General features: G+C 66.0%; 55 protein-coding genes (1 of these 55 running past the window's edge). 28 read left to right on the top strand and 27 right to left on the bottom strand.

Going from position 1 to position 55,856, the window contains the following annotated elements:
- Positions 1-186 precede the first annotated feature (186 nt).
- A complete protein-coding gene (locus FHT02_RS16730) occupies positions 187-573 on the bottom strand; it encodes an MFS transporter (RefSeq protein WP_246352484.1) in 387 nt (128 codons plus the stop codon).
- A 126-nt stretch (positions 574-699) separates the two neighbouring features.
- Between FHT02_RS16730 and FHT02_RS16735 the strand changes: the two genes are divergently transcribed.
- Positions 700-1,650 (top strand): isopenicillin N synthase family dioxygenase, encoded by a 951-nt coding sequence (locus tag FHT02_RS16735; protein WP_184090316.1) that lies wholly within the window; start codon positions 700-702, stop codon positions 1,648-1,650.
- Between the two features lie 157 nt (positions 1,651-1,807).
- Positions 1,808-3,100, top strand: coding sequence for a homoserine dehydrogenase (locus FHT02_RS16740; RefSeq protein ID WP_184090319.1), 1,293 nt, complete (start codon positions 1,808-1,810; stop codon positions 3,098-3,100).
- 99 nt (positions 3,101-3,199) lie between these two features.
- Here the strand turns inward: FHT02_RS16740 and FHT02_RS16745 are convergent, their stop codons facing one another.
- On the bottom strand, positions 3,200-3,544 hold the full coding sequence (locus tag FHT02_RS16745) for a hypothetical protein (protein ID WP_184090322.1): 345 nt from the start codon (positions 3,542-3,544) through the stop codon (positions 3,200-3,202).
- Positions 3,545-3,690: 146 nt separating this feature from the next.
- Here FHT02_RS16745 and glpX point away from each other — a divergent pair, with 146 nt between their 5' ends.
- Positions 3,691-4,656: a class II fructose-bisphosphatase gene (gene glpX, locus FHT02_RS16750; protein ID WP_184090325.1), complete on the top strand. Its 966-nt coding sequence runs from the start codon at positions 3,691-3,693 to the stop codon at positions 4,654-4,656.
- 63 nt (positions 4,657-4,719) lie between these two features.
- Entirely contained in the window at positions 4,720-6,573 is a 1,854-nt protein-coding gene (locus tag FHT02_RS16755; RefSeq protein ID WP_184090328.1) for a CocE/NonD family hydrolase, read from the top strand.
- A gap of 16 nt (positions 6,574-6,589) precedes the next feature.
- Here the strand turns inward: FHT02_RS16755 and FHT02_RS16760 are convergent, their stop codons facing one another.
- From FHT02_RS16760 to recF, 4 genes are all read right to left on the bottom strand, one after another.
- On the bottom strand, positions 6,590-6,862 hold the full coding sequence (locus tag FHT02_RS16760; RefSeq protein ID WP_184090331.1) for a UvrB/UvrC motif-containing protein: 273 nt from the start codon (positions 6,860-6,862) through the stop codon (positions 6,590-6,592).
- 36 nt (positions 6,863-6,898) lie between these two features.
- Positions 6,899-7,669, bottom strand: a complete 771-nt coding sequence (locus FHT02_RS16765; protein WP_184090335.1) for an ABC transporter permease — start codon at positions 7,667-7,669, stop codon at positions 6,899-6,901.
- Complete coding sequence (locus FHT02_RS16770; RefSeq protein WP_184090338.1) at positions 7,666-8,616, bottom strand: ABC transporter ATP-binding protein; 951 nt, start codon at positions 8,614-8,616, stop codon at positions 7,666-7,668. Before FHT02_RS16770 ends, FHT02_RS16765 begins: the two co-directional genes overlap by 4 nt.
- Positions 8,617-8,753: 137 nt before the next feature.
- Positions 8,754-9,851, bottom strand: a complete 1,098-nt coding sequence (gene recF / locus FHT02_RS16775) for a DNA replication/repair protein RecF (protein WP_184090341.1) — start codon at positions 9,849-9,851, stop codon at positions 8,754-8,756.
- Between the two features lie 81 nt (positions 9,852-9,932).
- On the opposite strand from recF, the gene FHT02_RS16780 reads away from it, so the two are divergent.
- Positions 9,933-10,733, top strand: coding sequence for a hypothetical protein (locus FHT02_RS16780; RefSeq protein ID WP_184090344.1), 801 nt, complete (start codon positions 9,933-9,935; stop codon positions 10,731-10,733).
- A 464-nt stretch (positions 10,734-11,197) separates the two neighbouring features.
- The gene (locus FHT02_RS16785; RefSeq protein WP_184090347.1) at positions 11,198-11,542 is read left to right on the top strand and encodes a hypothetical protein; all 345 of its coding nucleotides are present in this window, start codon (positions 11,198-11,200) and stop codon (positions 11,540-11,542) included.
- Between the two features lie 133 nt (positions 11,543-11,675).
- On the opposite strand, the gene dnaN is transcribed toward FHT02_RS16785, so the two are convergent.
- Together dnaN and FHT02_RS16795 are read right to left on the bottom strand one after the other, a co-directional pair.
- Positions 11,676-12,788 carry a DNA polymerase III subunit beta gene (gene dnaN / locus FHT02_RS16790; protein ID WP_184090350.1) on the bottom strand — a complete coding sequence of 371 codons (1,113 nt, stop codon included), beginning with the start codon at positions 12,786-12,788 and terminating at the stop codon, positions 11,676-11,678.
- A gap of 144 nt (positions 12,789-12,932) precedes the next feature.
- Positions 12,933-13,586 carry an outer membrane protein gene (locus tag FHT02_RS16795; RefSeq protein ID WP_184090353.1) on the bottom strand — a complete coding sequence of 218 codons (654 nt, stop codon included), beginning with the start codon at positions 13,584-13,586 and terminating at the stop codon, positions 12,933-12,935.
- Positions 13,587-13,822: 236 nt separating this feature from the next.
- On the opposite strand from FHT02_RS16795, the gene FHT02_RS16800 reads away from it, so the two are divergent.
- On the top strand, positions 13,823-14,470 hold the full coding sequence (locus FHT02_RS16800; protein ID WP_184090356.1) for a histidine phosphatase family protein: 648 nt from the start codon (positions 13,823-13,825) through the stop codon (positions 14,468-14,470).
- Positions 14,467-14,925, top strand: a complete 459-nt coding sequence (locus FHT02_RS16805) for an invasion associated locus B family protein (RefSeq protein WP_184090359.1) — start codon at positions 14,467-14,469, stop codon at positions 14,923-14,925. Before FHT02_RS16800 ends, FHT02_RS16805 begins: the two co-directional genes overlap by 4 nt.
- Here FHT02_RS16805 and FHT02_RS16810 read toward each other — a convergent pair whose 3' ends face one another.
- Positions 14,926-15,276 carry a DUF4168 domain-containing protein gene (locus tag FHT02_RS16810; RefSeq protein ID WP_184090362.1) on the bottom strand — a complete coding sequence of 117 codons (351 nt, stop codon included), beginning with the start codon at positions 15,274-15,276 and terminating at the stop codon, positions 14,926-14,928. It lies immediately after the preceding gene.
- A gap of 158 nt (positions 15,277-15,434) precedes the next feature.
- Between FHT02_RS16810 and rlmN the strand changes: the two genes are divergently transcribed.
- The gene (gene rlmN / locus FHT02_RS16815) at positions 15,435-16,643 is read left to right on the top strand and encodes a dual-specificity RNA methyltransferase RlmN (protein ID WP_184090365.1); all 1,209 of its coding nucleotides are present in this window, start codon (positions 15,435-15,437) and stop codon (positions 16,641-16,643) included.
- 115 nt (positions 16,644-16,758) lie between these two features.
- On the opposite strand, the gene FHT02_RS16820 is transcribed toward rlmN, so the two are convergent.
- Positions 16,759-16,902 carry a hypothetical protein gene (locus tag FHT02_RS16820; RefSeq protein ID WP_184090368.1) on the bottom strand — a complete coding sequence of 48 codons (144 nt, stop codon included), beginning with the start codon at positions 16,900-16,902 and terminating at the stop codon, positions 16,759-16,761.
- A 44-nt stretch (positions 16,903-16,946) separates the two neighbouring features.
- Between FHT02_RS16820 and FHT02_RS16825 the strand changes: the two genes are divergently transcribed.
- Positions 16,947-17,705, top strand: coding sequence for a sulfite exporter TauE/SafE family protein (locus FHT02_RS16825; protein WP_184090371.1), 759 nt, complete (start codon positions 16,947-16,949; stop codon positions 17,703-17,705).
- Positions 17,706-17,707: 2 nt separating this feature from the next.
- Here FHT02_RS16825 and FHT02_RS16830 read toward each other — a convergent pair whose 3' ends face one another.
- Positions 17,708-18,325: a flavin reductase family protein gene (locus FHT02_RS16830; RefSeq protein ID WP_184090374.1), complete on the bottom strand. Its 618-nt coding sequence runs from the start codon at positions 18,323-18,325 to the stop codon at positions 17,708-17,710.
- Positions 18,326-18,399: 74 nt separating this feature from the next.
- Between FHT02_RS16830 and FHT02_RS16835 the strand changes: the two genes are divergently transcribed.
- The 4 genes from FHT02_RS16835 to FHT02_RS16850 all read left to right on the top strand — a co-directional run bounded on the left by FHT02_RS16835 (position 18,400) and on the right by FHT02_RS16850 (position 22,489).
- On the top strand, positions 18,400-19,113 hold the full coding sequence (locus FHT02_RS16835) for a cytochrome b/b6 domain-containing protein (protein ID WP_184090377.1): 714 nt from the start codon (positions 18,400-18,402) through the stop codon (positions 19,111-19,113).
- Positions 19,114-19,151: 38 nt separating this feature from the next.
- Complete coding sequence (locus FHT02_RS16840; RefSeq protein ID WP_184090495.1) at positions 19,152-19,841, top strand: molybdopterin-dependent oxidoreductase; 690 nt, start codon at positions 19,152-19,154, stop codon at positions 19,839-19,841.
- Positions 19,842-19,950: 109 nt separating this feature from the next.
- The gene (locus FHT02_RS16845) at positions 19,951-21,204 is read left to right on the top strand and encodes an SAM-dependent methyltransferase (RefSeq protein ID WP_184090380.1); all 1,254 of its coding nucleotides are present in this window, start codon (positions 19,951-19,953) and stop codon (positions 21,202-21,204) included.
- A gap of 67 nt (positions 21,205-21,271) precedes the next feature.
- Positions 21,272-22,489, top strand: coding sequence for an argininosuccinate synthase (locus tag FHT02_RS16850; RefSeq protein WP_184090383.1), 1,218 nt, complete (start codon positions 21,272-21,274; stop codon positions 22,487-22,489).
- 19 nt (positions 22,490-22,508) lie between these two features.
- Here the strand turns inward: FHT02_RS16850 and FHT02_RS16855 are convergent, their stop codons facing one another.
- The gene (locus FHT02_RS16855) at positions 22,509-23,840 is read right to left on the bottom strand and encodes a glycosyltransferase family 2 protein (protein ID WP_246352485.1); all 1,332 of its coding nucleotides are present in this window, start codon (positions 23,838-23,840) and stop codon (positions 22,509-22,511) included.
- Here FHT02_RS16855 and FHT02_RS16860 point away from each other — a divergent pair.
- Genes FHT02_RS16860 through FHT02_RS16870 form a run of 3 tightly spaced genes read left to right on the top strand, consistent with a single transcriptional unit; the run spans position 23,802 to position 28,756 of the window.
- Entirely contained in the window at positions 23,802-25,544 is a 1,743-nt protein-coding gene (locus FHT02_RS16860; RefSeq protein ID WP_184090386.1) for a hypothetical protein, read from the top strand. The two genes, FHT02_RS16855 and FHT02_RS16860, sit on opposite strands and share 39 nt — an antisense overlap.
- Positions 25,544-27,079 (top strand): hypothetical protein, encoded by a 1,536-nt coding sequence (locus FHT02_RS16865; RefSeq protein WP_184090389.1) that lies wholly within the window; start codon positions 25,544-25,546, stop codon positions 27,077-27,079. Before FHT02_RS16860 ends, FHT02_RS16865 begins: the two co-directional genes overlap by 1 nt.
- Positions 27,080-27,088: 9 nt before the next feature.
- Positions 27,089-28,756, top strand: coding sequence for a hypothetical protein (locus FHT02_RS16870; RefSeq protein WP_246352486.1), 1,668 nt, complete (start codon positions 27,089-27,091; stop codon positions 28,754-28,756).
- A gap of 9 nt (positions 28,757-28,765) precedes the next feature.
- Here the strand turns inward: FHT02_RS16870 and FHT02_RS16875 are convergent, their stop codons facing one another.
- The 4 genes from FHT02_RS16875 to FHT02_RS16890 all read right to left on the bottom strand — a co-directional run bounded on the left by FHT02_RS16875 (position 28,766) and on the right by FHT02_RS16890 (position 33,331).
- Positions 28,766-29,905, bottom strand: coding sequence for a GNAT family N-acetyltransferase (locus FHT02_RS16875; RefSeq protein ID WP_184090392.1), 1,140 nt, complete (start codon positions 29,903-29,905; stop codon positions 28,766-28,768).
- 119 nt (positions 29,906-30,024) lie between these two features.
- The gene (locus FHT02_RS16880; RefSeq protein WP_184090395.1) at positions 30,025-31,305 is read right to left on the bottom strand and encodes a mechanosensitive ion channel family protein; all 1,281 of its coding nucleotides are present in this window, start codon (positions 31,303-31,305) and stop codon (positions 30,025-30,027) included.
- Positions 31,305-32,483 carry a cystathionine beta-lyase gene (metC, locus tag FHT02_RS16885; protein WP_184090398.1) on the bottom strand — a complete coding sequence of 393 codons (1,179 nt, stop codon included), beginning with the start codon at positions 32,481-32,483 and terminating at the stop codon, positions 31,305-31,307. Before metC ends, FHT02_RS16880 begins: the two co-directional genes overlap by 1 nt.
- Positions 32,480-33,331, bottom strand: coding sequence for a sulfurtransferase (locus tag FHT02_RS16890; protein WP_184090401.1), 852 nt, complete (start codon positions 33,329-33,331; stop codon positions 32,480-32,482). Before FHT02_RS16890 ends, metC begins: the two co-directional genes overlap by 4 nt.
- Positions 33,332-33,385: 54 nt before the next feature.
- On the opposite strand from FHT02_RS16890, the gene queF reads away from it, so the two are divergent.
- The 6 genes from queF to FHT02_RS16920 all read left to right on the top strand — a co-directional run bounded on the left by queF (position 33,386) and on the right by FHT02_RS16920 (position 39,308).
- Positions 33,386-33,832, top strand: coding sequence for a preQ(1) synthase (queF, locus tag FHT02_RS16895; protein WP_184090404.1), 447 nt, complete (start codon positions 33,386-33,388; stop codon positions 33,830-33,832).
- A gap of 124 nt (positions 33,833-33,956) precedes the next feature.
- On the top strand, positions 33,957-36,218 hold the full coding sequence (locus tag FHT02_RS16900; protein ID WP_246352487.1) for a glycosyltransferase family 4 protein: 2,262 nt from the start codon (positions 33,957-33,959) through the stop codon (positions 36,216-36,218).
- 47 nt (positions 36,219-36,265) lie between these two features.
- Positions 36,266-37,552: a glycoside hydrolase family 130 protein gene (locus FHT02_RS16905; protein ID WP_184090410.1), complete on the top strand. Its 1,287-nt coding sequence runs from the start codon at positions 36,266-36,268 to the stop codon at positions 37,550-37,552.
- Complete coding sequence (locus FHT02_RS16910; protein WP_184090413.1) at positions 37,552-38,370, top strand: APH(3') family aminoglycoside O-phosphotransferase; 819 nt, start codon at positions 37,552-37,554, stop codon at positions 38,368-38,370. Before FHT02_RS16905 ends, FHT02_RS16910 begins: the two co-directional genes overlap by 1 nt.
- A gap of 218 nt (positions 38,371-38,588) precedes the next feature.
- Positions 38,589-38,762 (top strand): DUF465 domain-containing protein, encoded by a 174-nt coding sequence (locus FHT02_RS16915; protein ID WP_184090417.1) that lies wholly within the window; start codon positions 38,589-38,591, stop codon positions 38,760-38,762.
- Between the two features lie 96 nt (positions 38,763-38,858).
- Positions 38,859-39,308, top strand: coding sequence for a hypothetical protein (locus tag FHT02_RS16920; RefSeq protein ID WP_221239538.1), 450 nt, complete (start codon positions 38,859-38,861; stop codon positions 39,306-39,308).
- A 46-nt stretch (positions 39,309-39,354) separates the two neighbouring features.
- Here the strand turns inward: FHT02_RS16920 and FHT02_RS16925 are convergent, their stop codons facing one another.
- From FHT02_RS16925 to hflK, 5 genes are all read right to left on the bottom strand, one after another.
- Entirely contained in the window at positions 39,355-41,313 is a 1,959-nt protein-coding gene (locus FHT02_RS16925) for an OPT family oligopeptide transporter (RefSeq protein ID WP_184090420.1), read from the bottom strand.
- Positions 41,314-41,349: 36 nt separating this feature from the next.
- Positions 41,350-42,948, bottom strand: coding sequence for a helicase HerA-like domain-containing protein (locus tag FHT02_RS16930; RefSeq protein ID WP_184090423.1), 1,599 nt, complete (start codon positions 42,946-42,948; stop codon positions 41,350-41,352).
- Positions 42,949-43,019: 71 nt separating this feature from the next.
- Positions 43,020-44,543, bottom strand: a complete 1,524-nt coding sequence (locus FHT02_RS16935; RefSeq protein WP_184090426.1) for a Do family serine endopeptidase — start codon at positions 44,541-44,543, stop codon at positions 43,020-43,022.
- A 94-nt stretch (positions 44,544-44,637) separates the two neighbouring features.
- Entirely contained in the window at positions 44,638-45,480 is an 843-nt protein-coding gene (gene hflC, locus FHT02_RS16940; RefSeq protein ID WP_184090506.1) for a protease modulator HflC, read from the bottom strand.
- Between the two features lie 11 nt (positions 45,481-45,491).
- Positions 45,492-46,619: a protease modulator HflK gene (hflK, locus tag FHT02_RS16945; protein WP_184090428.1), complete on the bottom strand. Its 1,128-nt coding sequence runs from the start codon at positions 46,617-46,619 to the stop codon at positions 45,492-45,494.
- Positions 46,620-46,690: 71 nt separating this feature from the next.
- Between hflK and FHT02_RS16950 the strand changes: the two genes are divergently transcribed.
- Both FHT02_RS16950 and FHT02_RS16955 read left to right on the top strand, forming a co-directional pair.
- Entirely contained in the window at positions 46,691-47,656 is a 966-nt protein-coding gene (locus FHT02_RS16950) for an Mrp/NBP35 family ATP-binding protein (RefSeq protein WP_184090431.1), read from the top strand.
- A 3-nt stretch (positions 47,657-47,659) separates the two neighbouring features.
- A complete protein-coding gene (locus FHT02_RS16955) occupies positions 47,660-48,088 on the top strand; it encodes a CoA-binding protein (RefSeq protein ID WP_184090434.1) in 429 nt (142 codons plus the stop codon).
- Here FHT02_RS16955 and FHT02_RS16960 read toward each other — a convergent pair.
- From FHT02_RS16960 to FHT02_RS16980, 5 genes are read right to left on the bottom strand one after another with little or no spacing between them, the layout of a single operon-like run.
- Positions 48,085-49,197 (bottom strand): aminotransferase class V-fold PLP-dependent enzyme, encoded by a 1,113-nt coding sequence (locus FHT02_RS16960; protein WP_343056980.1) that lies wholly within the window; start codon positions 49,195-49,197, stop codon positions 48,085-48,087. The genes FHT02_RS16955 and FHT02_RS16960 overlap by 4 nt on opposite strands.
- Positions 49,194-49,958, bottom strand: a complete 765-nt coding sequence (locus FHT02_RS16965) for a tryptophan 2,3-dioxygenase (RefSeq protein ID WP_184090437.1) — start codon at positions 49,956-49,958, stop codon at positions 49,194-49,196. The genes FHT02_RS16960 and FHT02_RS16965 overlap by 4 nt, the downstream gene beginning before the upstream one ends.
- Before the next feature lie 42 nt (positions 49,959-50,000).
- Entirely contained in the window at positions 50,001-50,678 is a 678-nt protein-coding gene (locus tag FHT02_RS16970; RefSeq protein ID WP_184090441.1) for a DUF6891 domain-containing protein, read from the bottom strand.
- Positions 50,679-50,706: 28 nt separating this feature from the next.
- Complete coding sequence (dapD, locus tag FHT02_RS16975; protein WP_184090444.1) at positions 50,707-51,513, bottom strand: 2,3,4,5-tetrahydropyridine-2,6-dicarboxylate N-succinyltransferase; 807 nt, start codon at positions 51,511-51,513, stop codon at positions 50,707-50,709.
- A 1-nt stretch (position 51,514) separates the two neighbouring features.
- Positions 51,515-52,177: a pyrimidine 5'-nucleotidase gene (locus tag FHT02_RS16980; protein ID WP_184090447.1), complete on the bottom strand. Its 663-nt coding sequence runs from the start codon at positions 52,175-52,177 to the stop codon at positions 51,515-51,517.
- A gap of 139 nt (positions 52,178-52,316) precedes the next feature.
- Between FHT02_RS16980 and FHT02_RS16985 the strand changes: the two genes are divergently transcribed.
- Positions 52,317-53,303 (top strand): LLM class flavin-dependent oxidoreductase, encoded by a 987-nt coding sequence (locus FHT02_RS16985; RefSeq protein ID WP_184090450.1) that lies wholly within the window; start codon positions 52,317-52,319, stop codon positions 53,301-53,303.
- Between the two features lie 69 nt (positions 53,304-53,372).
- Positions 53,373-54,740 (top strand): FAD-binding domain-containing protein, encoded by a 1,368-nt coding sequence (locus FHT02_RS16990; RefSeq protein WP_184090453.1) that lies wholly within the window; start codon positions 53,373-53,375, stop codon positions 54,738-54,740.
- Positions 54,741-54,749: 9 nt separating this feature from the next.
- On the opposite strand, the gene FHT02_RS16995 is transcribed toward FHT02_RS16990, so the two are convergent.
- The gene (locus FHT02_RS16995) at positions 54,750-55,484 is read right to left on the bottom strand and encodes a FadR/GntR family transcriptional regulator (protein WP_184090513.1); all 735 of its coding nucleotides are present in this window, start codon (positions 55,482-55,484) and stop codon (positions 54,750-54,752) included.
- Between the two features lie 195 nt (positions 55,485-55,679).
- On the opposite strand from FHT02_RS16995, the gene FHT02_RS17000 reads away from it, so the two are divergent.
- Positions 55,680-55,856 carry the 5' end (the start) of a sodium/sugar symporter gene (locus FHT02_RS17000; protein ID WP_184090456.1) on the top strand. The gene runs 1,422 nt beyond the window's last position, so the window shows 177 of its 1,599 coding nt (coding positions 1-177); it begins with the start codon at positions 55,680-55,682; its stop codon lies beyond the right edge, outside the window.

A 55,856-nucleotide genomic window follows, 5' to 3' on the forward strand; every position in this document is an offset into this window, starting at 1 on the left:
ATCAACAGGCCGGACACACGGAAGCACCTGAACCTGCGCGAACAAATCTCTCGAACACCCCCTTGCATCCAGAGGGGCGTCCACACACGGACGCGAAGATCGGCGCGGCCATGAAGACCATGAACGCCAGGCTCATCACCCGCGCCATCGCCCGACCCGCGAAACAGTCGCGCACGAGCGCCACCGTCACCACGCGCGCTCCCGCCGCGGCGGTTCCCATCGCCCGCGGGCGATCAGCAGCAGCACGAAGCTGCCCGAGATTGCCGCGACCGCGCTGGTCAGCACGTAGGAGAAGAGTGCAATGCCGAGCACCGGTCGCCGCCCGAACCGGTCGGACAGTGGACCATAGCCCAACTGCGCGACGGCGAAGCCGATCAGATAGGCCGTGATGATGAACTGCCGGTGGTTCGGCTCCTTCACCCCCAGGGCGTCGCCCATCGCGGGTAGTGCCGGCAGCATGGAATCGATTCCAAGCGCCGTCAGCGCCATCATAGACGCGATCAGCGCCACGAACTCGCCGAAGCGCAGCGGCGCCTGATTAGCGCTGTCGGTGGTGAGGTTCGGTACGGACATGCGCGCTCCCTTGGCCCATCGGGCTGCGTGCGTCACCCCATGGCAGCCGATCATGACGATCACTTTCGCCCGCTTGTTCACTACCGCGTCGAGGGTCTAACTGGCGGCAAATCCTTGGAGACTCGCATGTCCGATACCCTTGCCGACATCCCGGCGCTTTCGCTGGCGGACCAGCAATCCGATCCCGACGGCTTCGCCCAGGCGTTCGGCCAGTCCTTCCAGCGCTTCGGCTTCGCGGTCGTGCGTGATCACGGCGTGCCCCAGGCGCTGATCGAGCGCGCCTGGGCGATGACCAAGGCGTTCTTCGACCTGCCCGAGGAAGAGAAGCGCGCCTATTTCATCGAAGGCGGGGGCGGGGCCCGAGGCTACACCCCGTTCAAGACCGAGATCGCGAAGGGCGCTAGCCATGTCGACCTCAAGGAGTTCTGGCATATCGGCCGGCAGCTCGCCGCGGGGCACCGCTTCGAAGCGAACATGTCGCCCAACATCTGGCCCGATCGGCCCGAAGGGTTCCGTGAGACCTTTATCGAGCTGTTCGCCGCGTTCGATACCGCCGGCGACAAGCTGCTCTCCGCGATTGCGCGCTATCTGGGTCTGGAGCCGAACTGGTTCGATCCCGCAGTGAAGGACGGCAATTCGGTCCTGCGCCTGCTTCATTATCCACCCGTCGCTGCCGATGCGCCCGAAGTCCGCGCCGGCGCGCATGAGGATATCAACCTCATCACCCTGCTGCTCGGCGCCGAAGAGGCCGGGCTCGAATTGCTCGACCGCGATGGCCAATGGCTGCCGATCAAGCCGCCCGAGGGCGCGATGGTGGTCAATGTTGGCGACATGCTTCAGCGGCTGACCAACCATGTCCTGCCCTCGACCACGCACCGCGTCGTCAATCCGCCGGCCGAGCGCCGTGGCAATTCGCGCTATTCAATGCCCTTCTTCCTGCACCCCGCGCCCGATTTTCTGATCGAGACGCTGCCGGCGACGATCACCGCGGAGAACCCGAACCGCTATCCGCAGCCGATCACCGCGCACGATTATCTGCATGAGCGGCTGGTGGAGATCGGGCTGATCAAGAAATAGAAAAACTAATTCCCCTCCCTTCCGGGGAGGGGCTAGGGGTGGGTTGCGACGACGGGGCTCCATGCCCCGGCCGCCGCTTTCTTGTAGGACGTCGAGGCTCGCTTCGCTCGCCACCCACCCCCAGCCCCTCCCTTTCAGGAGGGGAGTGAGAAGAGAAATGACCGAACCGCTTCGCATCGCACTGGCTGGCCTTGGCACCGTGGGCGCGGGCGTCATTCGGTTGCTCGACACCAACGGCGATCTCATCGCCCGCCGCGCGGGACGGCCGATCGAAGTGGTCGCCGTGTCCGCGCGTGACCGGACCAAGGACCGCGGTATCGACATCAGCCGCTTCGACTGGGTCGACGACACCGCCGAACTCGCCCGTCACCCCCGCGCCGATGTCGTGGTTGAGCTGGTGGGTGGCTCCGATGGTCCTGCCGTCGCGTTGGTTCGCGCCGCGCTGGCCGCGGGTCGCCATGTGGTGACCGCCAACAAGGCGATGATCGCCCATCACGGCCTGGAACTCGCCCGCGCCGCCGAAGCCGCCAATGCCGCGCTGAAGTTCGAAGCCGCGGTCGCCGGCGGCGTGCCGGTGATCAAGGGGCTGCGCGAAGGCGCCGCCGCCAACGTCGTCACGCGCGTCTATGGCATCCTCAACGGCACCTGCAATTTCATCCTGTCGAAGATGGAAGCCGAAGGCCGCGATTTCGCCGACATCCTGGCCGAAGCGCAGCGGCTGGGCTTTGCCGAAGCCGACCCGAGCTTCGACATTGACGGCGTCGACGCCGCGCACAAACTGTCGATCCTCGCCAGCCTCGCTTTCGGCACCGAGCCGGCCTTTGACGATGTTGCGATCAGCGGCGTGCGCCACATCCTTGCGGCCGACATCGCGGAGGCTGCGGCGCTCGGCTACCGCGTTCGCCTGCTCGGCCTGGCCGATGCCGGTCCGCACGGCCTGTTCCAGCGCGTCCATCCGCACCTGATCCCACTCAGCCACCCGCTGGCGCACGTCACCGGATCGACCAATGCCGTGGTGGCGGAGGGCAATTTCGTCGGGCGTCTGCTGTTCCAGGGTGCCGGCGCCGGCGATGGCCCGACCGCCAGCGCAGTGGTCGCCGACCTGATCGACATTGCGCGCGGCGAATTCGGCCCGCCTTATGCGATGCCGGCCGACGCACTGGCCGCGCAACCCGCCGCCGATGCCGGCGAGCGCCGCGCCCGCGCCTATGTTCGCCTGACCGTTACCGACAAGGTCGGCGTGCTTGCCGAGATCGCCGCGGCGATGCGCGATGCCGGCGTGTCGATCGAGAGCCTGATCCAGCGCGCCGCCGCGCCCGACGGCAGCGTGCTGGTGGCGATCGTGACGCATGAAGGCCCCGAGCGCAGCGTCGCGCACGCGCTGGAAAAGCTGCGCGGATCACAAAGCTTGGTTGGCGAGCCGATGTGGATGCACATCCTCGACGATTGAGCCCGACGTCTGGTGAAATCAAACCACCGCTGAACTTCAGCTGTCATCCTGGCCTTGAGCCGGGAGGACAGAAGAAACATTGAGCGCGCCCTAGCTGTTTCAGGGCGCTAGCGGCCGTAGCGACACGCGTGGCGGACGCCCTGCGCCCATAGTGGTGGTCACCCCGACTGCGCCGCATTTCACCGTGAACGCACCTTCGCCGCACGGCGGCGGCGCGGTGTCGAGCAGCTTGGCCACCCGCTTGTCGGGGTTCTCGTCGCCGTCATAGGTGGTCGTTAGCGGCAGGCGGTATCTGTCGGCCTGTCGTCGCGCGCAGATCACCACTTCGTCTCCGCGTGCCCCGCGCTTGCAGCCGGGCTCGACGCGCGTGAGTTCGCGATAATTGAGCAGTGCCCCGTCGATCGACGGCACTTGCTGGACCAACAGCAGCAGCGCAAAAGGCATTGCGAGTCTCCCCACCCGTAGTTCACCTAAGCTGACGTGAAGATGTGGCAGAATTGCGAAGCCGTTGCTGACAACGTTAGCACTCTCGACAGCCATGGCCGCCGCTCCTATCGCCAAGACCTAGTCATCAGAGGATTTCCCGACACATGCAGACCGCCAGCCATATCCTGGACCGTGTCCTCGTGCTCGAAATGGTGCGCGTCACCGAAGCCGCCGCCATTGCCGCATCCACGCTGACCGGGCGTGGCGACGAGAAGGCGGCGGATGCCGCCGCGGTCGAGGCGATGCGCGAGGCGCTCAACAAGCTCTATCTCGACGGCACCGTGGTGATTGGCGAAGGCGAACGTGACGAGGCGCCGATGCTGTTCATCGGCGAAAAGGTTGGCGCGGCGCAGGGCTCGGGCCCCAAGATCGACATCGCGCTCGATCCGCTGGAAGGCACCACCATCTGCGCAAAGGCGGGCCCCAACGCGCTGGCGGTGCTCGCTGTCGCGGAAGAAGGCGGGCTGCTCAACGCGCCCGACGTCTACATGGATAAGATCGCGGTCGGCCCGGGCTATCCCGAGGGGGTGATCGACCTTGCCAAGTCGCCGACGCAGAACGTTCACGCGCTTGCCGCCGCCAAGGGTGTCCAGCCGAACGAGATCATCGCCTGCGTGCTCGACCGGCCGCGCCACGAAGCGCTGATCGCCGAGCTGCGCGCAATCGGATGCGGCGTGATGCTGATCGGGGACGGCGACGTGGCCGGCGTGATCGCGACCAGCGATCCCGACACGACGGTCGACATCTATATGGGTTCGGGCGGCGCGCCCGAGGGTGTGCTGGCCTGCGCTGCGCTGCGCTGCGTCGGCGGGCAGTTCCAGGGCCGGCTGGTGTTCCGCAACGACGATGAGCGCGCCCGCGCGCGGAAGTGGGGCATCGAGGATCTCGACAAGATCTATGCGCTCGAGGACCTTGCCAAGGGTGACTGCATCTTCGCGGCGACCGGCGTCACCGATGGCTCGCTGCTCGCCGGCGTGAAGCGCGTGCGTGGCAAGATGACCACCGAGAGCGTGGTGATGCGCGCCAGTTCGGGCACTGTCCGCTGGGTCAAGGGCGAGCACCGCCTCTGATCGATTGACAGCGCGTGGCCTGCCCCTTTTAGTTCGTGCGAACCGAGCGATAAGGGGCAGGGCATGAAAACGTTTTTGAGCGCTTTGGCAGTTGGCGCGGCCGCGCTGCCGATGACCGCGGCGCCGGCCCAACCCCAGGCCGCCGCAGCCGCTGCTCCCTTCACCTATCAGGAAGTCATGGTGCCGATGCGCGACGGCGCGCGGCTGCAGACCGTTATCCTTCGTCCCGCCGGCGAGTCCGGCAAGCTCCCGATCCTGGTCCAGCGGACGCCTTACGGCGTTCCCGCGCAGGCGCCCGGCGGCATCCCGCAGGCGTGGAGGTACCTGATGGAGGACGGCTATATCCTCGTCTTCCAGAACATGCGCGGCCAGTTCAAGTCCGATGGCGACTTCACCATGTCGATGGCGCTAGACGCCAAGGGCTCCAAGGGTGTCGACGAAGCTACCGACAGCTATGACAGCGTCGACTGGCTGGTGAAGAACGTCGCCGGCAACAATGGCAACGTGGGCATGTGGGGCGTGTCCTACCCCGGCTATGCCTCCGCAGTGGCGCTCGCCAGGCCGCACCCGGCGCTCAAGGCGGTAAGCCCGCAGGCGGCGTGGAACGACTGGTGGATCAACGACGATCTTCACCGCTACGGCGCGATGCGGCTCTCCTACGCCACTGACTGGCTGTTCGCGCTCCAGAACAACGACCAGGGCGAGGATTTCGACTATGGCGGCAAGGCGCCGGTCGACAGCTATGACTGGTTCCTCAAGCTTGGCGCGGTCGAGAATCTCGACAAGCTGTACTTCAAGGGTAGCGTTCCCCGGCTGACCGAGATGATCGAGCACCCGGATTATGACGCGTTCTGGAAGACGCAGCGCTGGACCGACAAACTCGGCCGCACCACCGTTCCGACCCTGCACGTCGCGGGCTATTGGGACCAGGAAGACCCGCTGGGCACCTGGAAAATCTACGAGAAGATGGAAGAACAGGATCCGGACGGGCTGAACACCATCGTTGCCGGCCCTTGGGCGCACGGTACCTGGCATGGTGCGGGCAGCGATGTCGGCTACGTCAAGTTCGGCCATGAGAGCGGCACTGACTTCATGCGCGACATCGAAGCGCCGTTCTTCGCCTATTGGCTGCATGGCAAGGGCGCCAAGCCAACCGGCGAAGCACGCAGCTTCCAGAGCGGGTCGTGGACGTGGAAGTCCTATGCGAAGTGGCCGGCACCCGGCGCCACCGCGACCAACCTGTATCTCCAGAGCGACGGCAGCCTGTCCTTCACCGCGCCCGCCGATGCCGCTCAGTGCCGCGACTATGTCTCCGATCCCGCAAACCCGGTGCCGTTCCGCGAGCGCCCGATCTCGCGCACGTATCCTTCCCAGGAATGGCGCTGGTGGGAGGCCGCCGACCAGCGCTTCGTCGACCACCGTCCCGACGTGCTCAGCTACGTCACTGCGCCGCTGGAGGCCGACCTCACCGTCACCGGCGACATCACCGCCACGCTAATGGCGTCAACCTCGGGCACCGACAGCGACTTCGTCGTCAAGCTGATCGACGTGCTGCCTGACGATTACGAGCCGGTGAAGGCGGGTGCGCTGGGCGACTATCCGCGCACGATGAACGGCTACCAGTTCCCAATCGCCATGGAAGTCCGCCGTGGACGCTACCTCCAAAGTTTCGAAAAGGCGACCGCGCTCACCCCGAACAAGGTTACCGCGTGGGACGTCCCGCTGCGCCCGCACGACCACGTGTTCAAGCGCGGCCACCGCATCATGGTCCAAGTCCAGTCGAGCTGGTTTCCGGTGATCGACCGCAACCCCCAGACCTTCGTGCCCAACATCTACAAGGCCAGGCCCGCCGACTTCCAGAAGGCCACCCAGCGGGTGTGCGGCGGATCGAGAATCACGCTGCCCGTCATGCGCTGACCGCAGCGGCGGAGCCTCAGCGCCGGCTACGCCCCTTGGTCATCGGGTCGGGCTTGCGCGGCGGCTTCCATCCCGCCGGCGGCGTCATGCGCTGCTGGCTGGTCCCCAGCCCCATCGCGCCGGGCTGCTGCCGGGTCAGCCCGGCGGTGTCCGCCACCGCCGCCTGTTCAGAACCGGCGCCGCCGCGCAGCAGGTTGATCTGGTCGCGCAGCCGCCGGGCTTCTTCGAAGTCCAGCGCCTCGGCGGCCGCATCCATGCGCTGCTGCAGCTCGGCGAGCGTGGTCGTCATGCGCCGTACAACGCAGAACCGGCGCCGCGGATGCGGCTAATTCTTCAGCCGATACCCGGTCCGGAAGATCGCCACGATCAGCCCAAGGCACAGCACCAGGAACGCCGCAGTCACGCCCAGGCTCAGGCCGATGCTCACATCCCCCTGCCCGAAAAAGCTCCAACGGAAGCCGCTCACCAGATACACCACCGGGTTGAACAGGCTCACGGTGCGCCAGGGCTGGGGCAGCATGTCGACCGAGTAGAAAGCGCCGCCCAGAAAGGTCAGCGGGGTCACCAGCAGCGCCGGCACGATGTTGAGCTGCTCGAACCCCTTGGCCCAGATGCCGATGATGAACCCGAACATAGAAAAGGTGATCGAGGTCAGCAGCAGGAAGGCGATCATCGCCAGCGGATGATCGATCCGCAGCGGCACGAACAGCGCTGAGGTGACCAGGATGATCAGCCCGATCACCACCGACTTGGTCGCGGCCGCGCCGACGAACCCGATCACCATCTCCAACGCCGAGATCGGCGCCGACAGCAACTCGAACACCGTGCCGGTGAACTTGGGAAAGTAGATCCCGATTGACGCGTTGGCGATGCTTTGGGTGAGTAGCGAAAGCATGATCAGCCCAGGCACCAGGAAGCTGCCATAGTTCACGTCGCCGATCGTATCGATCCGACTGCCGATCGCCCCGCCGAACACGATGAAATACAGCGAGGTGGTGATCACCGGGGTGGCGATCGACTGCCAAAAGGTGCGCATCGTGCGCGCCATTTCGAACTTGTAGATAGCCCAGATGCCGTGCCGATTGAGACCCGTCATGCCGCAGCTCCTTCGTTTGAGCTTTCGCGCCGTTCGACCAAATCGACGAAGATGTCCTCCAGGCTGGACTTGGACGTGTCGAGATCCTTGAAGGTGATGCCCAGGTCCGACAGCTTGCGCAGCAAGGACGGGATGCCGGTGCGCTCGGCCTGCGCGTCGAAGGTGTAGCGCAGCCGGTGACCCTCATCGACTAGCGTCAGCTGCCATTCTGCCAGCTCGGGCGGCACGGCGCCAAGCGGCTCGACCAGCGACAGGTCCATCTCGCGCTTGCCGAGCTTCTGCATCAATGCGTTCTTTTCCTCGACCAGCAGCAGCTGGCCCTTGTTGATCACGCCTACTCGGTCGGCCATCTCCTCGGCCTCCTCGATATAGTGGGTGGTCAGGATGATGGTGACGCCGCGCTCGCGCAGCTTCCCGATCAGTTTCCACATGTCGCGGCGTAGCGACACGTCCACGCCAGCGGTCGGCTCGTCGAGGAACAGGATGTCGGGTTCGTGCGCCAGCGCCTTGGCAATCAGCACGCGCCGCTTCATCCCTCCGGAAAGCTCCATGATCTTGGCGTTGCGCTTGTCCCAGAGCGACAGGTCCTTGAGCACCTGGTCCAACACCGCCTGGTTCGGTGCCCGCCCGAACAGACCGCGGCTGAAGCGCACCGTCGCCATCACCGTCTCGAACATGTCGACCGATAATTCCTGCGGCACCAGCCCGATCCGGCTGCGCGCCTCGCGCGGCTGACGGATGGCGTCGTGCCCGTCCACCAGGATCGTCCCCGTGCTGGGCGTCACGATGCCGCAGATGATCGAGATCAGCGTCGTCTTACCCGCGCCGTTGGGGCCTAGCAGTGCGAAGATCTCGCCCCGGCCGATTTCCAGATCGACGTGATCGAGGGCTTTGTGGCCAGAGTCATAGGTCTTGCTGACCTGCGACAGCGAAAGGATCGATTGCATTGGGAGCCCCCAGAACCGGAACGGATCCGTTACGTAAGAACGCGCCGAAGCTGGCGCAAGCCAGCCTTTGTTCGCCCCGCATGTTCCTAGAGGGAGGCTGCTTTCAGCTACCTGCGGCCGCCGCGTTGCCTTTGCGATCAGCCGATCATGCCGTTCACCACGGTGTGGCGCGTGGCTTGGCCGGGGACGGCGTCGAACAGTGCAGCTTCGGTGCCCGTCATCCACACCTGACCCTTGCCGGCCAACCGCTCGAACAACGCGGCGCGGCGGGCGGGATCAAGATGGGCCGCGACTTCGTCGAGGAGGAGGATGGGCGCGCGCCCGATGCGGTCGGCGACCAGTTCGGCATGGGCGAGAACCAGGCCGAGTAATAGTGCCTTTTGCTCACCCGTGGAGCAGAGATGGGCGGGCTGGCCCCCTTCGAGCCGGCTGGTGGCCATGCACAGGACAGGCTTGCCGAGATGGGTCACGAGCAGGTCGCTGCGATGCGGTCCGCTGAGTGCGCGCCCGGCGGCGGCATCGCGGCGGCGGTTGTCGCGCAGATCGCGGGCGAGGGTGGCTTCGTCGCCGGTCCAGCCCTCCAGCGCCAGCCCGGCGCGAGCGAAGATACCTTCAGGCTCGGTCGACAGGCGGTCGCGGAGCAGGGCGACGGCGTGCTCGCGCTCGCGCTGAATGGCAGCGCCGTGTTCGGCCATGCGCGCCTCCAAAGCCGTCAGCCAGCTGGGATCTGGCGGCACGTCGTCCGCCAGGAGGCGGTTGCGCTGGCGCATCGCAGCCTCGTAGCGGGTGGATTCGTGGGCGTGGCCTGGGGCCAGTGCCAGCGTGAGGCGATCCAGAAAGCGGCGCCGCTCACCGGGACCTTCCATGAACAGCCGATCCATTGCCGGGGTGAGCCACAGCACGGTCAGCCACTCGGCGAGTATCGTCGCGGCGGCGGCGGCGCCGTTGACGCGAACCAGCCGCCGTTCGGGCGCCGTGGGTTGCGTGCCAGTGCCGATCTCCACGTCGCCCAAGCTGGCCGCGACGCCAAACCCGCCCTTTCCGTTCTGGCGCGCCATCTCGGACAAAGGCGCGCGGCGCAGGCCCCTGCCTGGAGCAAGCAGCGACACGGCCTCGAGGATGTTGGTCTTGCCCGCGCCATTCTCCCCTGTCAGCACCACGAAGCCGGAACCGGGCGTGAGCACTGCGTCGCGGTGGTTGCGGAAGTCGGTCAGGACGAGCCGGGTAACGGGCATGCGCCTCCCCCTAGCGCAGCCACTTGCCGCCGGACAGCACTTCGCCGATGAAGGCGCGCGAAACTGCAAGGAATTCCGAAGATGCGTATCCAATTGGCTGTGGCCGGGGCGCTGCTCCTCGCCGCCTGTTCCAAGTCGCCCGAGGACGCGACCGCCACCTACAAGCTGGGCGAACAATCAGCGGCAATGACGCTGAAGGTCGCCGCCAACGGCGATGCGCGCATCGACATGATGGGCAATACGCTGATCCGCAAGGACGGCGTGGACTATCTGGTGGGCAAGGACAGCCAGGGCACCATCGTCGCCAAGATCGACGATCTTGGCCAGGTGATCGGTACGGCCATGAAGGAATCAGGCGTGAAGCCGCCTGCCCAGCCGCAGCAGCCCGACTATGAGCTGGCGAAGACCGGCAACGAGACCATCGCCAACCTGCCCGGCGACCTTTGGAAGCTGCGCGCCAAGGGCGGCGCGCCCGCGCCGGGCGGCGAACTGGATGCCGTGATCGCGACCGATCCGGCGTACAAGGATATGGGCAAGGCAATGCTGCTCCAGACCCGCATGATGACGCTGGGCATGCGCGAGAGCGGCCAGCCCGCGAGCAAGGTCGACAAAGCGGTCGAAGAACTGATGGGCAAGGGCCTGGTGCTCCGCCTGGGCCGAGGCGTGACGCTGGAAAAGGTGGAAAAGGCGAAGTTCGACGCCGACACCTTCAAGCTGCCCGGAACGGCGTTGAGCAAGGATGCGCTGACCGCTCGGTTCAAGGCCGAACGCGACAAGATGCAGCAGGCCCAAAAGGCAGCGGCGCAGGGTGGTCAGGTGTCGGCACCGTCGGGGGCTGCACCCAAGGCAGCAGCACCGGCACCGGTGCCTCCGGCTAAATAAGGTTGGCGCCGCCCTTGCGGCGCGGGGGAGGCGCTAAAACCGGGCTCACGCCCGAAGATCATGCGCATCAGTCCAGATAGTGGGCGATCTCTCTACGTGTGTCGGGGCTGGTCGTGAGATCGGCTTCGGCTTTCTAGAACGCGGCGAATCGGTTTCGCGTTCGGCAGCATCCTGCGTTCCGCAAAAATAAGGCGGTTCAGCATCCGGGCGGTGAGCAACGTCTGCCCGCTTCCGAACGATCGCAGCAAGCTGCTTCATACCCTGCTTTGTACAACCTCCTGTGAAATGGACGAGGGGGGCGGGGGCGCCTTAATCCGGCGAGGGATGGCGCTCGATGAAGGTGAGCGTAGAGCCTCTACGCCTCCCCGGCGTTCGTCGGCTCTTCCCCAGCGGGACGCGTCAGGAGTGAGCGAAACGAAAGCGGCGGCTCAGTCGTTCGAAAATCAAACAGGGAGTAGATGGACATGCGTTTGGGAAGCTTTGGCGCGGCGGCTGCGGTTCTTTTGCTGGCAGGGTGCGGCAGCCAGGATCCGCGCGAGCAGCGCATCGATAATATCGAAGACGCCGCAGAGGCTGCCGCGGACAATATCGAGGATGCAGCGGAGCGCCAGACCGATGCCATGGCGGCTGAAGCCGAGCAGTTGGGAAACCAGGCTGAGGCATTGACCGGCTTCGACGCCGAACGGTTGAAGACCCGGGCCGACGCGCTGAAGGAAGAAGCCAAGATCGTCGCCCGCCAGGCGGATGCGCGGGCGAGGGCAGTGAAGGACCGTGCCAAGGCCGAGGTGAGCACGATCCGCGCAGAATAGGGGCATGCCAGATTGGTGCTCGGTCCTTACTCGTCATCCCGGCCTTGAGCCGGAGTCCCGCTGTCTCAGATCGTAAGAGAAGCGGGATCCCGGGTTAAGGCCGCAATGACAGAGAAGTGGACAAAGGCTATTTCTACACCCGCATCGGCATCAGGACGTAGAGCGCCGGCGACTGATCGTTCTCACGAATCAGCGTCGGTGCCGCGGCGTCGGCGAGGTGGACCTCGACCAAGTCGCTCTCGATCTGGCCGAGAATGTCCATCAGATAGCGGCTGTTGAAGCCGATCTCGAACGGCAGCGCGACATATTCGCCCGGGACTTCCTCGGCGGCGGCGCCGTTTTCGGGGCTGGTCACCGACAGCGTGATCTTGTCGCGGTCGAGCGCCATCTTGACCGCACGGGTCTTTTCGGTGGCAATGGTCGAGACGCGGTCGACACCCTGCATGAAGCTTTTGGGATCGATCTTGAGGATCTTGTCGTTCGCGGTCGGGATGACGCGGCTGTAATCGGGGAAGGTACCGTCGATCAGCTTGGAGGTCAGGATCGCCTGGCCCAGATCGAAGCGGATCTTGGACCCCGACAGCGACACGCCGACCGAGCCGTCGACTTCGTCAAGCAGCTTGCGCAGTTCAGCGACGCACTTACGCGGTACGATCACGTCGGGCATCGCCTCGGCGCCATCCGGACGCGCGACCGTCACGCGCGCTAGCCGGTGGCCGTCGGTGGCGGCGGCCTTGAGCACCGGCTGGGGATCGTCGGTGACGTGCAGGAAGATGCCGTTCAGGTAATAGCGCGTTTCTTCGGTCGAGATGGCGAAGCGCGTCTTGTCGATGATCTGCTTGAGCGTTTCGGCGGGCAGTTCGAACGTGGTCGGCAACTCGCCTTCCGCGATCATGGGGAAATCGTCGCGCGGCAGCGTCGCCAGCGTGAACTTGGCCCGGCCGGCGTTGATCGTGATGCGGCCCTCGGCAGCCGAAAGCTCAACCTGCGAGCCCTCGGGCAGCTTTCGCGCAATGTCGAACAGCGTGTGCGCCGAAACGGTGATCGCGCCGGGCTGGTCCACAGCGGCGGGGATGGTCTCGTCGATCTGTAGATCGAGATCGGTCGCCATTAGCCGGAGCGCGCCATTCGGCTGCGCCTCGATCAGGACGTTGGAGAGGATAGGAATCGTGTTGCGCCGCTCGACCACGGACTGGACGTGGCTCAGGCCCCTCAACAGAGTTGCGCGTTCGATCGTCGCTTTCATGTCAAAACCCCCGGAACCGCCGGCACGAATCCGGCAGCGGCAATTGGCTCAGCCTCAATCTCTAACGGCAAAAAGGGCCGGGGCAAGCGCCCCGACCCTTTCCTGCACAGCAAAATGCTGCGACCGCGTTCTTGAAACGCGCGCTTAGAAGCGGACGCCGACGCCAGCGACGATCTGGTGACGGTCGGTGTCGACCTCGAAACGGTCGGTGACCGTGCCGTTCGAGCGCTCGAAATCGGCGTCGGTGTAGTTCGAGTAGCGATACTCGAGCTTGGCATAGGTGTTGCGACCGATCGACTTCTCGACGCCCGCGCCCAACCGCCAGCCGTCCAGCTGGAAGTTCTCGTCGGTTTCGTCATCGCCGTTGATGGCGAGCACGTTGAGGCGGGCATTGGTGTAGCCGCCCTTCGCGTAGATCAGCGTGCCGGGGCTGGCTTCGAAACCGAGCCGGGCGCCGACATAGATGTCGCGGCCCGTGCCGACTTCGCCATAGCCGAAGAAGTTCGGATCCGTGCTGTTGGTGCGAGTCTTGCCGGTGGAGTCACTGAGTTCTGCCTCAATGCCGAGCACGGCGCCGCCCAGCGGAATGTCATAGCCGGCTTCGACGCCGTACTGGAAACCTTCGACGCTCTGGTCGTCGCCGTCGCGGTTCGAATCCTCGGTGCTGCCCGGACGAACGATGTCATAGCCGCCGATCACGCCGGCGCGGAAGCCGGTCGGGGTCGCGTCCTGTGCGAATGCCGGTGCGGCCATGGCGCTGGACGCGGCGAGAGCGGCGAGGAAAACGATCTTACGCATAACTAACTCCTTGGTAACCGACCCGCCGTGGGCGAGTGGGAGGCATAACTGGGGTCGCGAGTCCGCAGTTGCATGAACGCCAGATAAACACCGAAATGCGTGACATTCCTGCAACATGTTCTTGGACGAAGCGTGGCCCGGATTGTGATCTGGCGTCCGCTGGCTGACGATTGCCTGAACGAAACGATCGGCGCGGCAACGTTGCGTTTCCACAAGCGAAGATGGAAAGAAGCGGCATGCAAGCCAAGCGCAAGGGTCGCGACTTCATCGCCCGCCACGGCGAGACTGTGTTCAACATCGCCCGGCGGATGCAGGGCGACCACCCGCACACGCCATTGACCCGCGCGGGCTTCGCCCAAGCCGAGGCTATGGGCATAGCGCTGCGCGAACTGCTCGGGCCTAGGCCGAAACTGACCCTTTGGTCATCAAGTGCGGGTCGGGCGCTGCAGACGCTGGCGATCATCGCTGAGCATCTCGATCTCGACTGGCACCAGGCCCGCACCGACGACCGGTTGGTGGAGATCGGCATGGGGACTTGGAGCGGGCGCTATTATGCCGAGCTGCAGGACGAGGTCGGCACCTTCCTCGACACCGAGCACGGACTGTACACGCGTCCTCCCGAAGGCGGCGAATGGTATGACGCGATCGCAGCGCGCGTGTCGAGTTGGTTGGCCGATACCGGCGAGGACGAAGGCGACCGGCTGGTGATCATGCACGGCATGTCGAGCCGCGTCCTGCGCGGGGTGATGACGGGCGCCGATGCGTTGCCGCAATTCGGCGCGCCCGTGGCGCCCGATTTGCCACAAGGTTCGATCGTGATGATCGAAGGGGGCGAGGAGACCGTGGTGCACACCGGCACCGGGCGGGGTGCGGCACCGGCATGATCGCACTGGCGCTGGCACTTGCCCTGTTGTTCAGTCCCCGTGACGCACTGGGCGTGTATGAAGGCTGGGCTGCGTTTCGCGACGCCTCGCCGTTGCGCTGCTATGCGATCGCGAAGCCGGTGCGGCGGGGAAGCGGTGCCTTTGCGAGCGTCGGCACCTGGCCTCGGGCGGGCGCGCGAAACCAGATCCACATCCGCCTGAGCAAGCCGCGGCGCGCCGATGCGCGGGTGACGCTGTCGATCGGCGAGCGCCGCTTCGAGTTGCGAGCGGGACCGAGTGATGCCTGGGCTCCCGATGCACGCACCGATGCCGCGGTGGTGGCGGCGATGCGCGAAGGGCGGAGCATGAGCGTCGAGACGGTCGATGCCGAAGGCGCGCCGTTCGTCCACAGCTTTTCGTTGAAGGGCGCCGCCACGGCAATCGACGCGGCGGCGCTGGGGTGTGTGCGGTTCTGACTATTGCTTGACGTGCGCCTGAGCCAGCGCAGCGGTCTGAATGCGCTGCTTGAGTGCCGGATCGGCGTTCATCCCTTGCGCAATCGCGTTGAACCGGTCGGGCGCGATGCCCGATGCCGCGACTGCATCGGCGGCTTTCTTGTGGCGATCGTCATCGCTGACCGTTGCGTCTTTTTGCGCGCGGGTGATGGTGAGCGCTGCACCGGCAAACCGGTGCACTTCGGTCTCGCTCACGGTGGCGCTGGTGGCGGGGGCGGGTGCTGCGGCTTGCGGGCCCGTCGCCTGTGGGGAGGCCTGCGCCGTGGCAGGGGCGGCGGCAAGGGCAACACTGAGGATCATCGGGAACAGCATGGCTTCAACTCCTAATCACGTGGCCCCTTTGCCCGTGTGATCGCCGCCGCGTCCGAGCTCCCGCAAGCGATCCGCGATGCGCTGTGCCATTCGCATGACGGGCGGCAAGCTTGCACGAGGTGTGGAAATTCGGTGCGAAATCGCTTATATGGCGCCCCATGCAGACAGTGTCGGCCGCTCCCATGCCCATCCCCGGGCACATCGATCCCGTGCCCGTACCCCGGGCCAAGGCGCCGCGCCCCGACGGCAAGACCGATCTGATCGGCCTGTCGAAGGACGGCATCCGCGCCGCGTTGCTCGACGGCGGCATGGAGCTGAAACAGGCCAAGCTGCGCGCCAAGCAGCTATGGCACTGGATCTATAATCGCGGTGCGACCGATTTTTCGCACATGACCGATATCGCCAAGGCGCAGCACCCCTGGCTGGCCGAGCGCTTCGTGATCGGCCGGCCTGAGGTGGTCGAGGCGCAGGTGTCGAGCGACGGCACCCGCAAATGGCTGCTGCGCTCGCCCGACGCGCAGGATTACGAGATGGTGTTCATCCCCGACGCCGATCGGGGGACGCTGTGCGTGTCGAGCCAGGTGGGCTGCACGCTCAATTGCCGCTTCTGCCACACCGGCACGATGCGGCTGGTGCGCAACCTGACCGCGGGCGAGATCGTCGGGCAGGTCATGCTGGCGCGCGATTCGCTGGGCGAATGGCCGAGCCAGCCCGAGGGGCGGATGCTCACCAACATCGTGATGATGGGCATGGGCGAGCCTCTGTACAATTTCGATGAGGTGAAATCGGGATTGCAGATCGTCATGGACGGCGACGGGCTGGCGCTGAGCAAGCGCCGTATCACCCTGTCGACGAGTGGCGTGGTGCCGATGATGGCGCGCGCGGGCGAGGAGATTGGCGTCAATTTGGCGGTGTCGCTCCACGCGGTGACCAAGGACGTGCGCGACGAGATCGTGCCGCTCAACAAGAAATACGGCATCGAGGAGCTGTTGCAGGCGTGCGCGGATTATCCCGGCGCCAACAATGCGCGGCGCATCACATTCGAATATGTGATGTTGAAGGACAAGAACGACAGCGACGCCGATGCGCATGAGCTTGTCCGGCTGCTCAAGAAATACAAGCTGCCTGCCAAGGTGAACCTGATCCCGTTCAACCCGTGGCCCGGCGCGGCGTATGAGTGCTCGACGCCCGAGCGCATCCGGTCCTTCTCGAACATCGTGTTCGAGGGTGGGATCTCCGCGCCGGTGCGCACCCCGCGCGGACGCGACATTGACGCGGCCTGCGGCCAGCTGAAGACCGCTGCGGAGAAGAAGAGCCGCGCACAGATGGACCGTGCGGCCGAAGAGAAGATGGCAGCGCTGGGTTGATGGTCAGCGGGAGGTGTCGCCTCTCCTATGAACTTGCCCACGACAGCGCCTTTCTTTTGCACAAGCGGAAGGCGTCCACCGCAACGTGATATAATCGCGAGGGACAACCGGCCGCTCAGTGATAGGCGGGCCGGGCAACCTGCTTTGCTTCGTTCGCGCGCCGCTTGCTCGACACTCTGATCGCCGCCAGTAATCCGGCGCCGCCCAGCGCCGCAATTGCGGTCGTGCCGAGACCGATCAGGACCCACGCGGAGCGCATCAACTTTCTCACCTGGACGACCGATTCGCGTCTATGGCGCGGCAATGGTTGATATATCCTCCGCAGCACTGGCACTCGGCGCGGGCATTCTGGGCGGCGCGATGAATGCGCTTGCCGGTGGTGGGAGCTTCGCGACCCTGCCGTCGCTGATCGCGCTGGGACTGCCGGCGAACGTCGCCAACGCCACGTCCAACGTGGCGCTGCTGCCCGGGGCGGGGGCGAGCGCCTGGGCGTTTCGCAAGGAACTGGCGCCGCTGGGCGGGGTCAGTATCCGGCTGCTCGGCGCAATCACGTTTGTCGGCGGGCTGGTGGGCAGCCTGTTGCTGGTGGTGACGCCGGGGCGCGCGTTCGACGTCATCATCCCGTGGCTTTTGCTGATCGCGTTCCTGGCAATCGCCTTTGGCGGTGCTGGGGCGCAATGGCTGCAGGCGCGGGTGACGATCGGGCCGCGCACGCTGGTGGTCGCGCAGGCGGTGCTCGGCACCTATGGCGGCTATTTCGGCGGCGGCGTGGGGATCATGACCACTGCCACCTATGGCCTGCTGGCGGCGATGAGCCCGCGAGCGATGTTCGCGCCGCGCACGCTGATGCTGGCGGTGGCGAACTTCGCCGCGGCGTTCGTGTTCATCGGCTTCGGGCTGGTGCACTGGAGCGCAGCGGCACCGATGCTTGTGGGATCGGTACTGGGCGGCTGGCTGGGCGCGAAGGTGGGCAAGCGCTTGCCGCATGCGCTGGTGCGATGGTGGACGCTCGGCGTCACCGGCGTGACGACGTTGGTGTTCTTCGTGCGCGCCTATGGGTGAGATCAGGCCGGGCGAGGCATCTGGAACAGCGCGGCTTCGGTGATCTCGAAATAGTCGGCCGGACCGCCGCCGCGCAGGATCGGGCGGGCACGGGCGGTCTGGTACACGCCGTCCTCCAGCATCGCGCGGTGGATATGCGCGGCGACCACTTCGCCGAGCACCAGCCATTGCTCAATCGCCGTGCCTTCCTTGGTCTCCAGCTGAACGATCTGGGTTACCTTGCATTCGAACTGGACCGGGCTGCCGGCGACGCGATCGGGACGGACGAGCTGCGAGGGCAGGGTACCGAGCCCGGCCAGGGCGAACTCGTCCACGTCGCGCGCCACCGTTGCCGAGCTGGCGTTCATCGCCTGCGCCTGGCCGCGGGTGGCGAGGTTCCACACGAACTCACGCGTGGCGCGGGCATTCTCAATGCTGTCCTTCCATCCCTGTGACGAGAAGCCGATCAGCGGCGGCACATAGGCGAACGCGTTGAAAAAGCTGTAGGGCGCCAGGTTGCGGACGCCGCCTTGCGACAGCGTGCTGATCCAGCCGATCGGGCGCGGCGCGACGATCGCGTTAAGGGGATTGTGCTTAAGGCCATGGCCTTTGGCTGGTTCGTAGGAGTGGTATTCGGTCATCGCACGACCATGTGGCGGCGGCGCGGGCGCAGGCAAGGGGTGCAGGGCCGCGCTTGGGCTGCTATCCCGCCAGCATGCGAGCCGACTCCCCCGCCGCGCCGGTCCGCGTGTACCGCCACCGGCTGTTCACGCGATTGTGGCACTGGGTCAACGCCGTTGCCGTGATCGTGCTGATCGGCAGCGGGCTGATGATCTTCAACGCGCATCCCCGGCTCTATTGGGGGCATTATGGCGCGAATTTCGATCCGGCCTGGCTGGAGCTGCCGCGCTGGCCCGGCTGGGTCACGCTCCCGTCGCGCTATAGCCTTGCAGGTGCACGGCACTGGCACCTGGCGTTCGCGCTGGTGCTGGCGTTCGGGCTGCTGGCGTACATGGTGTGGGGTTTGGTCAACCGGCACATCCAGCGCGACCTGCGCATCCGCCGCCGCGACCTGACGCCGGCGTTGTTATGCACCGACCTCAAGGCGCACTGGGCGCTTCGCTTTCATGATCCCCACGATCCGCGCGCGTACAATGGCTTCCAGAAGCTCAGCTATGTCGGTGTGGTGTTCGTGCTGATGCCGCTGCTGGTGCTGAGCGGACTGGCGCTAGCGCCCGGCATGTGGCCGTGGCTGAGCGACCTGTTCGGCGGGCGGCAATCGGCGCGGTCGGTGCACTTCATTGCAATGGGCGCGATGACGCTGTTCGTCGTCGTTCACCTGACGCTGGTGATCCTGGCCGGGCCGGTCAACGAGCTGCGATCAATGGTCACCGGCTGGTGGCGCACGCCCGAGGAGGACCATTCGTGATCACGCGACGCAATTTGCTGGTCACCACCGGCGCGGTGATGCTCGCCGGGTGCGACCGGTGGAGCGACAGCCCGGCGCTGCTCAGCGCCGAGGATGCGCACCGCTTCCTCCAGCGTAGCGTGAACGGGCGCGCGGCGCTGGCGCGCGAATACCACACCGACCAGATGAGCCCGGTGTTCCGCACCAACGGCACGAACCGGCCGAACACGCCCGAATATGCCGCCGTGACGGCGAACCGCTTTGCCGATTGGCGGCTGCCGGTCACCGGACTGGTGCGGCGGCCGCTGACCCTCAGCCTGGCCCAGCTGCAGTCGCTGCCCCAGCGCGCGCAGGTGACTCGGCACGACTGCGTCGAAGGGTGGAGCGCGATCGGCAAATGGCAAGGGCCGCGGCTAGAGACGGTGCTGCAACTCGCCGGCATCCGCAACGATGCGCGCTATGTGGTGTTCCACTGCGCCGACCGGTTTGGGGCAGATTCCTACTATGAGTCGATCGACTTGATCGACGCCTTTCACCCCCAGACCATCCTCGCCTGGGCGATGAACGACCGGTATCTGGACGTGGGCCACGGCGCGCCGCTGCGCCTGAGGGTAGAGCGGCAGCTTGGTTACAAGCAGGCCAAGTACATCATGGGCGTGGAAGTGGTCGCCTCGCTGGCCGGGATCGGCGGCGGCAAGGGTGGCTATTGGGAGGATAGCAACGGCTATGAATGGTATGCCGGGATCTAGGGCGTCCCGCTGAGCAAGGACGGGGCTTACCCATCCTATGGGTTTGCTGCACTGCCCAATGGCGGTACGGATATCGGCAGGACACAAATAGCTGCTTCGAGTTCGCGCAATGGCCTTGATCGATCGTTTCTTCACCCGCGCCGTCAAGCGCGGCCAGCTCACCGTCCTTCGCGATGGGGGCGCCTCCCGCACCTTTGGCACGCCGGACCCCGATCTGAAGCCGGTCAGCCTCCGCTTCGGCCCCGGCGCCGAGCGGCAGATCCTGCGCGATCCCAGCCTGGGCGCGGCCGAGGCGTTCATGGACGGCAAGCTGACGCTAGAGGAGGGCGAGATCCTCGACCTGCTGATGCTGATGACCGAGAACAACCGCTGGGAAGAAGGCCGCACCGCGCTCGATCCCAAGCCGATCCAGCGACTGGTCGGCAAGGCGGCGCACTGGCTGGGCCGGCGCAACATGGCGCGTTCGGCCAAGCGCAACGTCGCGCACCATTACGACCTGTCGGCGACGCTGTACGACCTCTTCCTCGACAAGGACCGCCAATATAGCTGCGCGTACTTCACGGATCCGTCGAACAGCCTGGAACAGGCGCAGGCCGACAAGAAGGCGCACATCGTCGCCAAGCTGGCGATACAGCCCGGAATGAAGGTGCTCGACATCGGCTGCGGCTGGGGCGGGATGGCGCTGTACATCCACGAGAAGACCGGCGCCGAGGTGCTGGGCATCACCTTGTCCGAAGAACAGCTCAAGGTCGCGCGCGAACGCGCCGTGGCGGCAGGCGTCGCCGACAAGGTCAAGTTCGAGCTGATCGATTACCGCGCGCTGAGCGGGCAATTCGACCGCATCGTATCGGTGGGCATGTTTGAGCATGTCGGCACGCCGCAATATCGCACCTTTTTCGCCAAGGTGCGCGCGTTGCTGACGCCAGAAGGCGTGATGCTGCTCCACACGATCGGCCGCGCGGGCGCGCCTGGTTATACCGACGCGTTCACGCTGAAATACATCTTTCCCGGCGGCTACATCCCGGCGCTGTCGGAGATCGCGCAAGGCTATGAGGGCATGAAAATGTTCGCCACCGACATCGAGGTGCTGCGGCTGCATTACGCCTATACGCTCAAGGCCTGGTACGAGCGGACGGTGGCGGCGCGGAACGAGATCGTCGCGCTGTATGACGAACGCTTCTACCGGATGTGGACCTTCTATCTCGCCGGATGCTTCGTCAGCTTCTGGAACGGCGGGCTGGTCAATTATCAACTGCAGTTCTCGCGTTCGCGCCACGCGCTGCCGATCACCCGTGACTATATGGCCCAGGCCGAGGAGGCTTTGCGCGAGGATGACGCGGTGCCGCAGCTGCGCCGCGCCTAATGGTTGCACGGGGGGGCAGGGAACCCTAGAGCGCGCCGATTCATACTAGCCCCGGAGTCGCTGCCCCATGTCCGATCAGATCAACCGCGTTGTCCTCGCCTATTCGGGCGGGCTGGACACCAGTGTGATCCTGAAGTGGCTGCAGCAGGAATATCAGTGCGAGGTGGTGACCTTCACTGCCGACCTGGGCCAGGGCGAAGAGCTGGAGCCCGCGCGCAAAAAGGCCGAGATGGCCGGCGTCAAGCCCGAGCACATCTTCATCGACGACCTGCGCGAGGAGTTCGTCCGCGACTTCGTTTTCCCGATGATGCGCGCCAACGCGCTGTACGAGGGCACCTACCTGCTCGGCACGTCGATCGCGCGGCCGCTGATCGCCAAGCGCCAGATCGAGATCGCGAAAATGGTCAACGCCGACGCGGTGAGCCATGGCGCGACCGGCAAAGGCAACGACCAGGTTCGCTTCGAGCTTGGCTATTATGCGCTGAACCCCGACATCAAGGTGATTGCGCCGTGGCGCGAATGGGACCTGACCAGCCGCACCCGGCTGATCGAATTTGCCGAAGCGCACCAGATCCCGGTCGCCAAGGACAAGCGCGGCGAATCGCCCTTCTCGACTGACGCCAACCTTCTCCACACCTCGTCCGAGGGCAAGGTGCTCGAAGATCCGTGGGAGGAAGTGCCCGATTACGTCTATTCACGCACAGTAAACCCCGAGGACGCGCCCGACGCACCCGAGACGATCACCATCGATTTCGAGCGGGGCGACGGCGTGGCGCTGAATGGCGAGGCGATGTCGCCCGCGACGCTGCTCACCGCCCTCAACGAGCTCGGCCGCAAGCACGGCATCGGCCGGCTCGACCTGGTCGAAAACCGCTTCGTGGGCATGAAGAGCCGCGGCATGTACGAAACTCCGGGCGGCACGATCTATCACGCCGCGCATCGCGGTATCGAGCAGATCACCCTCGATCGCGGCGCCGCGCATCTGAAGGACGAGCTGGCGCCGCGCTATGCCGAGCTGATCTATAACGGGTTCTGGTTCGCGCCCGAGCGCGAGATGCTCCAGGCCGCGATCGACCATAGCCAGGAAAAGGTGACCGGCACCGTCCGGCTCAAGCTGTACAAGGGCCAGGCGACCATTACCGGCCGCAAGTCGCCCTACAGCCTGTATTCGGAAAAGGTCGTGACCTTCGAGGACGACCAGGGCGCGTACGACCAGCGGGACGCAGCGGGCTTCATCAAGCTCAACGCCCTGCGGCTGCGGCTGCTGGGGCGGCGCGAGGCGTGAGGCCACCAGCCGCGTGAGTTTACCGCTCGCGCGGCTGGTCCAGCAGGCCGATGAAGAAGGCGGTAACTACCGTCTGAAGACCGATGCACGCCATGAGCATTGACGGAATAGTTAGCCGCATCAGGGCCGATGGATTGAGACCGCCGAAGCCCAGCGATGCCCAAATCGACGTGGCAGTCACTGCGCCGCTGATCCCGAGCATTAGCATGGCTCCGCCGAAGATGCAGGCGCGCTCCACTGTGAACCAGCCGCGTACGCGCTGCATCAGTCGGCTTTCCGGCCACATCCCTACGATCGCGCCATACCGCCGGGCCATGATGCTGAGCCCGATCAGCTGCGAACCCATCAGCACCGCCATCGCTGCGAAAATCATTGTATGAACGCCAAACTCGATTGCGCCGACGCGCAGGTCGCCTGGGGCGAGTGCGGCCAGTCCCGCCAGCCCGATGCCGGAAAGCGCCAGACCCGGATACAAGAACAAGAAGCGCGGTGCGTAGATCAGCAGGAAGCGAAGGTGCCGCCATCCATCGCGCCAGGTGCGCAGATGCGGAGGCCGACTTCGCCCATCAGGCTCGAGGGTGGTCGGCACTTCGCGTATATCAAGCTTCTCGATGGCTGCCTTGACGACCATTTCGCTGGCGAACTCCATGCCAGGCGCAGCGAGGCTGAGCGCGCGGATGCTGTCGCGGCGGAAGGCTCGAAGCCCGCAATGAAAGTCGCCGACGGGAATGCGGAAGAAGGCGCGGCCGAGGAAGCTCAGCACCGGATTGCCCAGCCAACGGTGCAGTGGCGGCATGGCCCTGGGCGCTATGCCGCCGCGGAAGCGGTTGCCCATCACTAGGTCTGCGCCTTCGCGCAACTGCGCTAGGAAAGGCATCAGGGCACTGAAATCGTACGAGTCGTCCGCATCACCCATGGCGACGAATTTACCATGGGCTGCGTTGATCCCGCCGATCAATGCCGCACCATAGCCCCGGGCAGACACGTCGACTATCCGGGCTCCCATAGCGTTAGCTATTTGCTGTGAGCCATCGACAGAGCCGTTGTCGGCAACGATGATCTCGCCGGAAAGACCGTAGTCGGTAAGAAAGGCCCTTGCCTTCTTGATGCATGTTCCAAGCGTTTCCGCTTCATTGAGGCAAGGCATGATGATCGACAGCTCGATCTCGTGCTCGGAGGCGTTCGACGCAGCGAAGGTTGTTCGAGCAAAAGCAGGAGTAGCCATGTGCTTATGATATGCTGCCGCCCAAAAATTTTGGTTAACAACACAATGAAAATTTAAGCATGATCCGGACATTAGGAGGGTATGACGATGTCGCCGCAGGAGCCGTTTCGAACCGGCACTAAGCAACCCTTTCTCCGCATATCATGGCTGGCGCTGGCTCTTACCTTTGCGTTGTCTGTGGCTTGGACATGGAAGGACTGGGCTGACCTTGAAGTGCTGCGGCTTCCCGACAACGACGATGTCGCTAGATTGCAGCAGGTTCGGGATTGGCTGAACGGCCAACGTTTCAATGATCTGATGCAATATCGCTCGGGTCTTGGAGCCGGTGCGCCGATGCATTGGTCTCGGCTGGCGGACGCTGGGCCGGCATTGCTGCTGCTCGTACTCAAGCCGTTGGTCGGCAGCCATGCCGCTGAACTTGTGATGGCCATAGCTTACCCGGCGATCCTGTTCTTCGTTTATCTGCTGCTTGTTGCTCGTATTGCCGTGAGGCTCAGCGACGAGCGATCGAGAGTGTTCGCGATCCTGCTTGCGGCATTCGCCTTTCCCACCATCAGTTTGTTCGTGCCCGGACGCATCGATCATCATGGTTTGCAGATCGTGCTCATCCTCGTCTTGCTTGATGCGGTGCTTGCTCCTGCGGGGTTGCGCAGCGGGATAATCGCCGGGATCGCGACCGCGGCAAGCTTGGCAATCGGACTGGAAACGGCGCCGGAAATCGCGGCTATGATGGTAGTGATGGGTATTGGCTGGCTGAGGGGCGGGCGAGGCTCCAACCACTTCGCATCCGGCTTCGCTGCATCGCTTGGCAGCGTCACGTTGCTCCTGCTCGCCGTTGCCCAACCTCAGGTCTGGCCGGAGGCGTGGTGCGACGGCTTTACCCCGAACTCAACGCGCGCAACTCTGATAGTTGCAGCCGGTTGGGCCCTGCTTGGAAGTGCTGGTGCCAAGTTGACCACATGGCGACTGCGAATGGCGGTGGGAGCCGCTCTTGGAGCCGTCACGCTTTTCCTTGTCATGGGCTTGGCACCGACCTGCTTTGCAGGACCTTATGGCGCGCTAGATCCACTTCTTCAAAAAGTCTGGATGCGCAACGTATCCGAAGCACGCGGCCTGTTCGAACAGAAAACAGTTGGAACCGTGATCGGTTATGGGGGGCTTGTGCTCGCGGGCGCGGTGGCCGCGATGATCAGGGCTCGGCATGACTGGCGTTGGCTGGGCTTCGCATTGTTCATGGTCTTGGGCGCAATTGCCAGCATCCTGCAGGTTCGAGTGACCTACATCATGGCGGGCGTGGCAGTGATACCCTTTGCAGTGGCGATCGCGCGGCAGAATTTACCAGTGAAACGACTGCCGCTTTGGCTATGTGGTGCAGGAATGTTGTGGAACTTGTTGGCCGTACAAATCGACACGGCTCAAGCTGGTCCGGTGGTGCTCGCAAAGAAGGCGCAGAATGATTGCACCGCGCCGGGTCCGATCCATGCAATCGCCGCGTTACCGCGAGGCCGGATCATGGCACCGCTCGAACTGGACTCGTACCTGCTCAGCATGACTCCGCATCACGTGATCGCAAGCCTGTACCACCGCAACAACTCGGGCGATCTGGCGATGTACCGCTTCTTCCTGTCGGTTCCCGAAAGGGCGCATGCGCAAGCCCGAGCAGAACGAGTAGCGTATGTCGCGCTCTGCCCGGAGTCCCTGCAGGAGGACGGATTGGCTCCCCTACGCCCCGGCACCTTGGTGGCTCGTCTTCAATCGCCGCAGCCTCCGCCCGAGTGGCTGGAACCCGTATCGGTCGGCGGCGCCGTGCGCGTCTACAAAGTACGCTGATGGCGCGGCAAGCCCTGCGGATGTCTGCCGGTCCTGATCACCGCCACAGCGCCGGCCCCTGGTGGCAGACCCGCTTGTTCGTTGCGGGCTGCATGCTGTTGCTGATCCTCCCGCTGCTGTGGCCGGCGGTGCCGCCGCTGATGGACTTACCCGGGCATATCGGACGGTACCATATCGCCGATGCGATCGGGAGTTCGCCGGATCTCCAGCGGCACTGGAGTTTCCAATGGGCGCCGATCGGCAATCTTGGCGTTGACCTGCTCGTCGTCGCACTAGCCAAGCTGGTCGGCGTGGAGCCCGCAACCAAGGCGGTGGTGATCGCCATCCCGCTGCTGTGGGGGTGGGGCGTGGTGCGGCTGTCGCGGCTGGTGCATGGCGGGCTGACGCCCGCGGCCCCGATCGCTTTTGCGCTGGTCTATGGCTATTCCTTTCACGCCGGTTTCGTGAATTTTGTGCTGGCTTCGGCGCTGGTGCTGCATGCGCTTGCCTGGTGGATGATCCTTGGGCGGCAGGGCCGGCTGTGGCTGCGCGGGGCGCTATTCGTGCCGGTCTCGTTCCTGCTGTGGCTATGCCACAGCTTCGGGTGGGGCATGTTCGGGCTGTTCGCTTTCGCGGTGGAGGTCGTCCGGCTGCGCCGTGGAGGCGCCAGCTGGGCCCATGCACTGGTGAACGCCGTCCTGCCCTGCCTTCTTCTCGCGCTCCCGGCGCTTGTGATGCGCGGCGGGGGAGTGGCGCTCGACCCTGAATGGTCCTGGGCCGCCAAGCTGGTCTGGGCGGCGTCGCTGCTGCGCGACCGTTGGCAAAGGTTTGATGCGCTGTCGGCGCTGTTCGTGTTGTCGTTTCTCCTCATCCTGCTGCGGCACACGCGAGGGCGGGGCCTGGGGGAATTGGGAGCCGCCGCGCTGATCGGCTTCCTTGCCTTTCTGGCACTGCCCAGGCTGATGCTCGGCGGCTCCTATGTCGACATGCGCATGCTGGCTCCAGCGGTGGCAATGCTGGTGATCGCTATTCCGGCGCGCGGTGCGCTGGTAGCGGCGTTCGCCGCTGGGTTCTTCTTGATCCGCATGGGCGCCACCACGATTAGCCTCTTCCTGTATGGCGAGGCGCAACGCGACGCAGCAGAAGCCCTCGCGCATATTCCACGCGGCGCGGCAGTGCTCTCGCTGGTGGCCGAACCCTGTGGCTGGGCAAGCACCCGGCTGACACACATCGCCGGCCTCGCGGTCGCGCGGCGGGATGCCTTTACCAACGAACAATGGGCGTTGGCTGGCCAGCAGCTGCTGCGGCCCCGGCATGCCGACTCAGGCAGCTTGCGTGCCGATCCTTCGCAGATCATCTATGCGCAAGGCTGCCAGTATCAGACGACCCAGCTGAAGCCAGGTATCGCAGGCTTTTCGCGCGGCACCTTCACGCATGTGTGGACCGTCGGCGTCCCTGCCGATCCTGGCCTGTTCCCCGACTTGCAGCTGATCTGGTCGAACCCTGTGTCCGCCGTGTATCAAGTTCGCTTGAAAGGGCGGCCCCTGGTCCCCTAAGGCGGCGCGATGAACACGGGCGAAACGCTGCATTGGTGGCAGACACGATGGTTCGTGGCACTTTGCACATTGATGGCTTTGGTGCCGCTGCTGTGGCCGGACGTGCCGCCCCTGGTCGACTTGCCCGGCCATATGGGCCGTTACCGTGTTCAGTTTGAATATGATCAGGCGCCGTGGCTCCGGGAATGGTATGATTTCCAGTGGAGCCTGATGGGCAATCTGGGCGTCGACCTCCTCGTAATCCCGCTGCACAAACTGTTCGGGCTTGAGCTCGCGGTAAAGCTCATCATCATCACCATCCCGGCGATGACGGTGGCCGGGCTGCTGATGATCGCGCGCGAAGTGCATGGCCGCATCCCCGCCACCGCACTGTTCGCGCTGCCGCTTGCTTATTCCTTTCCGTTCCACTTCGGCTTCGTCAATTTCGCGATGTCGATGGCGTTGGCCCTGATCGCGTTCGGGTGGTGGCTGCGCCTCGCACGGCTTGGGCGGCTGAAGCTGCGTGCCGTGCTGTTCGTGCCCATCTCGGCAACGATCTGGGTCTGTCATACCTATGGCTGGGGCATGCTGGGACTGCTGGCGTTCTCGGCCGAGCTGGTGCGGCAGCACGATTTGGCAGAAGGGCAGGGCTTTGCCCGGCGCTGGCTGTATCCCTGGTTTTGGACCGGCATGCATTGCCTGGTACTGGCGCCGCCGGCGCTGCTGATGGTTCTGTGGCGCAGCGGCGGGCATGTGACGGGCCAGACCGGCAACTGGTTCAACTGGCGTGCCAAGACCTTGTGGGTGGTGCAGGTGTTTCGCGACCGCTGGCAGCTGTTCGACCTCGCCTCGCTCGGCGTGCTGTTCCTGCTGATGTTCAAGGCCGTGCGCGATCCGAACATCCAATATTCGCGCAACCTGACGCTTTCGGCGCTGTTCCTCCTCGCCGTCTACATCCTGCTGCCACGGATCGTGTTCGGCTCCGCTTATGCCGATATGCGGCTGGTGCCGTTCATGCTTGCGATCGCCATCATCGGCATCCGGCCTAAACCGGGCATGTCGATGCGCGGCGCGGCGCTGGTGGCGGCGATCGGCATGGCCTTCTTCACTGCGCGGATCGGCGCCACGGCGTACAGTTTCTTCCTCTACGACAAGGCCTATGACCGCGAGCTGAAGGCGCTCGACCATCTGCCGCGTGGCGCCCGCCTGATCACCTTCGTGGGCGAGACCTGCTACAACGAATGGCGGATGACGCGCGTGCAGCACCTTCCCGGGCTCGCGCTGGAGCGCAAGCTCGCCTACGCCAATGATCAATGGTCGATGGCGGGCGGGCAGCTGCTGACGGTGCGCTATGCCGCCGCCGGCCGCTTCGCACATGATCCGTCCGAACTGGTGACGGATGTGCAGTGTCCGCGCGAGTGGTGGCGACCGATCCCCTGGGCGCTGACGCGCTTCCCGCGCGACGCCTTCGACTATGTCTGGCTGGTTCGCCCGCCAGCCTATGATCCGCGCTTCCTCCAGGGGTTGGTGCCGGTGTGGCGCGACGGCACGAGCGGGCTGTTCCGAGTCGATCACCGCGTCCCCGCGCCGGTGATCAGGCCGGGCGAGCTGCCCGTGCCGCGCTCCGAACGCGACATCATGCTGGGCGACGGCCGCGCGCCGGGACGGCCAGTGACGATCCCCAAGCAGGTCGACTGAGCGCCGGCTTTAGCCGCCGCGGCGGAAGGGCGTCAGTTCGCCCAGATACTCCTGCTCATCCGCAATCGCCTGTTTCTCGCGCTCCAGATAGTCGGCGACAGCGCGGCGGAACGCGGGATCGGGAATGTAGTGCGCTGACCAAGTGGTGACCGGGACATAGCCACGGGCAAGCTTGTGCTCGCCTTGAGCGCCGGCCTCCACGCGCGCCAGGCCGCGTTCGATCGCAACGTCGATCGCTTGATAGTAGCAGAGTTCGAAATGAAGGAACGGCACCTGCTCGACCGCGCCCCAATACCGACCGTAAAGCGTGTCGCCTCCGATCAGATTGAGCGCACCGGCGATCGGCACACCGTCGCGTTCGGCAAAGATCAACAGGACCTTGTCCGCCATCGCTTCGCCCAGCATCGAGAAGAAGGCACGGGTTAGATAGGGTCGGCCCCATTTGCGCGATCCTGTGTCCTGGTAGAAACCCCAGAACGCATCCCAGTGCGCTTCCGTAATCTCGGCGCCGCTCAAATGGCGCACGCGGAGCCCCTCTAACGCTTGTTTGCGCTCCTTGCGGATCGCTTTGCGCTTGCGGCTGGCAAGTGCTTCCAGAAAGTCGTCGAAGCGCGCATAGCCGTTATTCTGCCAATGGAACTGCGTGCCGGCGCGCAGTAGCCATCCCGCGCGTTCGAAGTCGGAAAGCTGATCCTGCGCGACGAAGGTGACATGCGCGGAAGACAGACCGTTCTGGTCGGTCACCGCCTCGACCGCGGCAATCAGTGCCGGTGCGAGAGCTTGGTCGCGTAGTAGCAGGCGTGGACCGGGAACCGGAGTGAAGGGTACCGCGATCTGAAGCTTGGGGTAGTAATCTCCGCCTGCGCGCTCCCAGGCATCGGCCCAGGCATGATCGAAGACATATTCCCCCTGGCTGTGCGCCTTCACATAGGCTGGGCTGACTGCGCCTGGCCGACCATCGGAACCGTCGATCACGATGGGCAGCGGCTGCCAGCCCGCACGAGCGCCCACCGACCCGGAACGTTCGAGCGCCGAAAGAAAGGCGTGCGACACGAACGGATTGGCAAGGCCGGCGCAGCCATCCCACTCTTCTGCCGAGAAGGACTGGACGCCAGGGGCGATGCGGGCGGAGATCGGCGGGGCACTCACTGCCGTCCAGATAAGCGCACCATGGCCGGTTCGCGAGGGGCAATCTGATCCGAACCCGGGCTCGCGAAAGCTCCACCGGAATCGCAACGCCGTGGATCATCCTATCCTTAAAAGCGCGATCAGCCGCGCGGGTCCTTCGGCCATTCCTTCACGCGTATATCGTGCACTGGATAGGGGATCTCTATGCCATGCTCCTTGAATAGTGCCCATAGCCGGTTCAGCACATCGCTCTTGATGTTGCCGACGCCGCTCTCGGGGTCGCTGATCCAGCACAGGATCTCGTGCTCTACGCCCTTTTCACCAAAGGCCATCAACCAGACATTGCTGCGCGGCGTGCCGAGTACGCGCGGGCTTTCCCCGGCAGCGCGCAGCATCAATTCCTGGGCGAGTTTGAGGTCGCAGGTGTAGGCGACGGTTACCGGGATACGCACGCGGACGTTGCGATCGGTATAGGACCAGTTCTCCACTTCCTGCGTCATCAGGTTTTCGTTCGGAATCAGATGCTCCTTGCCGTCGCGGGTGATGATGCTGACTGCGCGCACGCCGATCTTGTTCACCCAGCCGAAGCTGTCGCCCACGACGATCACGTCGCCAGGCTTGATCGATCGGTCCATCAACAGGATGATGCCTGCGATCAAGTTGCCGATGGTCTTTTGCAGGCCAAAGCCGATGGCGAGCCCGAACGCGCCCGAGAAGACGGCAAAGGCCGTCAAGTCGATCTGGAGCAGGTCCACGCCGACGAAGAAGGCGGCGACCACTACGGCGATCGCGGCGAGCTTTTGGAACAGCAGCTTCTGAGTGGCGTCGAAGCCGCGTGCCTGGGCAATCGAATGGGTGAGCACCCGGTTCACCAGCCGGACGGCGGCGAACAGCAGCAGCACGGTGATCCCAAAGGTCAGGACCGACAGCATCGTGATCCGGCGATGCCCGACCTGCACACCGACCCGGTCCAAGGTGGTCTCGATAACCGCGAGTCCGCCTATCGCGTGCGACAGGATCGCCAGAAAGGCGAGTGCGGCCAGACTCCAAGCTGCCCAGCGCGGCAGGTTCAGGCCGCGCAGCACGCCGATCGCCAGCATGGCCACTGCGCTCGCCTGGACCAGGCCGATCACCAGCGCCGCTAGCGCTCCCCAGGGCCAGGCAGCGGCTATCAGGGATAGCAGGATCGACGCAGCGCCCCAGCGGACGATCTCGCAGACACGCAGCTGCAGCCTCTCGATCGGCTGATTGACTCGGTCCGCCCAGGCCTGGGCAATCCCGGTTCCGATCCGGCGTCCCCCCAGCCAGCCCAGCGCGAGGCCCAGCACTGCCAAAGCGGCGGCTATCAGCGCTTCGGTCAGCTCGGCGGCCCCCGGCAGGTTGTGGCCGGCAAGCCAATCGCCGAACTGCTCCATCAGCATCAGCCGCGCGCATCCGCGAAGCGGGCCAGGCCGGCTTCCAGATCGGCGATGAGGTCCTCCGGGTCCTCCAACCCGATCTGAAGCCGCACCAAAGGCCCCTCGGCTTGCCAGGTCGTTGCCGAGCGGTGTCGCTGCGGATCGACGGGGATCGCCAGGCTCTCGAACCCGCCCCAGCTATAGCCGATACCGAAATGCTCGAGCCCGTCGATCAGCGTGGTGCGCGCGGCATCGCTGCCGCCGTCCAGCACGAACGAGAACAGGCCCGACGCGCCGCGGAAGTCGCGCGCGAAGATGTCGTGGCCGGGGCAATCGGGCAAAGCGGGGTGCAGCACGCGCGCGACCTCGGGTCGGGCCTTCAGCCACCGCGCGACTTGCAGCGCCGATCGGCCATGCTGGTCCAGACGCACCGCCATGGTCCGCAGACCCCGTGCGCCGAGCCAGGCATCGTCGGGGCTCGCGGTCTGGCCAAGTTCGTAGGTCGCGGCACGTAGCGCCTGATAGTGCCCGGGTGCTGCGGTCACTGATCCCAGCATCACGTCGGAATGGCCCACGACATATTTGGTGCACGCCAGGATGGTATAGTCGACACCCAGTCCGATCACCGGGAACAGCAGCGGCGTCGCCCAGGTGTTGTCGATCAGCGTGGTGATGCCGCGTTGCTTCGCCACCCCGACGATCGCCGGCACGTCCTGCACCTCAAAGGTCAGGCTGCCCGGGCTTTCCATCAGGATCGCCTTGGTGCGGTCGGTGCAGAGCGCGGCGATGCCGCCGCCGATCAGCGGATCGTAGAAGATCGTCTCGACGCCGATCCGCTTGAGCATGCCGTTGGCGAAGTTACGCGTCGGATCATAGGCGCTGTCGGGCATCAGCAGTTGGTCGCCCGGCTCGAGCACCGCCAGCAGTGCGGTGGTGAGAGCGGCAACGCCGGAGGGGTAGAGCAAGGTCGCCTCGGCGCCGGGCTCCAGTTCGGTCAGCGCATCGGCGAGCGACCATTGCGTCGGGGTGCCGCGACGGCCGTAGAACAGCTTGTGGTGGGTGTCGGCAGCGCCGCGGCCGCGCAGCTCGGCGACCGAGTCATACAGGATGGTCGAAGCGCGCCACACCGGCGGGTTGACGATACCTCCTGTCCATTCGGGCTTGCGGCCGGCGGAGACGATGCGGGTGGCGTCTTTCTTCATGCAGGACCCATAGCCTTGGGCGTGTCGGGGTGGATCCCCCATTCCGACCAGCTGCCATCATAAAGCGCGGCGTCGTGGCCGAGCAGGTGGGCGGCGAACACGATCACCGCAGCGGTGATGCCCGAGCCGCAGGTGGCGACAAGCGGGCGGGCGGGATCGATGCCGGCTTCGGCGAAGACCTGGGCGATTGCGAGACGGGACTTCCAGGTGCCGTCGGAGTGGAAGAAGCTGGGATAGGGGATGTTCTTCGATCCCGGGATATGGCCCGACGCACTGCCCGGACGGGGATCGGGTTCCTCGCCGGTGAAGCGCGCTGCGGAGCGGGCGTCGGCGACCTGATAGGTGCCAGAAGCGAGGTTGGCCAGCATCTGGTCGACGCGGAAAACGGTGGTTCTGGGCGTCGATGGCCCGAAGGTGCTAGGTTGGGCAGGGGTGGCAACTTCCGCGGCGTCGAGCGGCCGGCCCTCGCGCCGCCACTTGGCGAGCGCGCCGTCGAGCAAGGCGGCGTCCAGCCCGGCGCTGCGCAGCACCCACCAGGCACGGCAGGCGCTGTGGTGCAGCCCGTCTTCGTAGAGGACGACGCGCGTGCCCTGCCCCACCCCGAGCGCGCGCAGGCGGCCGGCGACCTGATCGGGCGGCGGCAGCATCGAGGGCAGGGGATCGCGCTGATCGACCAGGCTGTCGAGGTCGAGGAAGCGCGCGCGGGGTATGTGCGCCGCAGCAAAGTTCGCCCGCGGATCCTTGGCCGGCGCGCCCGGGATCTTGGAAGTATAGCTCGCGTCGAGCACAAGAAGGTCGGGGTCGCCCAGTCTTTCGGCGAGCCAATCGGTCGTTACCAGCGCTTCCATGAATGCGGGTCTAGGAGGATGCAAAGCGCGCGGCAAACCCCTACATCGCCGCGCATGGACGCAAAGCATCTCGGCAAGACCTCCGCCCTTCCTGACTCACCGGAAGCCGCGGAGCTCGACTATGTACCCAATCCCCGGCCCGGCAGCCGCTACATGATCCGCTTCGCCGCGCCGGAGTTCACGTCGTTATGCCCGATCACCGGGCAGCCCGATTTCGCGCATCTGGTGATCGACTATGTGCCCGGCGAGACCATCGTCGAATCCAAGTCGCTCAAGCTGTTCCTGGGCAGCTTCCGCAACCATGGCGCCTTTCACGAGGATTGCACGGTCGGCATCGGCGAGCGGCTGTTCGCCGAGATGAAGCCGCAATGGCTGCGCATCGGCGGATATTGGTACCCGCGCGGCGGCATTCCGATCGACGTGTTCTGGCAGTCGGGCGAGGCGCCGGCGGGGGTGTGGATCCCAGCGCAAGACGTGCCGGGCTATCGCGGTCGGGGCTAACTTGAGTCATATTGCGCTGCAACATTCCTGCAACCATATTCACCCTGCAGAGTTGAGCAGGTTGTAACGGGCGCGACGCGCCTGATCTGTTTGCAGCAGCGAAGGAGTGGGGATGTTGCCGTCGATGAACGGGCCGCAGATCGGTCATCTTGCGCTGATCGGAAACTTTCTGCCGCGCAAGTGCGGGCTCGCCACGTACACCACCGACACGTACATGGCGCTGAAGCAGAGCTTCCCCGATCTTCGGGTGGACGTGTACGCGATGGACGACCATCCCGGGCGCTACGATTACCCGTCGGCGGTCACCCGCGCGATCCCGCAGCATGACCGCGGCGCCTATCTCGACGCCGCCCGCGCCATCGAGGCAAGCGGCGCGCAGGCGCTGTGGATCCAGCACGAATATGGCATCTATGGCGGCGCGGCGGGCGAGTTCCTGCTGGCGCTGACCGATCGCCTGTCGATCCCGGTGATCACCACGCTGCACACCGTTCTGGAAAAGCCGAGCGCCGACGAGCGCCGCGTCATGGACGCGCTGCTGCGCCGGTCCGAGCGCGTGATCGTCATGGCCGAAAAGGGGCGCGACATCCTGAAGCGCGTGCACGGCGTCGATGACAAGAAGGTCATCATGATCCCGCACGGCGTTCCGGATCGGCCGTTTGCCGATCCCGACACGATGAAGCCGGCGTTCGGCTGGGAAGGCCGCGAAGTCGTCCTGACCTTTGGCCTGCTCGCGCCGAACAAAGGCATCGAGACGGTGATTTCGGCACTGCCCCAGGTGGTCGCGAACCATCCGCGCGCGCTGTACGTCGTGCTCGGCGCCACGCACCCCAACCTGGTCGCGCATGAGGGCGAAGCCTATCGCGAGCGGCTGAAGGCGCTGGCGCAGGAGCGCGGTGTCGCCGAGCATGTCCAGTTTATCGACGCCTTCGTCGACTATGATGACCTGATCGATTATCTCCAGGCGGCCGACCTGTACGTCACCCCCTATAGCAATCCGGCGCAGATCACCTCGGGCACGCTTTCCTATGCCGTGGGCGTGGGCAAGCCGGTGATTTCGACCCCTTATGTCCACGCGACCGAGATCCTGGACCAGGATCACGGCGTGCAGGTGGCGTTCGGCGACAGCGCCGCGTTCGCGCGCGAGATCGACCGCCTGCTGACCGACAAGGTCGCGCGGGCGGCCTTGTCGCAGCGCGCCTATGCACGCGGGCGGACGATGATCTGGCCGCGCCTTGCCGAGAGTGCGATGGCCGAGCTCAACGGGATGCTGGGAAAGGCGCCTCGCCAGCTTGGCCGCGCGGCCGCCGAGATGGCGCCGCTCAAGCCTGACCTTGCCGCCGTTGAGCGGATGAGCGATGCCACCGGCATGCTCCAGCACTCGATCTATTCGGTGCCGGACCGCCGTCATGGCTATTGCATCGACGACAACGCCCGCGCGCTGATCCTGATGTCCAAGATCGACGATGTGGACGAAACGCTGCGTGACAAGTGGACGAGCATCTATGCCTCGTTCGTCCAATATGCCTGGAACCCGGACGCACGCCGTTTCCGCAACTTCATGAATTTCGACCGGACCTGGTGCGAGGATGTCGGGTCCGAAGACTCGAATGGCCGTGCGATCTGGGCGCTGGGTGTGACCGCGCGGGACGCGCGCGCGCAGAAGCATCGCGACTGGGCGTCGATGATGTTCGACACCACCGCGGCGATCGCGCTGGAATTGCAGGCGCCGCGCGCGCATGCCTTCGCCATGCTGGGCGCCGCCGCGATGATCGAGGCGCATCCGGGCCACTCGCTCTCGCGCGACATCCTGACGCGCTATGGCGAAGAGCTGATCGCGCTGCTCGACCAGGCGCGCCGCCCCGAATGGCAGTGGTTCGAAATCGTGCTGGCCTATGACAATGCTCGCCTGCCAGAGGCGCTGCTGCGCGCGGGCAAGGTGCTGGGCCGTCGGGACTTCATCGATGTCGGTCTGGAGACGCTCGACTGGATCGTGGGCCGCCAGACCTCGCCCGAGGGCCGGTTCCGCGCAGTCGGGTCCGAGAGCTTCGGGCGTCCCTATGCCGAGCCGCTTCAGTTCGACCAGCAGCCGCTGGAGGCGCAGGCCACCGTCGACGCCTGCGTCGCGGCGCACGAGGCGAGCGGTGACGAGCGTTGGGTGGACGAGGCGCTGAAAGCCTATCGCTGGTATCTGGGCGCGAACGACCTGGAGCTGCCGCTGGCGACCGCACAGGATGGCGGATGCTTCGACGGGCTGATGCCGACCGGGCTCAACCGTAATCAAGGCGCGGAGTCGATCCTGGCGCTTCAGCTGGCGAATTGCGCGATTTCTGCTCTTGGAAAGCCCGCGCAAAACGTGTCAACAACCCGCCGAGCCGCCGTCGCCTGAGTATCAAGGCGGCAGTGCGGTAGAGTTCAGGTCCTTTCGGGGGGTCAATGCTGGAATTGTTCAACCACTCGCTGCGCTTGCGTGCAGATCCTTCGCGCGTGGTGGTCCGCCCCTTTCACATCGCCTGGCAATCGAGCGACGGCGGGCCGAGCCGGACCGAGCGGCTGGTCCGCGAAGTGCTGGCGATGTCGCCCGCCGACGCGCACGCGCAGCTGGAATTGGTGCTGAAGGATTTCGAGGCGCGGCACTGGCAGACGCGCCGCGTGTTCATGACGCGCTACGAACAGATCGAGGCGTTGCTCCAGCTCGACGGCAGCCAGATTGGCGACGAGAAGCGCCAGCTGATCGGCGCCTATTTCTGCCACGAATACAGCTATGCCGCCGCCGCGCTGATGAACCCCAGCGCGGTGCCGCATTACGACCAGACCGGCATGCCGGCGGGCAGCATGCGGATCCTGATGTCGCTGCGCTCCGTGGGCGAAGGGCACATATCGTCGGTGGCGTTCCGCGAAGGCATCATCACCGACGATAACGAGATGATGCTGGCGCCCGAGCCGCCCTTCGCCACCGCGGCGGATGCGCGCGAGGAAGATGAATTGCGGGTGCCCGAAGGGCCGGTGACGGTCTATCGCCACCGCGACTCCACGCTGTCGGGCACCGTGCTGTTTCCGATCACCCGCGCCCAATCCAACGGGCTCGAGGATCTGCGCATCACCCATTTCCACCATGAGGATGGGGCGGAGGAATGGATCGGCACCTACACCGCCTATAACGGATCGGTGATCCAGTCCGAGCTGCTGCGCACCCGCGACTTCCGCGCATTCGACATGGTGCCGATGACCGGCAGCGCGGCGCGCAACAAGGGCATGGCGCTGTTCCCGCGCAAGGTGAATGGCCGCTACATGATGATCGGCCGCCAGGACGGCGAGAACATCTTCCTCCACGCGTCCGACGATATCACCCATTGGGAGGGCGGCGAGCTGCTGATCAAGCCGCGCTATCCCTGGGAACTGGTGCAGATGGGCAATTGCGGCCCGCCCATCGAGATCGACGAAGGCTGGCTGGTGCTGACGCACGGTGTAGGCGCGATGCGCAAATACTCGATCGGCGCGGCCCTGCTCGACAAGAACGACCCGTCAAAGGTGCTGGCGCGCTCGACCGAGGCGCTGCTGGCCGCCGCCGATCAGGACCGTGAAGGCTATGTGCCCAACGTGGTCTATACCTGCGGAGCGATCCGGCATGGCGACAAGCTGTTCATCCCCTATGGCGTGGCCGACAGTTCGGTGGCGTTCGCATTTGTCGGGATCCAGTCGCTGCTCGAGAACATGGCCTGATGGCGGGCGGGGGGCCGGCGCGCGAGCGGCCGGTGCCGCCGCCGTTCGTGCCCCCGTCGCTGGCCGCGCTGGTTGAGGGAGCGCAGTGTCACCAGGACCTGGTGGGAGAAGCCGGGGCGGACGTGTACCGCATCGCCCGGCCCGATGGGTCGCTCGCGTATCTCAAATACGGTACCGGCTCGGTCGCACGGGACATCGCCGACGAAATGGCGCGGCTGCGCTGGCTCGACGGGCAAGTGGCCGTGCCCAAGGTGCGGCAGTTTCTGCTGGACGGGGACGCGGCGTGGCTGGTCACCGCGGCGTTGCCTGGCCGCACCGCGTTCCAGTGCCTGGAAGCCGAGCCAGAGACCGCGCCGGCGCTGGTGGATGCACTGGCAGGGTTTCTCCGCGATCTGCACGCGCTTCCGGTCGCTGCTTGCCCGTTCAATGCCGATCACGCGCTGCGTCTGATGCAAGCCGAGCAGCGGCTGCGCGACGGGCTGATCGACGCGGAGGATTTCGGCGACGCGCATAGCGGCTGGTCGCCCGAGCGGCTCTGGGCGAAGCTTGGCGCGATGCTGCCTCTGTCCACCGAACGCGTGGTGACGCACGGCGACTTTTCGCTCGACAACATCCTGATCGAGGATGGCCGGGTGGTCGGTTGCATTGATGTCGGGCGTGCGGGGATCGCCGACCCGTATCAGGACCTTGCGATCCTGTGGGACTGTCTTGGTGCGTTTGACGACGCGCTCGGAGCCCGGCTGTTCGCCGCTTACGGCGCGGACACGCCCGACATGGCGCGCCTGGATTTCCACCTGACACTGGACGAGTGCTTCTAGGCCCGCAGGAGAATAAGAGGGGTGACTGTGCCGCCCGCTGCGCCTCTTGCAATGCGCCGTGACGCCGCTTAGCTTGTGTGAGCGGACCGGGCCCCTCTGGCGCTCGTCTTTTGGACGAACGTGATGTCGGACCGCATCGGGTTAGCTCGATGCAGGCCTATGGCAACGCCGGTCTCTTCGCAGCGACTCGATCGACTTGGTATCGATAGGAGCGTGGCATGAGCAATTTCACTTATACTCTGATCCAGCTGCACAAGCGGCTTGACGACCAGATTCGCGGCGAGCTGAAGCAGCGCGTGCCCGACAGCTTCAAGCTGCTCCGGCTCAAGAAGCTGCGATTGCGGATCAAGGACCGGCTGCACGCCAGCATGCGGCGCTTCCAGCCCGCCTGATCGCACGCCCTTGCCCGGCGCAGCACTGGCACGGGCGGCACGCGATGCTGCCCCGCACGGTGGCGCCGGCCACCGATCCTTGCAGGAGGATATTTCATGAAGCGCATCGTATCGCTCGGGCTTGGCCTGAGCCTGGCCGCCGCAGGTCCAGCGGCCGCCACTCCCGTTCACAGCCACAGCGCGTCGGTGGAGCATCGCTCCGGGCCGGTGCGGGCGGATTATCGGGGCACCGTGGTCATCGAACACAAGCAGGTCGGATCAGTGGCGCCGCCGGGGCGCGCGTCGACCCTGCGCTGCGCCTGGAGCGCAAGGCTCGAAGTGGACCGAGTCGCGACCACCGCGGCAGGGGCTCAGGCCTCGCGCAGCTTTGCTACGCCTGAGGTCGCGCGCGGCAGCCGCACGGGCTGGTGCGGCACCAGCCGTGACGCCATCGCGCGGGCGGTCGCCGCCGGGCTGCGCGACGCTGAGCGCCATTTGGCCGCCGCCGCGCGGGACGACCGGCCGGCGCTGTTGTCGCAGGTCGACCGGCTGGCCGACCCGGCCTGACCCGGTTGCCGGGTGTGCTTCCAGCGCGGCCCGGCTTGCCGGCCCCTCAGCGCGCCTTGCGGCGGGTATAAGCGTAGAGCGACGCGGTGATCACCAGGAAGGCCAGCGTGCCGCCGGCGAGCGCATAGGGCGCGAAGTCGGGGCCGGTCACCGCGAGCGGGGCATCGCTGCCGGTTTCATAGACGATGCCGGCGTAGAGCACGCCGAACAGGCTGTCGCCGACGATCATGCCAGTGGCCATCAGCACGCCCATGCGCTTGACGAATTCGGGGTCGCGCGCGCGGTCTGCGGCGCGGTCGTAGAACCAGCCGAGTACCGCGCCGAGCACCACCGTCAGCGTAACCCCCATCGGCAGGTAGATGCCAAGGCCCACGGCAAGCGGGGGCAGGCGCAGCTTCGTGCCGGTGCGCGCGAGCACTTCGTCGATCAGGATGACGCCCGCGCCGATCAGCGCGCCGATGCCGATCATGTCCCAGCGCAGATCGCCGCCGAGCACGCCCTTGGCAAGGCTGGAGATCAGCGCGGCCTGTGGGGCGGGGAGCGCGTCGGCGCTGGCGCCCGGCACGCCGGCAAAGCCGAACGAGGCGTTGAGCACGCTCAGAACGGGCGGGATCACCAGGCTGCCGAAGATGACGCCCAGCACCAGTGCGACCTGCTGCTTCCACGGCGTCGCGCCGATCAGCTGGCCGGTCTTCAGATCCTGGAGATTGTCGTTGGAGATGGTGGCAACGCCGAACACGATGCCGGTGACGATCAGTGCATAGGCGACCAGCGCCTGGGTGGTGCCGGGGTCCAGATCGCGGCCGAACATGCCGACCAGCATCAGCGACGCCGCGACGATCGACAGGATGCCGATGCCCGACACCGGGCTGTTCGACGCGCCGATCAGCCCGGCCATGTAACCGCACACCGACGCGATCACGAGCCCCAGCACCAGCACGAACACCAGCGATCCCGCGATCAGCAGCCCGGCCGATGCTTCAAGCGGCCCGCCCGCCAGCACGCTCCAGAGCAGCCAGGCGATCGGGAACAGCGTGCCCAGGGAGACCAGGCCGATGACGCCGATCGGCAAGTCGCGCTCGCCCACCGCCACCACTGCCCCGCCCCGCGCGGCGCGCGACGCCGCGAGCGAGGAGCGGATGCCGCCTGCGACGGGTCCGATGATCTTGAACAGCGTCCAGATCGCCGCCACGCCGATCGTGCCGGCGCCGAGGAAGCGCACGTCGCTGCGGAACACGGTGTTGGCGACTTCCTCCGCGGCTCCTGGCACGCCGGCACTCAGGATGGGGAGGGCGATCCACCAGCCGATCACCACGCCCGTCAGGATCGCAAGGCCGACGGTGAGACCGACCAGATGCCCCGCGCCGATCAGCGCGAATTGCAGTCCGCCGATGATGCCGGTCGAGCCGGCGCCCGCCTTGAAGAACGCCGCGCCTTCCTCGGCCGCCAGGCGCATGCGCGTGAGCACCGCGAAACCGGCGGCGGCAAGCGCGTTGACCAGGATGACCTTCAGTCCCTTGGCGCTTTCCTCACCGCCTTCGCGGCTCTCGGCGCCGACCTTGAGCACTTCGGCGGCGGCGCGGCCTTCGGGATAAGGGAGCTCGGGCGAGTCGACCACCAGCGCGCGGCGCAGCGGGACCGAGAACATCACGCCCAATATGCCGCCGGTCATCGTGATGGCGGCGGTGGTCACATAAGGAAAGCCGGTCCACCAGCCGATCATCACCAGCCCGGGCAGCACGAAGATGATCGCCGCCAGCGTGCCCGCGGCGCTCGCCACGGTCTGGACGATGTTGTTCTCATAGATCGTCGAACTAGGAAAGAAGCGCAGGATCGCCATCGAGATCACCGCGGCGGGGATCGAAGTGGCGAAGGTCAGCCCGATCTTGAGCCCCAGATACACGTTGGCCGCCGTGAACAGCAGCGTGATCGCCCCGCCCAGCAGCACGCCGCGCAGCGTGAGTTCAAGCGGTGCGCGCGCCCCGGTTACCGTCGCCAAATCCATGCTCCCCGAAATCAGGGCGCCGTTATGCCGCGCTTCTCAGCCCCTGAACAGCCCGCCGAGCACCCCGCGCACCAGGCGCGCGCCAAGGCTTTGCGAGCGCCGGGCGCGCCCGCCCAGAACCTCGCGGCCGAGTTCATTGGCGACCTGGCGGCCGATCGACGATGCGGCGGCACGTCCCGCCGCGTCTGCCATCTGGTCCCAGGGAGAAGTCGCCTGCGCACGCCGGGTAGCCATGCGGGTGCGCTCTGTCTCCTTGGCGATACGGGCGTTTTCCTTGTCGATCCGCGCCTGGGTCTTGAGCGTTTCCTCGTGGGTCTTAGCTTCGAGCGCCGCCGCAGCGGCCTCGTCAGCCTTAGCCTGCAGGATTTCCTCCGCCGATTCGCGGTTTACCGCGACATCGTAGCGGCCGCCCACCGCGTCGGTGGCGATCAGCACGCTGCGCTCCTGCGGCGTGACCGGACCGACGCGCGATCCCGGCACGCGGACCAGGGTGCGTTCCACCGGCGCCGGCGACCCATCCGCCTGAAGCAACGACACCAAGGCTTCGCCCACCTTCAGCTCGGTGATCGCCGCCGCGACGTCGAGGCCGGGGTTGGGACGGAACGTCTCGGCCGCGGCGCGAACCGCCTTGGCATCCTTGGGCGTGAAGGCACGCAGGGCATGCTGGACACGGTTGCCGAGCTGCCCGGCGATATCCTCGGGGATGTCGAGCGGGTTCTGCGTCACGAAATACACGCCGACGCCCTTGGACCGGATCAGCCGCACGACCTGTTCAATCTTGTCGAGCAGCGCCTTGGGCGCATCGTCGAACAGCAGATGCGCCTCGTCGAAGAAGAAGACCAGGCTGGGCTTATCTGGATCGCCAATCTCGGGCAGCGATTCGAACAGTTCGGAAAGCAGCCACAGCAGGAAGCTGGCATAAAGCCGCGGCGAGGCCATCAGCTTGTCGGCGGCGAGGATATTGACCACGCCGCGCCCATTTTTATCGGTGCGGAGCAATTCGGCGATGTCGAGCGCGGGCTCGCCGAAGAACTTGTCGCCGCCCTGCGTGCGCAATTGGAGTAGCTGGCGCTGGATCGCGCCGACGCTTGCCTTGCCGACATTGCCGAACTGCGTGGAAAGTTCGGCCGCGCGCTCGGCACAATGGGCGAGCATCGCCTGAAGGTCGTCCAGGTCGAGGAGCAGCAGCTCCTCCTGGTCGGCGACATGGAAGGCGATCGTCAGCACGCCTTCCTGCGTTTCGTTGAGGCCCATCAGCCGCGCGAGCAGCAGCGGCCCCATCTCCGACACCGTGGTGCGGACGGGATGCCCCTGTTCGCCGAACAGGTCCCAATATTGCACGGGAACGGCGTCGTAGCGCCATGCGGCATCGCCGATTTCGGCGGCGCGGGCGGCAAAGGCAGCGTGGGTCTTGGCAGTGGGAGAGCCTGCCAGGCCGAGCCCGGCAAGATCGCCCTTCACATCGGCCATGAATACCGGGACGCCGGCGGCGGAAAATCCCTCCGCCAGGGTCTGGAGAGTCACCGTCTTACCGGTGCCGGTAGCGCCCGCGATCAGACCGTGGCGGTTGGCGCGGTGAAGAAGCAGTGTCTGGCGTGCACCCGGGGTGCTGGCGCCTAGGAAGATGTCGGTCATGGCCACCCCATAGCAGGGCGGTGGAAGAATAGCGCGGGCGGCGGGCTCACCAGCCGCCGCCCGCAACTAAATCAGCGGCGCGGGTCGATATCCACGCCGACAAACGCCGAATTGCCACGCACATTGACGTACAGCAGCACCTGGGTGCGTCCCGCGGCACGCGCCGCCTGCACCGCGCGGGTGATGTCGGCAGCCGACGCCACCGGGGTGGTGTTCACGCGCGTGATGACGGTGCCACGGCGCAGGCCTTTGGTCGCCGCATCGCTGTTCGGGTCGACAGCGGCGACCACGACGCCGCGCACGCTCGGATCGAGGCCGAGCGAACGGGCGATCTGCGGCGTGAGCGGCTGAACGGCCAGGCCGAGGGTCGCCGAGGTCGAATCGGGTGCGTTGGGTGCACCCTCTTCGGCATCGGGATCAAAGCCGCGGCCGGTAAGCGCCTGCATTTCCTCTTCGGTCGGACGCGTGCCGACGGTGGCGCTCAACTGCTGGCGCCGGCCGTCGCGCAGCACGTCGAGCGTGACCCGCGCGCCCGGCTTCTGCCGCGCGATCAGGTACGTCAGCGTCTGTTCGGGGGTGATCTCCTGACCGTTCAGCGCAGTCACGATGTCACCTTGGCGCAGCCCCGCGCGCTCGCCGGGCTGACCCGGCTCGACGCGGCTGACGATCTCGCCCTTGCCCTTGTTGGTGCCCAGCGCGCCTGCGATGTCGTCGGTCACCGGCTGGATGCCGATGCCAAGATAGCCGCGCGTGACGGTTTCACCCTTCATCAGCGTGTCGACGATCGGCTTGGCCTGCTCGGCCGGGATGGCAAAGCCGATGCCGACATTGCCGCCGGTCGGCGACAGGATCTGCGAGTTGATGCCGATCACATTACCCTGAAGATCGAACATCGGGCCGCCCGAATTGCCGCGATTGATCGAGGCATCGGTTTGGATGAAGCGATCATAGGGACCAATGCCGACGCGGTTCACCGCCGAGACGATGCCTGCCGACACGGTGCCCGACAGGCCGAATGGATTGCCGATCGCGACCACCCAGTCACCCACGCGCGCCTGACGCGAGTCACCGAAATGAACGAACGGGAAGTTGGTGCCCTGGATCTTGAGCACCGCCAGATCCGACGCCGCGTCGCGGCCGACCAGCTTGGCGGTGAACTCGCGGCGATCGGGCAGGGTGACGGTGATCGATTCGACCGTTGCGCCCTGCGTGCCGGCTGACACCACATGGTTGTTGGTGACGATATAGCCGTCGTTGGAGATGATGAAGCCGGATCCGAGCGACTGGGCTTCCTGCGTCCGGGCGCCGCCGCCGCCGCCGCGATTGCCGAAGAATTGTTCAAAGGGCGTGCCCTGGAACGGGTTCTGCTGCTGCGGAACAGTGATGCGCTGCGTGGTCGAGATGTTGACCACCGCGGGCTGAAGCTTGGCGACCATGTCGGCAAAGCTCATCGGCGCGCCGTTGCGCGGCGCCGAAGCCTGGATCGCGCCCGGCTCGTTCTGCGCGGTTTGCGCACCGGCGGGATGTTCGAGAGTCATGACGGCGGCGGCGCCGCTCAGCGCAAGGGCAGTGGTAATAGCGTATGCGTAACGCACGTGCGGAAATCCTCTCAAAGGATGAAAAAGCGTTCGGGACAGACTCTTGCGCCGCCATGCTGAACGGCGTTTGAATGTGAACGAACGGACAGGCTCATCGTTGCCCCATGAACTCACGTAGGTAGCTGTTTTGCGGCGACAAGATGATCTGGGTGTCGCCCTTGCCCTCGCCCTGCGCCAGGAACGTGTTCCGATAGGACTGCATGGCGCGATAGAAGTCGTAGAAGGACGGATCCTTGTTGAACGCCTGGGCATAGATCTGCGCGGCCTGCGCCGCAGCGTTCGCCCGGATGATCTGCGCTTCTTTCAACCCTTGTGCCTTGATCGTTGCGGCTTCCTGGCGGCGCGAAGTCGCCATGCGCTCCAGCGCGCTGTTCAGCGGTGAACCGCTAGGCAGCTCGGTCTGCTTGATGCGGACGTCGACGATCTGCACGCCATATTGGCTGGCGAGCCGCTGAAGCGAGGCCTGGATGTTGTCCATCACTTCGCCGCGCTCCGGGCTGAGCAGGATTTCCGAACGGCGGGTGCCTAGTTCGTTGCGCAGCGACGAGCGCAGCAGCGGCTGGAGTTGGTCGCGCACCCGCTCCTCGCTGCCCACCGTAACCACCATGCGCAGCGGATCGACCACGCGGAAGCGGGCATAGGCGTCGATCTCCAGCCGCAGCTGGTCGGTCGAGAGCACCGGTTCGTTGGGCAGTTCGACATCGAGCACGCGCTTGTCGACCCACACCACACGATCCACGAACGGGATGCGGAAGAACGGTCCGGCCTGGGTGCGGCCATATTGTTCGCCGGCCTTGTACGCGTTGATCGTGCGCAGCGGCTGTTCAAGCCGCAGCACGACGACCTGCTTGGTTTCCGGCACGATCGCGACGGTGCTCAGCACCAGGAACAGCGCGGCGAGCGCCAGGATCGCGAGCGCGATGGGGTTGCGCATCCAGTTCCGGGTCACTTGGCTGCTCCTGCCTGGGGCTCGGCCTGGGGTGCGACCTGCTGCGTCGTGCCGCCACCGCCGCGCATTGTCGGCAGCGGCAGGTACGGAGTCACGCCGGGGGCTTCAACGATCGTCTTGTTGGTGCGCGCCAGAACCTGCTCCATCGTCTCGTAATACATGCGGCGCCGCGTCACTTCGGGCGCGAGCTTGTACTGCTCGTAGATCTTGTCGAACTCGGCCGCCTCGCCCTGTGCCGCGGCGATGATCTGCTGGGCATAGGCGTTGGCGTTGTTCTTGTTGGTCTGCGCTTCCTGCTGGGCGGCGGTGACTTGCTTGAAGTCCTCGTCCACCGCCTGCGGCGCCGCGGCCTTCTGGATCGCCACGCCCTGGATGCGAATGCCTGCGTTGTACTCGTCCAGGATCTGCTGGATGCTCTGCTGCACGCGCGCTTCGATGCGCGAGCGGCCTTCGCCGATCGCCTCGTTGAGCGTGGTGGTGGCGATCACCGCGCGCATCGCGCTCTCGGCGGTGGCGCGCACCGTGTCGGTCGGCCGCGCGATCTGGAACACGTAGTCGGGGGCGCTGCGAATGTCCCAGCGCACCGAATAGGCCAGGTCGACGATATTCTGGTCGCCGGTCAGCATCAGGTTTTCGCCGCTGGTCGGGAAATTCTCGGTGCGGATGTTGGCGACGTCCACCGTCTCGACCATCTGCAAGGGCGCGGGCAGCGTCAGCCGCACGCCCGGAGTGAGCGTGGTGGAATAGCTGCCCAGTGACGTCACCACGCCGCGCTCCCGCGGGCCGATCGGATGGATGCTGGTGTAGAGCACCCAAATGGCGAGCAGCGCGCCGATGACGATCAGCCACAAGCGGCTGCCGCTCGGCATACCGGGCATGCCGCCGCCGCCACGGGCGCGCTTGAGCAGATCCTCCAGCGAGTTGCCGCCGCCGGGCTTGGGCCGGCGTCCCTCAGGTGGGAAGGACCAGGGATTGCGCGGGCCTTTGCCGCCGCCCCCACCGTCATTGCCGCCCCCGTTTCCGGAGCCGCCATTGCCGCTGCCACCGCCGCCGCCCCAGGGGCCGCGGGGAGCCTCGTTTTTCCAAATGGCGGGAAGCGCGCGCCAGCGCAGTAAGTTCACCATGCAAACCTTTATAAGGGTCCCCTCGCGGATTTACAGTGGCGCGGCGCGAATGTGCGCTTATGTCGCCGCGCATGACCACCGCAGCAGAACTCCAGGCGCTGCTCGCGCCGCTGGCCGCGGGCCGCGCGACGGCCCGTTTCGACAATGGACGCGCCGACATCGTGCTCGACGTGACGGGGCTCGCGCCCGCTACCCGTGACGCGCTGGAGGCCGATGTCCGCGCTGCCGCCACTTCGGTGCCGGGTGTCACCGAGGTCCGCGTGCTCCAGACCAGCGAGCGGCGCGTCCGCCGGCTGATCGCCGTGGCGAGCGGGAAGGGCGGGGTGGGCAAGTCCACCGTCGCCGCCAATCTGGCGATCGCGCTGGCCAAGCGCGGGCGGCGCGTCGGGCTGGTCGATGCCGACATCTATGGCCCGTCGCAGCCCAAGCTCCTGTCGGTCGAGGGCATTCGCCCCGAAGCGCGCGACAAGACGATGATCCCGATCCCAACGCGCTTTGGCGTGCCGATGCTGTCGATGGGCGGGCTGGTCGCCGAGGGGCAGGCGGTCGCCTGGCGCGGGCCGATGGCGGGCAGCGCGCTCACCCAGATGGTCGATGCCGATTGGGGCGATGCCGAGCTGCTGATCCTCGACCTGCCGCCCGGCACCGGCGACGTGCAGCTCACCATGATCCAGAAGCACAAGCCGGCCGGCGCGGTGATCGTCTCCACGCCGCAGGATCTGGCGCTGATCGACGCGACGCGGGCGATCGACCTGTTCACCAAGGTCGGCGTGCCGGTGATCGGGCTGATCGAAAACATGTCGGGCTATGCCTGTCCGCATTGCGGCGAAGTGTCGCACCCGTTCGGCGAGGGCGGGGCGGAGCGCGCGGCGGCACGCATGGACCTGCCGTTCCTCGGTCGGGTGCCGCTGGAAATGGCGATACGCCAGGCGTCCGACGCTGGCGAGCCGCCGGCCTGGGGGAACGGGCCGGAGGCGGAGACGTTCGCCGTTCTGGCGGCCAAGCTTGACGAGTGGCTGGCCGCAAACGGAGGCTGAACCATGCCGCTGACGCGCGACGACGATATCAAGCATTTGCTGGAGGAAACCCGCACCATCGCGATGATCGGCGCGTCCGACCGCCCCGATCGGCCGAGCTATGGCGTGATGGCATACCTGCAAAGCCGGGGGTACCGGGTGATCCCGGTCAACCCGCAGATCACCGGCGAGCATGTCCATGGCGAGTTCGTCTTCCGCGAGCTTTCGCAGATCGGCGAACCGATCGACATGGTCGACATCTTCCGCCGCCCCCAGGCCGCCGGCGAGGCGGTGGACGAAGCCATCGCCGCGGGCGCCAAGTCGGTCTGGCTCCAGATCGGTGTGATCAACGAGGAAGCCGCCGCCCGCGCCGAAGCCGCCGGGCTGAAAGTAGTGATGGACCGTTGCCCCAAGATCGACATTCCGCGGTTGGGGGTGGGGAAGGTCGCCTAAAGATTTCCCATTGCCTCTAGCAACCGCTCGACGTCGCGCGCGTCCTGGTAAAGCCCGAAACCGATCCGCAGTACGTCGCCGCGCACGTCGACGATCACGTCCTGCGAATCCAGCGCGTCCTTCCACGCCGCGGCCTGCGGCGAGCGCAACGCCACGAACCGCGCTGGCGATCCCGGGTTGAGCAGTTCGGCCGCGGCCGGCAACGCCGCCAGCACCCGCGCGCGCAGATCGTCGCAATGCGCGCTGATCGCCGCGGTGGTCAGCCCCTCATGCGCCAGCATGTCGCGCACCGCGACGAAGCGGTAGATGCCGGAGGGATCGAACGTCGCGCCCATGAAGCGCATCGCATCGGGCGCATAGCCGACCTTCTCCGGCGGCAGCGACAGATCGTCGAACTCGGCATACCAGCCGGTGATCTCGGGCCGCGCGCCGAAGCCGGGCGGGGCGTGCAGGAACGCGCAGCCTTCACCCGCCATCGCATATTTGTAGCCGCCGGCCATGTAGAACACCCGGTCCGCCACGCCCGACAGATCGGTCGGCACCGCCATGAAGCCGTGATAGCCGTCGATCACCACCCATGGCCCTTCCGGCCGGGCCAGCGCCGCCAGCGCCGCAATATCCTCGAACACGCGGCCGGTGCCGAACTGGACATGGCTGGCGAAGACCAGGTCGTGCTTGCCCCTGGCGGCGCGCTCGGCCAGCTGGTCCATGGGCACACGCTCCACCTTGGCCGCGCCGCTCTCTTCCCAACGCAGACTCTGGCGGCGGAAGCTGTGGAATTCGCCATCGCTTGCCAGGATGCGAAGCGGCCGGCGGGGCAGGGCCGAGGCGATACGCAGCAGCAGCTCGTGCGTGTTCGGCGCGAACACCACCGTGCTCCTGTCCGGCAGGTTCAGCTCGGCGGCGACATGATCCTGCGCGCCGGGCCAGATTTCCTCCATCACCCGCCCCCATTTGCGGTCGGCGAGCCGCGCGGCATCGTCCCAGGCGGCAAGCTGGCCGAGATAGGAGGCGTCGGGCCAGAGGTGATGGCTGTGCGCGGCGAAATGGGTGCGGTCGGGCGCGGCGGCGGTCGCGCGCTGGAACAGATGCTTGTAGCTGGCGCTCACAGTTCGGTCCGCAGCGACCAGAGTTCGGGAAAGGCGCGCTTGGTCAGCGTCGATTCGAGATAGGAAACGCCCGCGGTGCCGCCGGTGCCCATCTTCATGCCGATCACTCGGCTGACGGTCACCACATGCTTGTGCCGCCACGTCGCCATCGCGTCATCGATATCGACCAGCTTTTCGGCGAGCTGGTACAGGTCCCAGTGCGTGGGCGTGTCGCGATAGACCTGCGTCCACGCCGCGCGCACGCCGTCGCTCGGCTGATAAGGCTGGGTCCAGTCGCGCGACAGCGCCGCCCCCGGCAGCGCGAACCCCGCCGCCGCCAGCGCGGCATTGGCATCGTCCCACAGGCTGGGCGTCTGCGCATATTGGGTGCTGAGCGGCCCCGGCACCCCGCCGCCGCGCAGGCCCAGCAGCACCTCGACCGCACGGAACTGGTCGGACTGGAAGCCCGAACTCGGCCCCAGCACTTCGCGGAAGCGCGTGTAATCGCTCGGCGTCATCGTCGCTAGCACGTCCCAGCTCAGCGTCATCACCGCCTGGATCCGGCTGACCCGCGCCAGGTTCTTATACGCCTCGATCAGCTTGCCCGATCGAACCAGATCCTTCGCGAGCAGCAGCTCGGCGATGATCTGCTTGAGCCACAGCTCCTTGGTCTGGTGGATGATGATGAACAGCAGCTCGTCGTGCCGGTCCGACAGCGGGTGCTGCGCGTCGAGCAACTGGTCGAGGGCGAGGTAGCGCCCATAGGTCATGGGTTCGGTCATGGCCGCGATCCTAGGCGCTCCAGACCGCCCGCGCCATGGCGATCACCCGAGCAGGCCGGGCACGCCCCGCCGCCGCTTCCAGTCGAGCGGGACATGGATGCGCTGGTCCCAGCGTCCGTCCCAGTCGGGGTGGAGCCCCTGCGCCTGCAGCGCCGCGACGACGTCGTTGGCCACCTGCAGTGCGGGGCCCTCGCCATCCTCGCACGCGCCATAAGCGAGATACACGCCGCTTCCTTCGACCGCGGCGTCGGTGTCTTGGAAATGGTAGAAGGTGTAGCCATGGGCGGGGAGTCCGGCGTCCTTCGCGGCCTGCACCTCTTCCCAGATCTCGTTGGACCCGCATGTCATACAGCAGGTGAAGTTCTGGCGAGCGATGATCCCGTCTTGCTCCAGCGCGGCAAAGGCGGTGTCGAGCCGGTCGCAATCCGTCACCGCCGGCCAGCTTGCCTCGGCCCGGGCATGTTCGGCCAGTACGTCGCGCAGGATCCTGGGCGCCTCGCGGCGCACCACGACGGGGTCGATCTCCTCCTCGAAATAGTGGGCGAGGTTGGTGAGGATCACATCCTCGTCATCGAACCCGGCCGCGACATCGCGGCGGATCTTGTCGCGCAGATCCGCCAGCGGATCGGCGGCGTCTCCCACGGGCGCGTCGCTTATGGAGGGCGGCGTGGACTCGCTTGCGCGAGCCCAGCCGAACAGTCGGTCAAAGAAGCGCTTCATCTCTGTCTCCAACCGATCGCGAGCGCGCTCAGTCGCGCAGCAGCTCGTTGATCCCGGTCTTGGAACGCGTCTGCGCGTCCACCGTCTTGACGATCACCGCGCAATAGAGCGACGGTCCGCCCTCGGCACCCGGCAGCGATCCCGGCACCACCACGGCATAAGGCGGCACTTCGCCGCGATACACCTTGCCGGTCGCACGATCGACGATCTTGGTCGACGCGCCTAGATACACGCCCATCGACAGCACCGCGCCGTCGCCGACGCGCACGCCTTCGGCCACTTCCGATCGTGCGCCGATGAACGCGCCGTCGCCGATGATCACCGGATCGGCCTGGAGCGGCTCGAGCACGCCGCCAATGCCTGCGCCGCCCGAGATATGAACGTTCCTGCCGATCTGCGCGCAGCTGCCGACCGTCGCCCAGGTATCGACCATGGTGCCTTCACCGACATAGGCGCCGATATTGACGAAGCTGGGCATCAGCACCGCGCCCTTGCCGATGAACGATCCACGGCGCACCACGCTGCCGGGCACCGCCCGGAAGCCTGCCGCGCGGAACGCGGCATCGTCCCAGTCGGCGAACTTGAGCGGCACCTTGTCGAACCAGCCGCCCTGCATCGGCGCATTGTCGTTGAGGCGGAAGCTGAGCAGCACCGCCTTTTTCAGCCACTGGTTGACCTGCCAGCCGTCGCCCACCGGCTCCGCCACGCGCGCTTCGCCGCGGTCGAGCAGTGCCAGCGCTTCGTTCACCGCGTCGCGCACCGCCCCTTGCGTGGTCAGGCCAAGCTCGGCCCGATCTTCCCAGGCGGCGTCGATGGTGGTTTGCAGGTCGCTCAATTCAATCCTCCAAGATGTCGTGCAGCCAGGACCCCAGGTCGCTGACGGTGTAATCGATGAAGCTGCGGTCTTCGTCGGGCGTCTGTTCAGAGCCGTTGTCGATCCACACCGTGACCATGCCGATATCCTTCGCCGGCTTCAGGTTTCGCGCCATGTCCTCGACGAACAGCGACTCCCTTGGGTCGATGCCATAGGCTTGGCACATGCCGGCATAGGCGTCGGGATGCGGTTTGGGCTTGTAGTTGGTGGCGTGGACGTCGTGCACCGCTTCGAAGGTGCGGCCCAGCCCCAGACGGTCGAGCACCTTCTCCGCGTACGGCGCGTCGCCATTGGTGAAGACCAGCTTGCGCCCGGGCAGCCGCGCCAGCGCCTGGATCAGCGCTTCGTTCTGCTCCAGCACGCTCATGTCGACGTCGTGGACGAAATCGAGATAATGATACGGGTCCACCGCATGCTCGGTCATCAGCCCCGACAGGGTGGTGCCGTGCGCGTGGAAATAGCCCTTTTGCACGCGGTGCGCTTCCTCGGGCGAGCAATTTAGCAGCGTGCGGACATATTCCCCGATCCGCGCATCGATCATCGCGAACAGGTTCGCGCTGACCGGATACAGCGTGTTGTCGAGGTCGAAAATCCAGTTGCGGACGTGCGACAGAGCCGGGATCATGACGGGGGGTTAGGCGCGCGCGCGCGGGCTATCAAGCACGTCTTTGTCCGCCGTCGTGACGCACGCGGACGAGTTTCGCTTTGCTCGCGGCGACCAGAACTATCTAGCGCCGCCCCGTCCCGCTTCCCATCTGCGGGCCATGACCGCTTATTCCCTGCTCGACCTCGTCCCCATCGTTCAGGGCGGGACCGCCGCCCAGGCCTTTGCCAATGCCGCCGACCTGGCGAAGCATGCCGAGGATCTCGGCTATTCGCGCTACTGGGTCGCCGAGCATCATGGCATGGAGGGGATCGCCAGCGCCGCGACGGCAGTGGTGATCGGCCATGTCGGCCAGGCGACCAGCCGCATCCGCGTCGGCGCGGGCGGCATCATGCTGCCCAACCATTCGCCGCTTCAGGTGGCCGAGCAGTTCGGCACGCTGGACGCGCTGTTCCCCGGGCGCATCGATCTGGGGCTGGGGCGTGCCCCGGGCTCCGACCAGCGCGTCAGCCGCGCGATCCGCCGCGGCATGGGCGGCAATGGCGAGGAATTCCCGCAGGACGTTCTCGAGCTTCAGGGCTATTTCGCCGACGATCCCAAGCTCGGCATTCGCGCGACGCCCGGCGCCGGCGCGGACGTGAAGCTGTGGATTCTGGGCTCCAGCCTGTTTGGCGCGCAATTGGCGCCGATGCTCGGGCTTCCTTATGCCTTCGCCTCGCATTTCGCACCGGGGCTGATGATGGAGGCGGCGGACACCTATCGCCGCAACTTCCGCCCCTCGTCCGTGCTCGACAAGCCGCATCTGATGCTCGGCTTCAACGTGTTCGCCGCCGACACCGACGAGGAGGCCGAATATCTCGCCACCTCGCAGCAACAGGCGTTCGTCGCGATCCGCACGGGCCAGGCGATCCAGCTCCCGCCGCCGGTGCGCGGTTATCGCGAAAGCCTCGGCGCGCACGGCCAGGCCGCACTCGACCAGTTCTTGTCGGCATCCGCCACGGGCAGCCCGGAAACGGTGCGCCGCGGCCTCGCCGCCTTCATCGAGCAAACGGGCGCCGACGAACTGATGCTTACCAGCGCGATGTTCGACCACCAGGCGCGCCGCCGCAGCATCGGGATCGCGGCGGAGGTGATGCAGGGGCTTTGAAGCGGATAGGGCCGGCGGTGCGCTGACTCGCGGCCGGAACCCGCGCTGCCGCCAGGCGTAGCCAGCGTCGTGCCCGATCCCGTTCTTCTCTGGTTCCGTCAGGACCTTCGCCTTCAGGACCAGCCCGCCCTCCACGCCGCGGTGGAGGCTGGTGCGGTCATCCCGGTCTATATCCTCGATGACGAGACGCCGGGCGATTGGCGGATTGGCGGGGCGCAGCGCTGGTGGCTGCACCACAGCCTGTCCAGCTTGGCGCAAAGCCTGAAGGAAAAGGGCAGCCGCCTGATCCTGCGCCGCGGCCGCGCCCAGGCCGTGCTCCCGGACCTCCTTGCCGAGACGGGTGCGCGTCGGATCCACGCGATAAGCCACTATGAACCCTGGTGGCGCGAGGCCGAGGACGCGCTTGGCGACGCGCTGTGCCTGCATGCCGGCAATCACCTTGCCCCGATCGAGCATATCACCACCGGCGCGGGCCAGCCGTACCGGATTTATTCGTCCTTCTGGCGCGCGCTTCAGCAGTTCCTGCCCCCCGAAGCGCCGCTTGCGGAGCCCGAGCGCATCCCCGGGCCCGACAGATGGCCGGCCAGTGATGCGTTGGCCGATTGGGCGCTGCTGCCGACACGGCCGAACTGGGCAAAGGCGTTCGGCGACGACTGGCGGCCCGGCGAGGCCACGGCACTCGAAAGGGCGGAAGACTGGGCCGAGCGCGTCGGGAGCTATGAGGAAGCGCGCAACCTGCCCACGCAAGCGGAGGGCACGTCCCGCCTGTCGCCGCATCTGCATTTCGGCGAAATCTCGCCGCGCCAACTCTACGCGCAGGTGAGCGGCGCAACCGATGCCGACAAGTTCCTCAAGGAACTCGCCTGGCGCGACTTCACCGACGGCGTCATTCGCGCGCTGCCCGATTATGCCAGCCGCAACGGCCGTCCGAAATATGATGCGCTGCGCTGGCGCACGGGTGAGGACGCGCAGGCCGATCTGAAGGCGTGGCAGACCGGGTGCACCGGCTATCCGATCGTCGACGCCGGCATGCGCCAGCTCTGGGTCAGCGGCTGGATGCACAACCGCGTCCGCATGATCACCGCGAGCTTCCTGGTGAAGCATCTGCTGATCGACTGGCGGGTGGGCGAGCGCTGGTTCTGGGACTGCCTGGTCGACGCCGACTATGGCAACAACGCAGTCAATTGGCAGTGGATCGCCGGGACCGGCATCGACGCCAACATGTTCAGCCGCATCATGGCGCCGCTCAGCCAGTCGGAGAAGTTCGGCGCGGGCGACTATATCCGCCACTGGGTGCCCGAGCTTGCCGGGCTTTCGGACGACGCGATCCACGATCCCGACGCCGCCGGCTGCCGGCCTGCGGACTATCCGGCCAAGATCATCGGCCACCGCGAGGGCCGCGAGCGGGCACTCGCCGCCGCCCGCACGCTCGGCTGAGCCGCAGGGCTAGGCGAGGTCTGCCTGGCCGATCAGCGTCAGCACGTCGCCGATCAGCACCCGCATCGCCGCGCGTGCCCGCTCCGGATCGCGCGCCGCGATCGCGTCGCGCACGGCGGCATGTTCGGCCAGGCTGGCAGTGTGCCCCTTGATCCGGTTGGTGAAGCGGATCGAAGTGCGCAGCGCCGTGCTCACCACGTCGCGGAACTGGGCATAAAAGGGGTTTTCCGACGCGCGCAGGATCGCGACGTGAAAGGCGATGTCGGCGTCGAGTGGATCGTCGTCGCCGCGCTCGGCGGCTTCCATCCGGTCGAGTCCGGACGAAATCGCGCGCAGATCGTCCGCGCTCGCCACGCGCGCCGCCAGCGCCGCAGCTTCGGGCTCGATCGCCACGCGCAGCTCGTTGAACTGGCGCAGCAGATCGATCGAGAATTTGCGTTCCAGCAGCCAGCGCAGCACATCGGTGTCGAACAGGTTCCAGTTCTGCGACGGCTGCACCACCGTGCCCTGGCGTGGACGGGCGCTCAGCAGCCCCTTGGCGGTGAGCATTTTCACCGCTTCGCGCGTCACCGAGCGGCTGACGCCGTGCTGTTTCGCCAGTTCCGCCTCAGTCGGGAACACTTCCTGCTCATAGTGCCCGGTGACGATGGCGCGCCCCAAGCTGTCGAGCATGCCATAGGTCAGGTTTCGCCCCAGCTGCGGACGCTCGGCGCGGCTTCCCAGGCTTGGATAATTGGTGGCCATGGCCTTGTTCAAACCCTCTTCCACTGCGGGGATCGTTCGCGCGGACCCGCATTTTTGACGCACGTTAGCGGTATGGCGTCGCTGGACAAGGCAAATAAATACGATAAATGAACAGCAGCGGCTCGGCTTGCCGCAATCATGACGCGGATAGCCCGGCACAAGCCGGCGGCGCGGGCACCTTAGGGGAAGGACGCCATGACCAGTCTCTCGCAGATCGATCTGATCGTCGTCATCGTGTACGCGATCGGCATATTCGGGCTCGCCCAATGGGTCAGCCGCGAAAAGGCGGGTCACGCCAAGGACACGTCCGATTATTTCCTCGCGTCCAAGTCGCTCCCCTGGTGGGCGATCGGCGCGTCGCTGATCGCGGCC

This window comes from Sphingomonas xinjiangensis (assembly GCF_014199255.1).
In the GTDB taxonomy this organism is placed as follows: domain Bacteria; phylum Pseudomonadota; class Alphaproteobacteria; order Sphingomonadales; family Sphingomonadaceae; genus Sphingomonas; species Sphingomonas xinjiangensis.

Coding starts and splice junctions, on each gene's coding strand:
- FHT02_RS16735 (WP_184090316.1), top strand. CDS start 700: ATGTCCGATACCCTTGCCGACATCCCGGCGCTTTCGCTGGCGGACCAG.
- FHT02_RS16825 (WP_184090371.1), top strand. CDS start 16,947: ATGGTTGATATATCCTCCGCAGCACTGGCACTCGGCGCGGGCATTCTG.
- metC (WP_184090398.1), bottom strand. CDS start 32,483: ATGAAGAAAGACGCCACCCGCATCGTCTCCGCCGGCCGCAAGCCCGAA.
- FHT02_RS16850 (WP_184090383.1), top strand. CDS start 21,272: ATGTCCGATCAGATCAACCGCGTTGTCCTCGCCTATTCGGGCGGGCTG.
- rlmN (WP_184090365.1), top strand. CDS start 15,435: ATGCAGACAGTGTCGGCCGCTCCCATGCCCATCCCCGGGCACATCGAT.
- FHT02_RS16780 (WP_184090344.1), top strand. CDS start 9,933: ATGCGTATCCAATTGGCTGTGGCCGGGGCGCTGCTCCTCGCCGCCTGT.
- FHT02_RS16915 (WP_184090417.1), top strand. CDS start 38,589: ATGAGCAATTTCACTTATACTCTGATCCAGCTGCACAAGCGGCTTGAC.
- FHT02_RS16845 (WP_184090380.1), top strand. CDS start 19,951: ATGGCCTTGATCGATCGTTTCTTCACCCGCGCCGTCAAGCGCGGCCAG.
- recF (WP_184090341.1), bottom strand. CDS start 9,851: ATGCCCGTTACCCGGCTCGTCCTGACCGACTTCCGCAACCACCGCGAC.
- FHT02_RS16770 (WP_184090338.1), bottom strand. CDS start 8,616: ATGCAATCGATCCTTTCGCTGTCGCAGGTCAGCAAGACCTATGACTCT.
- FHT02_RS16765 (WP_184090335.1), bottom strand. CDS start 7,669: ATGACGGGTCTCAATCGGCACGGCATCTGGGCTATCTACAAGTTCGAA.
- dnaN (WP_184090350.1), bottom strand. CDS start 12,788: ATGAAAGCGACGATCGAACGCGCAACTCTGTTGAGGGGCCTGAGCCAC.
- FHT02_RS16905 (WP_184090410.1), top strand. CDS start 36,266: ATGCTGGAATTGTTCAACCACTCGCTGCGCTTGCGTGCAGATCCTTCG.
- FHT02_RS16970 (WP_184090441.1), bottom strand. CDS start 50,678: ATGAAGCGCTTCTTTGACCGACTGTTCGGCTGGGCTCGCGCAAGCGAG.
- FHT02_RS16835 (WP_184090377.1), top strand. CDS start 18,400: ATGCGAGCCGACTCCCCCGCCGCGCCGGTCCGCGTGTACCGCCACCGG.
- FHT02_RS16985 (WP_184090450.1), top strand. CDS start 52,317: ATGACCGCTTATTCCCTGCTCGACCTCGTCCCCATCGTTCAGGGCGGG.
- queF (WP_184090404.1), top strand. CDS start 33,386: ATGGACGCAAAGCATCTCGGCAAGACCTCCGCCCTTCCTGACTCACCG.
- FHT02_RS16840 (WP_184090495.1), top strand. CDS start 19,152: ATGCTCGCCGGGTGCGACCGGTGGAGCGACAGCCCGGCGCTGCTCAGC.
- FHT02_RS16965 (WP_184090437.1), bottom strand. CDS start 49,958: ATGACCGAACCCATGACCTATGGGCGCTACCTCGCCCTCGACCAGTTG.
- FHT02_RS16795 (WP_184090353.1), bottom strand. CDS start 13,586: ATGCGTAAGATCGTTTTCCTCGCCGCTCTCGCCGCGTCCAGCGCCATG.
- FHT02_RS16745 (WP_184090322.1), bottom strand. CDS start 3,544: ATGCCTTTTGCGCTGCTGCTGTTGGTCCAGCAAGTGCCGTCGATCGAC.
- FHT02_RS16870 (WP_246352486.1), top strand. CDS start 27,089: ATGAACACGGGCGAAACGCTGCATTGGTGGCAGACACGATGGTTCGTG.
- FHT02_RS16760 (WP_184090331.1), bottom strand. CDS start 6,862: ATGACGACCACGCTCGCCGAGCTGCAGCAGCGCATGGATGCGGCCGCC.
- FHT02_RS16920 (WP_221239538.1), top strand. CDS start 38,859: ATGAAGCGCATCGTATCGCTCGGGCTTGGCCTGAGCCTGGCCGCCGCA.
- FHT02_RS16755 (WP_184090328.1), top strand. CDS start 4,720: ATGAAAACGTTTTTGAGCGCTTTGGCAGTTGGCGCGGCCGCGCTGCCG.
- FHT02_RS16830 (WP_184090374.1), bottom strand. CDS start 18,325: ATGACCGAATACCACTCCTACGAACCAGCCAAAGGCCATGGCCTTAAG.
- FHT02_RS16950 (WP_184090431.1), top strand. CDS start 46,691: ATGACCACCGCAGCAGAACTCCAGGCGCTGCTCGCGCCGCTGGCCGCG.
- FHT02_RS16980 (WP_184090447.1), bottom strand. CDS start 52,177: ATGATCCCGGCTCTGTCGCACGTCCGCAACTGGATTTTCGACCTCGAC.
- FHT02_RS16910 (WP_184090413.1), top strand. CDS start 37,552: ATGGCGGGCGGGGGGCCGGCGCGCGAGCGGCCGGTGCCGCCGCCGTTC.
- FHT02_RS16805 (WP_184090359.1), top strand. CDS start 14,467: ATGATCGCACTGGCGCTGGCACTTGCCCTGTTGTTCAGTCCCCGTGAC.
- FHT02_RS16930 (WP_184090423.1), bottom strand. CDS start 42,948: ATGACCGACATCTTCCTAGGCGCCAGCACCCCGGGTGCACGCCAGACA.
- FHT02_RS16785 (WP_184090347.1), top strand. CDS start 11,198: ATGCGTTTGGGAAGCTTTGGCGCGGCGGCTGCGGTTCTTTTGCTGGCA.
- FHT02_RS16740 (WP_184090319.1), top strand. CDS start 1,808: ATGACCGAACCGCTTCGCATCGCACTGGCTGGCCTTGGCACCGTGGGC.
- FHT02_RS16880 (WP_184090395.1), bottom strand. CDS start 31,305: ATGCTGATGGAGCAGTTCGGCGATTGGCTTGCCGGCCACAACCTGCCG.
- FHT02_RS16730 (WP_246352484.1), bottom strand. CDS start 573: ATGTCCGTACCGAACCTCACCACCGACAGCGCTAATCAGGCGCCGCTG.
- hflC (WP_184090506.1), bottom strand. CDS start 45,480: ATGCGCAACCCCATCGCGCTCGCGATCCTGGCGCTCGCCGCGCTGTTC.
- FHT02_RS16820 (WP_184090368.1), bottom strand. CDS start 16,902: ATGCGCTCCGCGTGGGTCCTGATCGGTCTCGGCACGACCGCAATTGCG.
- FHT02_RS16890 (WP_184090401.1), bottom strand. CDS start 33,331: ATGGAAGCGCTGGTAACGACCGATTGGCTCGCCGAAAGACTGGGCGAC.
- FHT02_RS16860 (WP_184090386.1), top strand. CDS start 23,802: ATGTCGCCGCAGGAGCCGTTTCGAACCGGCACTAAGCAACCCTTTCTC.
- hflK (WP_184090428.1), bottom strand. CDS start 46,619: ATGGTGAACTTACTGCGCTGGCGCGCGCTTCCCGCCATTTGGAAAAAC.
- FHT02_RS16955 (WP_184090434.1), top strand. CDS start 47,660: ATGCCGCTGACGCGCGACGACGATATCAAGCATTTGCTGGAGGAAACC.
- FHT02_RS16995 (WP_184090513.1), bottom strand. CDS start 55,484: ATGGCCACCAATTATCCAAGCCTGGGAAGCCGCGCCGAGCGTCCGCAG.
- FHT02_RS16865 (WP_184090389.1), top strand. CDS start 25,544: ATGGCGCGGCAAGCCCTGCGGATGTCTGCCGGTCCTGATCACCGCCAC.
- FHT02_RS16900 (WP_246352487.1), top strand. CDS start 33,957: ATGAACGGGCCGCAGATCGGTCATCTTGCGCTGATCGGAAACTTTCTG.
- FHT02_RS16800 (WP_184090356.1), top strand. CDS start 13,823: ATGCAAGCCAAGCGCAAGGGTCGCGACTTCATCGCCCGCCACGGCGAG.
- FHT02_RS16925 (WP_184090420.1), bottom strand. CDS start 41,313: ATGGATTTGGCGACGGTAACCGGGGCGCGCGCACCGCTTGAACTCACG.
- FHT02_RS16810 (WP_184090362.1), bottom strand. CDS start 15,276: ATGCTGTTCCCGATGATCCTCAGTGTTGCCCTTGCCGCCGCCCCTGCC.
- glpX (WP_184090325.1), top strand. CDS start 3,691: ATGCAGACCGCCAGCCATATCCTGGACCGTGTCCTCGTGCTCGAAATG.